Raw genomic sequence first — 57,671 nt, forward strand, 5'->3', positions numbered from 1 at the left:
TCGCTACTTCGGTGCATTGCAGGGGCTGCAGGGCGATGCACTGGAACGTTCGATTAACCAACTAATTGGCTGGCTGGGAATGGAGGCGATAGCGGAGCGCCGGGCAGAAGGTTTTTCTCTGGGGGAACGGATGAAAACTGCATTGGCGCGTGCGATTGTACATCAACCACAGCATATTCTATTGGATGAGCCGACTAATGGTTTGGATGTGATTACCACCCGTGCAGTGCGGCGGTTATTGCACGAATTAAAACAGCAAGGGCGCTGCGTTATTTTCTCCAGTCATTTAATGCATGAGGTCAGCAGTTTGTGCGACCGGATTATTGTTATTTCCCATGGGAAAATTTTGGCTGATGGCAATCTTGAGGCAATTCTGGATGCGGGTAAATCGCATAATCTGGAAGATGCTTTTGTCAATTTAGTCCAACCGCAACAGGAGGTGCAGCATGGATGAGTTGTTCAATAAAATTGCGATAGTGTTTCGCAAAGAGTGGCGTGACTCATTGCGTGATAATAAAAGCCTGCGTATGACACTGTTGATGCCGATTTATTTTGTAGGTGTGTTTGTTGCCTCTTCGTTGTTTGTGATTCATATGAGCAACCAATCGAAAGCGACTAATAACGAGCCGATCAAGCTTGCCGTTGTTGGTGCGGAACAATTGCCACAGTTGCTTGATTGGTTGCAGGAACGTGGCGTGCAGGTGGATGCAGTGGCGGAGGATGCCTACCAGAAAGTCGAGAGGGGTGAATTGGGTTATGCGTTGGTCATTCCCAAAGATGCACGTGAGAAATTTTCCACTGGCCAGCCCATCGAGTTGGCTTTGGTATTTGATGCAACTAATAATAAATTGCAGGGTGCGATACATTTTGTGCGGCAACAGATTTGGAGTTGGAATGCGCGCATGGGCAGCCTGCGGTTATTATCGCGAGGTATTTCGCCCGGTATTGCCAATCCGGTTTACATTCGCGATCTCAATATCGCCAGCGATAAAAAAATGGGTTTTTTTGTGATGGCCAGCTTGCCCATGCTGTTAATCCTCACAGCATTTATGGGTAGTGTCGGCTTTAGTGCGGATATGACCGCAGGAGAACGCGAGCGCCGCTCACTGGAATCCTTATTGATTACACCGGTTCCCTCAACTGCGTTGGTGTTAGGGAAATGGCTGAATAGCCTTGCGCTGACATTAACAATTCTTTCTGTCGAAGTGATTCTATTGGTTGGCGCCTTTGCGTATGTACCTTTTAAAGAACTGGGATTGCGTGTCGATGTTTCTCTTTTGGAGTTGGTTGGTGTGTTTGTTGTTCTTGCATCGCTCTCGTTATTGGCTACCGGGTTACAATTTTTAATTTCATTATTTGCCCGCAGCTTTAAAGATGCACAAACCTATATGGGGCTGATGGTGTTTATTCCGATGGTGCCGCTGTTTTACACTTTGTTTAATCCCAGTGCATACGCTGAATGGTTTCGTTGGGTACCGGTGTTGGGGCATCAGGTATTGATCAAAGATTTATTACTTGGTGGCGATATCACTGTTGGACATTTTTTACAGTTGTGGTTCGTTTCTATCGTGATTACTGCCAGCTTTTTGATTTACACCATCCGGCATTTGCGTAAACCTAAAATTGTGTACGGGATTTAATTTAAATAGCAGGCAACAAAGAAGGCGCAGTTGCGCCTTTTTTGTTGGGTGGAAAATCGTTTAACTTTGCGGCGATTGTGTCACCATAAAATTTCATAACGATTTTCTGAAAGAATTTTTATTGCGCTTGTGGTGGAAATTTAAATGCCTGGCGCGCGAGCAATTTCCACTCGCCCGCTTGTTTTTGCCACACCAGTAGTATGCCCAAATGAATTTTATTGGGTATACCGCCGTCGTTAATGTCGGCATTGAGATTGTGGCGCACCAGCGCAACATCGCCGGAAATAGTAACGGTTTGATCGACCAAGTTGATGGTGACAAAGTCAGATTTGCCGCTGACAATTTTTTCAATAAACGCACTTTGGTCTTCAATGTGGCCGCCCGAGTGGCCGTAGCTTAAGAGCGGTGAGGACAGTTGTTTCAGCACTTTGCCATCGGCATTGATCATGGCTTGGCACAGTTGTTCTACTTTTTTATTGATCATCTGGATATCTGTTTTGTTATCCGCGAATGACAACGGGCTGAGGCACAAACTGGTGACAAGTAAAAACCGGGTGATAAATGGCTTTTTGAAAGAGATGCAATTCATAGGAAAACCCGTAGTGGTATGGATAGGGCGACCGAGTTAGCGTTGCTTATGCCGAATGAAGGTTTTTATATTGGGGGCGATCTTATAGTAGAGCGATTCTAGCGTTTAAGTGACGAAGATACATAGATCAATTATATAAAAGCATACTGACAGCCAATCTTGATATTCCAACACGGTTTTTGACAATAGTGCTAATTCTCACGACACTAATTGTGAAGAGTATCACATGTCGCCATAGTGATAACCTCAGGGTTGGTGAATCGAATCAGGGAGTTGCAGTATGCGGGAACTTAGAACCTCAAAATCGCCCCTTAAATCCAGCCTCGCCGAGCGCTTGCAACATATTGTCGATGACCGTCGCGGTGCGCAAAAAGCGGTGCCCATCGACTTGGGGCGCTACCTCAATGAATCCCAATTGCTCGCTTTGCACAGCCTGGAAAGTTTTGGCTGGCAGTTGTGGTTTGTGCGGCGGCCTTTGTTTATGGAACCGATCGTGATTGTTAGCAATGCGGAATCGACTCAGCATGCACAGTTGGACAGTGATGGTTCAGTAAATTTAAAACCGCCGATTCATTTGCGGCACTAAAAAGTTGTGTTGATGGCTCATTAGCCAAGGCACAAATTATTCAGGCAGGATTCAGTGGTTTGATCCTAGCATGAGCTTCGTATCCTCTACGGAGTTCCGCCATGAGCAAGAATCTGTCCGCTGCGTTGGTATTAATTATCTCTATTTCCTTGTCCGCTTGCGGTGGTGGAGGCGGCGGTACTGTGGTGGCGGAACATCCACACGATAATTTTGTTCCTGAACTGCGCGCCTTTGACATTATTGATAGTTATGATGTCGATACGGCAAACCCCAAGCATCCGCCTTTGGCACTAAGCCCTTATTTATATGACGGGCTTTACGAAATTTTTTGGGATGTAAATAGCCTTGAAGATTATCGGGTTACGCTGCGCATTAATAATCGCACCAACATTGCGGGTAGCTTGCCAATCTATACCCAAACCTGTGGTGCCGGTCGTCAGTGTGATCAATCAGGCGGTTGGGTGTGCGAATATACGAATGATTTTTACATGTCCTGTGAGGGCTCTTCGCGCGAGGTAGACATTTATTCGTTAATTAATAAGGTGCCGCAAAAGGTTTACCTGTTTATTGAGATTTGCGATATCAATTCCAATTACTGTGAGTACGATTATTACCCGGTAACCCTGGAATAAATTTCCCACCTGACACTTCTATAAATTTTTATCCATGCGCAGGGATAGTGCTGGAAAAATTCTTCCGAAGTGATCATGCTGCCATTTTTTCCGTGCAGTATTCTTCATGATTAGTGATCTCTCATTTTATTTTATCGCTATTCCCGTTGTGATTTTAGTCGGCATGTCTAAAGGCGGTTTTGGCGGCGGTTTTGGTACCCTGGCAGTTCCGCTTTTGGCATTGATGATCGATCCGCGCCTTGCTGCTGCAATTCTATTACCCATTCTCTGCAGTATGGATGCGGTGAGTCTGTGGAGTTTTCGCGGCACGTGGGACAAGCTCAATTTAAAAATCCTGCTGCCGGGTGCGTTGCTTGGAACCATCGCCGGCGCACTTACGTTTGAGATGACCAATGCGGATTGGGTACGCCTGATAATTGGTTTATTGTCGATCTATTTTGTTGCCCACTATTTGTGGGGAAAACATTTTTTAGCGCGCATGGAGCAGCGATCGCCCAATAAAATCGCGGGTAGTTTTTGGGGCAGTATTGCAGGTTATGTCAGTTATATCGCCCATGCGGGCGGACCGCCAATCGCGATTTATTTATTGCCGCAACATTTATCAAAATCCGTGTTGACGGGTACAACAATTCTGTTTTTTGCCATTATTAATTTTATTAAGCTAATTCCTTATGTATGGCTTGGACAAATTGGGAGCGGCTCTTTTTATACATCGCTTGCATTGTTGCCATTTGCGCCCTTGGGGGTTTTGCTAGGTGTTTATTTACATCATCGGGTATCGGACAGGGTTTTTTATTGGGTTAGCTACGGATTTTTGTTGTTTGCGGGTATCAAGCTGGTATATGAAGGTGGCACAGGTTTGTTCGGATGAACCAGTTGGCTGGAATTTGCATGCAAATTGGGTATTATGCAGTCGCTAGTTGCGGGGTGATCGTTTTGGGATGTACAGGGGGTCGCCTGAACACAACAATTTATTAAAGGATTCGAAAAAATGAAAAATTGGTTAGCTGCTATTGCGTTAAGTTTACCCATGGTTGCGATTGCTGGTGATAACACGACAGGTGGATTTTATTTGGGTGGCGGCGCAGCGGATGTGAAAATGCGTTTTGACGGAGGTGGCTCCCTTGATTGGACCACCGGTGAACTTATTGGCGGTTACAAACTGAGTCCCTATGTGGGTGGTGAGGCCCGCCTTGGGTACGGCTCTGAAGATGGCCTTGATCTGATTTATAACTCATTGTATTACCGCACCGAAAGCTCAAATGATACAGCTAAAACTTATCTGTTATTGGGTTATACCTTTGGAGTGGTCAAGCTTGATGCTGGTTCGGGCGAAGACGACACTGTTGACTTGAATGGTTTTTCCTATGGCGCCGGTGTGGGTTTCACCATTAATCCCCGTCTGAATTTTAATTTGGAATACCGGATGATTCTTGATGGTGATTCCAAATATGGCGGTGATAAAGAGGGGATTGAGCTAAGTGGTATATCAATCAATGTAGATTATCGTTTCTAATCCTATCTAAACAGAAATAATTGGCCGGGCAATTATTTGTGAGCTTGCCCGGCTCATCACAGAATTCAATTTTTGCTCCATGCTGAGCCAGGCATTATTCCGCTGCACCAATCGAGAGGCTTTCGCTATCTGCGCTGCTGCTACTGGTTGTTTGTATTGTGCAATGCCGGGTGATTTTTTCATCGATTTTCGCAGCGGCACTAGAGGTTTTATTTTGCTGTTTCCAAAATTTGCACTCCAGGCTGCGCTCTTTAATTGCTTTGAGCTTGGCGAGTCTGTCTGCTTCAGCTTTGTCTGCCAATTGCTGCTCACGACGTGCTTCTGCCGCTGCATAAAATGATTCGGTGTCGGCAGCACTGCTGTCGGTTTCTGCTGCGGGCTCCGCGAATGATGCTTCTGTGGATACAGCCGCCGATACTGGCTGAGGCGGCACCGCGTTGGAAGCAGAGCTGGTGAGAAGATAAACTGACAAGCCACCCAGCACAAATAACGCCGCGCCACCGATAACTGCCTTTACTCCTAATTCCATTGGGCTTTCTCCTGTAAGCAATGTTGAATCCTGGGGAGTGGTCGGCGATATTACTGACTTGCGTCACAAAATACAAAAACACATGGCAATTTTTTAGAGTTTAGACAGCTAATTTATTAACGCCCGCTGCGATAGGCTCAAGGTGATGGGAGCATCTGGTTCACGTCAGACAACTCCAACTTCACTATGCGACGGCTGCACATTTCTGCTTCACTGCAATCCAGATTGGAATTGATCAGCACGCGACTGCTATCCAGCTTCAAATGTTGCACGAGGAACTGTTTGGCGTTGAGGCTGCGGGCGGCAGCAAGCTTGACCAAATCGTCTTCGGTTACCTCTATCGTTTGTAGCCAGCGTTCATATTTTTCGTCCGCAGACGCGTTGCGGTTATGCTCAATATCCAGTTTTTTATAATGTTCCTCAATGACATCTTGCCATTGTTCATTCTTGGCTTTTATGTCGGCGTTGCTCAACCCGCTCTCCAGCAGTATTGGTTTGATGTGTTCCACTTGTATGCCGCGGTAATCGGTTTTGTGATCGTAAAAGCCACGCAACTCAATGCGTAATTCCGGCCGCTTGATCATAGCCTCATGTAGTGCATTGAGCTTCCTGGTGGCAGTGGCAAGTAGGCGGGGTGAACCGGAATTGAACGGCATATAGCCCAAGTCTTCTTTACTGCCGACGAGGTTAGCGAGTAGTTTGAATGGGGATTTGATAATTTTATTGAGGGTATTGGTGAAGGCCGCGCGAACAATTTTGCCCATATCAAATGTGGGATCATTGGGATTACCGCTGACATTAATATCGAGTGTTGCCACGCCATTTGCATCCGTAATTAATGCCAGCGCCAGGCGCAAGGGGATATCCATACTGTTAGCATTTTCTACTCGTTCACCCAGTTGCAGTTGATCCATTTCAATATGGTTGTCACCGACAATCAAGCCTTTATTCAAACGGTAGTGCAAATTAGCACTGAGCAGACCACGCTCAATTTTCCATCCGGCATAGTTACTCGAATAACCGCTGAAATTACCCAGATCGATATTTTCAAAATTCAGTTGAGCTTCCAATTGCGGTTGGGCAAGGAATGGTTGGGTTTTTCCTTGCAAACTGACCGGCGCATAACCATCTACATCACCATTAAATTTAAATTGCGCTGGCTTGCTATTGTCGGAGGAGAGTTCAGTCAGGATGCCACCAAAGTTTTGTACGACGGCCACAAAATTGGGCATTAAGGATTCATCGTGAAAGCGGAAAGAGGATTTTTCCAAAAAAAACTTATGCAGGGTAAATGACCAGGGCTTTTCATCGGTAGCCGGCGTAGTTTGCGCTGCATCCGGCGTGGCAACTGTAATCGGGATGAGCGCTTCGAAGTTGGTTTTTCCTTCGCTGGTGATAACAAACCGGCTATCCAGTCCACTAACGTCGAGTAATGGGACATCGATACTGTGTTCGTCCATATTTATCTGGGCATCGCTCCAGGTAAGGCTGTTACCGGTTAATATTTCTTGCGCATCGGCAAGCGGCCCCACCTTAAGATCGGTCACTGTTCCCTGGCTGATAATCTGTATCAATTCAGCATTGCGAATTTGCCATTCGGCATTGGTTGCCAGCTGGCCGGTAAAAATATCGGCCTTCAAATACGGGGTAAGTAACGGCTTTAACGTCTCGATGGGGAATGTTTGCAAGCTTGAAGAAAAATCTCCATCCAGTGACGTCATATTAAAACCGCCATCAACGGAGAGGGTGGCGCCGTCGTCAATGGTTGCTGAGGCTTTCATGCTTGCCGGGGTTGTGCTGCGGCTATCAATTTTATTCACCGCCAGATTTAACTGGCGGACTTTGAACGGGTGATTATTCAACTCGCCCGCTTTCCAATCGACGGCAGCGTTGTTGACCACAAGGGAGTTGATTACAAATCCCCAGGGTGAGCTTGCGTCGTTCGCCGGTGTTGTACTCTTGAGTGCAAATGCGCGCGCGAGGCCGGTATCACCACCCTGGTTCCAGCTTCCCAGTTGTAATCCATCAAGCTGGACATTGGCGATTGCAATTAACTGATTGCGACTGGCTGCAGAAATATTTTTTAGCTGTAGCTTGGCGAGTGACAATTCTGCATTGCGTGCGTCTTTTTTACCGCTGCGCAATTTAGTATTGGCCAACGACAATTCGGTTTGTTTGATCGACCAGTTGAAATTATCTTTCCACTGCAAATCGAATTGGCTTTTTCCATTGAGCTTTGCCGCTTCCAGGGTGAAGTTCAACTCGCTTTTAAAATACTGCCAAATCGGAAGCAAGTTAATATTGGAGAACCGCAGCTCGCCTTGGGTATTGTCAGCATGCAATTGGCCGGTCACGGTAATTTCTCCGGTCTCGGGTTTTCCCGCATGCAAATCGTAGGTCTGGTTTTGAGTATTGGCGGTAGAAAAATTATTGAGCGAGAACCGGATGTTTTCCAGGCGTGTGTGAAACACCGCCGATTGTTGTGCGTGACTAAATTCCAGGATGGCGGAACTGAGTGCAATGGTGTTGATTGCTAGCGCAAGTGGTTTTTCAGCTGGGGCCGGTTGCTTTGTTGCAGTGGGCGTGAGCGATTTCTGGTATTGTAAAATATCCTCAAAATTCCAATTGCCATTTTTCACAATTTGCGGATGCAGATACAAATTATCGATGGAAATGCTATCCAGCGTGTAAGTGAGATGTGCAAGCGATTGTAATAGCGATAGGTTCAGGGTTAAGCGATCAATTGACCAAAACAGGCTGCCATCGGGATTTTTGTCTTGCAGGCCACGCGCTGCAATTGCCAGATTGAAGGGGTTGAGGCTGACCAGCCCATGTTCTAATGTGCGCCCCGTTTGGTGCTGGTAAAGTTTTCCCAGGCCCCACGTGAGCAAAGGGCTGATTACCAGCACACACACCAACAGGTAAGCGAGATAAGTGTAGCCGGCTAAGCGGACGAACCGATGCTGGAAAAGCGGCGCCAGTAGAGTCCTGATGAACGCTTTCATCGTATCTCCTTCATTGCTTGTTCAGTGCTTGATTGCTCCGAGGCCAAGTGAGAAATCCAGCGCACTAAATTTTCTGTTCAGGCTTTTTTCACAAATTCCGACTTCAGCATCATTGCGCCTATGCCGTCTATTTTACAGTCGATATCATGATCACCTTCTACCAGACGGTTAATTTTTACTTTGGTTCCCACTTTCAATACCGATGAAGAACCTTTAATTTTCAGATCTTTTATTAGCGTTACAAAATCTCCGTCAGCTAACAAGTTGCCGTTGGCATCGCGCACGATTAATGCATCGTCGCTCGCCGTTGCAGATGCATTTTTCGACCATTCATATGCGCATTCCGGACAAATAATTAACTCGCCATCTTCGTAGGTATACTCGGATTTACATTTGGGGCAGGCGGGCAGTGTACTCATGGCTGATTTCTCGTTCCCGAATATTGCTTGGGGGTGGATAGGGTAAGTAGTACTGAAAATATAATCAGTAATTTTTTGTGTAACTGGCGATCTGCATTCCCAAACAGCGTTTGGGAATGCAGGGCGGGAATCGACCTATTTCTTTTTCATGGCCTGCTGTAACAGTGCGCCCATGCTGCCCATTGCCGCCGGTGCAGGATTATTTTTCTGCGCCGCACGTTGTTGGTTTTGCGATGGTGCACGAGAACCTTTATTGCCTTCGACTTTCTCGCCGGGCGTATCATCCAAACGCAATGACAGGGCAATACGCTTGCGCGGTACATCCACTTCCATTACTTTGGCTTTGACGATATCACCGGCTTTTACCGCTTCGCGCGGATCTTTAATAAAATTGTGCGAGAGCGCAGAGATATGCACCAAACCATCCTGATGCACACCAATATCCACAAATGCACCGAAGTTGGTAACGTTGGTGACAGTGCCTTCCAGAATCATGCCGGGAACCAGATCGGTAATTTCTTCCACACCTTCCTGGAATTGTGCAGTCTTGAATTCCGGACGTGGATCGCGGCCGGGTTTATCCAATTCTTTAATGATGTCGGTCACCGTAGGTACACCAAATTTTTCATCGGTGTAATCCGCTGCTTTTAATCCGCGCAGGAATGAAGAATCGCCAATCAAACCTTTAATCTCGCGAGTATTTTTCTGTGCGATTTTTTCCACTACAGAATAGGACTCGGGGTGAACAGCAGATGAGTCCAGCGGATTATCGCCACCGGCAACGCGTAAAAAACCAGCTGCTTGTTCAAAGGTTTTTTCGCCGAAGCGCGGTACTTTTTTCAACGCTGCACGCGAATTAAACGCCCCGTTCTGGTTGCGGAACTCAACAATATTATTGGCAAGTGTGGTGTTCAAACCGGATACGCGTGCAAGCAGTGCAGCTGATGCGGTATTCACTTCCACGCCTACTGCGTTCACACAGTCCTCAACAACCGCGTCAAGCGAGCGAGCTAATTGCGATTGGGATACATCGTGTTGGTATTGGCCAACACCAATTGATTTTGGATCGATTTTTACCAGTTCTGCGAGCGGATCTTGCAAGCGGCGAGCAATTGAAATCGCGCCGCGAATGGTTACATCGAGATCTGGAAATTCTTTCGCGGCAAATTCCGATGCAGAGTAAACCGATGCACCGGCTTCGCTGACGATCACGGTGCTGGCTTTAATGTCGCTGTGCTTTTTCAATACATCCTTGGCAAATTTTTCGGTCTCGCGCGATGCTGTGCCGTTACCGATCGCAATCAAACCCACGTTATGTTTGTTGCATAGGTGAACCAGAATTGCTTCGGATTCTGCGATTTTATTTAACGGCGGTGTTGGGTACATCACGCAGTGATCGAGCACTTTACCGGTGGCGTCAACCACGGCGACTTTTACACCGGTGCGCATGCCCGGGTCGAGGCCGATAGTGGCTTTTTGTCCGGCAGGTGCAGCGAGCAACAAATCTTTTAAATTGGATGCGAAAACTTTAATCGCCTCCTCTTCCGCTTTTTCGCGCAGTTCGCCGAGCAAATCCGTTTCCAAATGGGTGAGCAGTTTTACTCGCCAGGTCCAGCGCACCACTTCCGCTAACCAGGCATCGGCTGCGCGGCCTTTGTCTTTCACTTGCCAGTGATCGGCGATCATTGTTTCGCATGGATGACCGATTTTTGTTTCTTCATCGCCCACTTTGACGGTGATGCTCAACACACCTTCATTGCGACCGCGGAACATCGCCAACGCACGATGTGAAGGTACGGATTTGAGTGGTTCATCGTGTTCAAAATAGTCACGGAATTTTTGTACTTCTTGTGATGTGTCGGTGAGTTTTTCCGCCACCGCGCGCGCTGTGAAAGTCGCTTCCTGTTGCAGGAAGTGGCGCAGACGACCAAGCAATTCAGCGTCTTCACTGAATTTTTCCATCAGGATGTACTTGGCACCGTCGAGTGCCGATTTCACATCATTTATGCTGTGCTCGGCGTTGAAGTATTTAGCCGCTTCCACTTCCGGCGCGAGGGTTGGATCGCCCAGCAGCGCTTCGGCTAATGGCTCAAGGCCAGCTTCGCGGGCGATCTGGCCTTTGGTGCGGCGCTTGGGTTTGTAGGGCAAATACAAGTCTTCCAGGCGGTTTTTGGTATCGGCGATCTGGATCTCGCGCTCCAATTCCGGCGTTAACTTGTCCTGCTCAGCGATAGATTTGAGGATCGCAGCACGGCGCTCTTCCAATTCGCGCAAGTAACGCAGGCGCTCTTCCAGGGTACGCATTTGGGTATCGTCCAGTCCGCCAGTCACCTCTTTACGGTAACGGGATATGAAGGGGACGGTTGCGCCTTCATCCAGCAGCCCTACGGCGGCGCTAACTTGTTGTTCCTGAACATTTAATTCGTCGGCAATGCGTTTGGCAATACTGGATAAGCTGGTCATAGAAGAAATGCTCGTGTTGCGGCTTGAGTCGGAAAGGGCACCATTATCCTCAAAATGAGGCCGCCTGCCAGACTTGTTTTTAGGCGGTGTTTATGAGCGGAAAAGAATATTTTGCACCGGATGAATCCGATTCAGCCAAACCTGCGTCTGACTCAATAACTGCGGGGCGAGTCGCCGGCACTAAGCGGATGTTTTTCCACAAAATGCATTTAACTCTGGAAGGGAGCTGGACATGAAATTACTAACAAGCTTGGTTGTATTGTTGATGGCCGGTTCTGCGGCAGCGCACAACTCATGTAATCTTGATTTGAATACCGGTTTGCGTATTACCGACACCAGTATTGAGTTTTTTGAGGGTGAGCAATCGCTTTATAAAATTATCGAAAACCAATATTTGGAAGTTAAAGGGCAAGCGCAAAAGCTCACTCATGCGCAGCAACTATTGGTTGAAAATTATGCGACCCACATCCGCGCAGCAGTTCCCGAAGTGCAGGGTTTGGCTATGGACGGAATTGATCTGGCAATTGAAGGAGTAGTGTTTGTATTTGATGGGTTGCTGGGGGAAAAGAATAAAGTGTCTACGCAATTAACGACTGAGCTGACCAATTTGAAGGGCGATATCAGCCGTCATTTCAGCTCGGGCAAACCGATCAGTTTTAATCGCGGCGATGGCGGTGATACTCCGGATTTTTTAGGTAAACAATTTGAAACCCGCCTTGAGCGCATTGTGGAAACGTCGGTGCAGGATTCTATTGGCGGGTTAATGATGGCGATCGGTAAAGAAATTTTGTTGTCCGGCGGTGATATGGAAGCTTTCGAGCAGCGGATGGATAAATTCGGCGAAGAGTTAGAAGTACAGATGAATGCCCGTGCTGTGCGAATGGACGCGCGTGGTGAAAAGCTTTGTAACGCAATGATTGAAATCGATAGTATTGAAGAGCAATTAAAACGCTCCATCACCGCAATTGCGTCGTTTAATGTTATTCAGGTAAATGAACCGGAAATTCAGATTGCCCGGCAAAAAATTTAATGACTAATCGTTACCTTCATTAGTGCATTTTTATTTAAGTTATTGAGTTGGATTCCAGGAGATTATTATGTTGCGCGCCTTAACGATGATGGCTTTTGTTTCAATGATAGCGCCAGTGGTACTGGCAGAAACCATCGCCAAAACCTATCCGGTAAAAGATTTTACTGAGTTCGTATCGGGTGGAAATACAACGGTAGATATTATCCAGGATGGCAGCGAACATTTGCGTGTTGAAGCGGATGCGGAAGTGATGAAGCGGGTAAAGGTCGATCAAACCGGTAATCGTGTGAGTGTATGGGTTAAGAGCGACGGAAAATTTTTTGGCTGGTTTGGCCAGGGTAATGATCCGGTGCGCGTTATATTGCGGGTAAAACACTTGGACTATCTGGAAATATCCGGTGGCGCGCGCGCGCAAGTAGGTGATCTGCAAGGGGAAAAATTCCAGCTCAATGTTAGCGGGGCAGGTAACGTTGATTTGGCCAGGTTAAATGCAGGTGATTTAAAAGTGGATTTGTCCGGCGCAGCGAATGTGCGCATTGGCAGCGTCAATAGCCAGTCGCAAAATTTCGATTTATCCGGTGCATCCAATACTGACATAAAATCCACCAGCAATAGCCAAAAGCTGCGGGTAAGCGCGAGCGGTGCCAGTAATTTTCGCGGCAAAAAACTCACTGCAAAACACGCTGATCTTGAAGCCAGCGGTGCATCTCACGTTGAGGCAGCGGTGACAGAAATACTTAAGGCCAACGCCAGTGGCGCCTCCAGCGTCGATTATTACGGCAATCCCAAGGCAAAAACTGATGCGAGCGGCGCAAGCCATGTGAATGCACATCCTATCCATTAATTATGTGGAAAATGCATGGTGGAATTTTTGGTGCGCTTATGGGTCTACTACTGACGGATACCTTGAATGGGCAGGGTGTTCAGTAGATCGAGAAGGAGTATTAATAAAGCCGCCATGCTGATAATTAAACAGTTTTCCAGAGGCTATTTTTCGGTTGGGCTGTTGGGATGTTTACTAATTCCCTCCCAATGGGTTCTGGCAGATGGCCAAGCCGATCTGCGCAATGCGTTAAGGCAATTGCAGTCGAAAAATCCGATCGCAGTCAATGCTCAATTCAAATTGGCTGGACGTAGCGGTGATCATGACGATTTAATCGAACGCGAAGGGCTGATTAATCTGCGCATCGAAGATGGTCCTACAGGCCTCCGTGCGATTTATTCTCCAGAGCTTGTGGCGCAATTGCATGCGGAAGAGCTGGCGAAAGTTGAAGATGAAAATGTAAAAAATTCGGCACTCAATGCGGTTGGACAATTTGAATATTGGGAGTGGCGCGAGCTGCTTTACCCTGCTGCGCAATTAGAACTGGCTTTGGCTCGTTCCCGCTTTATTGATGAGAAAGTAGATGAACGAAATGGACAGCAGCTGCGTCGGTTAAAATTCAGTATGCCGCACGATCAGGTCGATAAAAAATATCGCAAGTATATTAAAAAATATAAAAATCATTTATTGATCTGGATTGATGAAAATGGAGTGCCGATTGCAAGTCAGATAACCGAGAAGGGATCAGGTCGGGTTTTTATCGTGATCAGTTTTCAATTTGAAAATGAAAGCTACACCGAATATCGACAGCAGGTTGGTCGCTTGCTTACGGTGAAGCGTGAAGTTAAAGAAGAAACTTCCGGTGCGGCCATGCAGAGCCAGCGTCATTTCATTACTACGGTAACACCAATAGCTTTGGTTCCTGCGACCTCGAACACTGCTAAATAATCAACAGCGGAATCTTCCCTGCTAATTGGGTCATCATCGCCAGATATGGCTTCTCGCTCTAATCCCGCTCATAACATACGGCAGCTTGTGCGGATAGCGCCGAATTCTGCTAGGCTTTGCCCCACATCAGACTAACTCCAACTCTTCAAGGGAACTACGCTATGTTAAAGCGCTACTCGTCCTATGCTTTCAGTTTACTGTTGCTGGGCGGAATCAGTTTGGTGGGCTGCGAGTCCACCACCGGCCCCAAACCAGTGGCACAAAATCCTGAACAAGTAACCATCATCAAAAGCCCGAATGATGATCGCCAATATGCGGCGCTGTTATTACCCAATGGTTTGCAGGTCGTGCTGGTTTCCGATCCGACGTTGGAAAATTCTGCAGCATCAATTGCTGTCGGTGTTGGCAGTGCACACAATCCCAAAGAACAATTGGGTTTGGCGCATTACCTTGAACACATGTTGTTTTTAGGCACCGAAAAATTCCCCGAGCCAGATGGCTTTATGAAATACACCCAGGCCAATGGCGGTATGACCAACGCTTTTACGGCCTACGACAAAACCAATTATCTGTTCCAGATTAACGCTGGAAAATTTGATGAAGCACTGGATCGCTTTAGTGATTATTTTAAAAAACCAACATTCGATCCGCACTTCAGCGATAAAGAACGCAATGCAGTCAATAACGAGTGGTCGCTGCAAAAAGCACAAGACGGTTGGAACTTATATGCGCTGCAAGGTTTCACTGCAAATCCGGAAAGCCCCAGTGCAAAATTTAATATCGGTAATCTGGATACGCTACAGGATAAGCCAGGTTCAGTATTACAGGATGAGTTGAAAACGTTTTATGATCGTTATTATTCAGCCAATATCATGAAGCTGACGCTGGTAGGAAAACAAACCCTGCCGGAATTAAAAGTGCTGGCCGAAAAACACTTTTCTTCTATTCCCAATAAAAATGTCACCTTGCCTGAAGTGACTGTGCCGGGTTTAACCAAAGCCCAAATGGGTAAGAGCATTCACTATAAACCCATTAAAGATTTAAAAATGCTTTATGTGGATTTTCCGGTGAAATCCAATAAGCAGCAATGGCGTTTGAAGCCTAATGAATATGTGCGCAATTTAATTACGTCAGAAGAAAAAGGTACGCTGGGTGAGCAGTTGCGCAGTAAAGGTTTGGTGAAAATGGTCACCGCCTATATTAATGCAGAAGGTTACGGCCCCGATGGTTTCCTGCGCGTACAGGCTGAATTAACCGATGCCGGTTTGAAGCAGCAAGATGAAATCCTGGCGGCTATTTTCTCCTACATTGACCTGATCAAGCGCGATGGCTTGAATCCTAATTATTATCGTGAATTGCAGGCCATGCGTACTAAAGATTTTGCTAACGCATCAAAGGCAGAGCCACTCGATCAGGCAGTAGAACTGACCACATTGCAATTCGATTTGCCGGTAGAAAATTTATTGAATGCTGATTATGTATATGAGCGTTACGATGCGAAAGCGATCAGGGATCTGCTGGCACAGTTGGATGAGCGCAATGCGCGCGTCTGGTATATCAACCCTGGTGAGAAAGCGGAAATTCCGGTGCCGTTCTTTGATGGCAAATATTCTATCCGCGATATTACTGCCGAAGAATTCGCCCGTTGGGATTCGCTGGCAAGCAAGTATCAATTTAATTTGCCCCCATTGAATGATTTATTTACCGACAAACCAGCCCCTATTGTCGACAACCTTTATTTAAAACCGCATCAGGTTGTGAGCCAGCCCGGCGTTGAGGCTTATTTGACGCATCCGGAATTTTATCGTGAAGATAAAGGCCAGCTTGCGGTACAGATCAATGTGGATTTCGCCGAAAAATCGCCTAACGAAATTGTGTTGTCACAATTAGTGAATGACATCTACAACAAGCAGACCATGACGTTATCGGATCGCGCCGGGCGCGCTTCACTGGGTATTTCTGCCACAGTGATGGACACTCATTCCCAAGGGATACTTATTTCCGGTTATACCACCAAACACCCACAGCTGTTGCAAAAAATGTTGGAAGAATTTGTGGCCCTGGATATCAGCGATAAAGCGTTTCATGAGGCGTTGGACAGTTATCAGGAAGCCTTGGCTAACAGCAAGAAGAACCATGTATACCGCCAGTTGTTTGGTCATGCCAAACGGTTGACCGGTAATGTGCAGTGGCTGGAAAAAGACCTGGCGGCGGCGGCACAAAAAATTACCAAAGCCGATGTGGTTGCCTATCATGCAGCGATCAAGCGTGATCCATTGCTGCGTATTTTTGCCGTGGGTAATTACACCGAAGCGCAGGTAAAGGAAATGGCTCTGGCTGCTGCAAAAATATTGCCGGGTACTCGCGCTGCGGACAAACGTAAAGTCAATACCTATGTAACTCCGGCACCGGGTAAAGCAATTAATTTCAGTGATGATGTTGAGTTGGCAGACAGTGCAGTGTTGCAGGCCTGGTTCGGCAGCAAAAAATCGGATGATGAACAAGCGCAGCTCGCTGTGTTAAACGCGCTGTTCGGCAATGCCTTCTTCATGCAATTGCGTACCCATGAGCAATTGGGTTATGTGGTGACCAGTTTTAATTATCCGGTCGATGATATTCCCGGTTTTGTGATGCTGGTACAAAGCTCAAACACCGATTTGCCGGGAGTCAAAACGCGAATGGATAAGTTCCGTCTGGATTATCTCGCTACCTTGAAAGCAACTGATGCGGCAGAAGTTGAACAGGCAAAACAGGCGATGATTGCCAATGTATTGCAAAAGCCAACCGATTTTTATGCGGAGGCAGGTTTGTATACAAACGAATTCTGGAATGCAAAATACCAGTTTGATGCCCGTGACCGCTATTTGGCTGCATTGCAAAAGGTCACTAAAGAAGATCTCATCAAGATCTATCAGCAGTTATTGCTGAATGACAAAACCGGCAAAGCGCTACTGCAATTGCGCGGAACCAATTTTAAAGCCAAGCCGTTTGCACAAGTAAAATAAATCAGTATTGCCTCTGCTGTGTATTTACAGGGGCATACCGGTTTAAAATGTGCACCTTATTTATTTTAGTGAGTGAACCATGAGCGAAAAAAGTGATGATGACCTGTTCTGGGCGTTGGTGGAGAAATTTATCGAGCAAGCCAACGACGCTTGTGAGGATGCTGATCCGGGTATTGTCAGTGCAGCATTAATGAATGCGGCAGCGCGTTTCAATGCTTTTGTGGTTGCCCAAAGCTCGCTCGATAAAAATGAATTTGCGGAGGATGTTGAAGGCACTACCAATTATCTGTCTGGCCGTTATCGCGACTTTCTAAAAGAACACATGGACGATTATCGTGAAAACTATACCACCTTGATTGGTGTACGCGAGTTACCGGAGGAATAGACAATCCACTCACGTCATTCAACTGGATTGGATCAAGTGTTATAAAAAGCAGCTACAGCTGCTTTTTTTATTTATTAAACTCTGTGCCGTTAATAAATAACTGTAAAGCGCATAGGTATTCCTGGGAAATAGGTTTATTTTTTATCTGGTATACAAGTATATTGATGTATTCATATCTCCACAAATAACGATAAAAGCCAATACTTATGAAAAACACCAGACGATTAAATCAACCATTACTGCTGCTCATCTGCCTGCCCTTCATTGCCCTTTCAGCCTTCGCTGATGTGACCTTGCCCCGCCTATTAAGTGACGGCGCAATTTTGCAGCGGGATAAACCCCTGACTATTTGGGGATGGGCGGATAATGGAGAAAAAGTTACGGTCAATTTTGCAGGCAAGGAACAGTCAACTGCTGCGGTTGATGGCAAGTGGAAGGTGACCTTTCCTGCGCAAAAAGCGGGTGGGCCTTACGACTTGAAGGTGAGCGGAAAAAACCAGGTTATCCGCAGTAATATCCTGCTGGGCGATTTATGGATTGCTGCAGGTCAATCCAATATTGAATTGCCAATCAAACGGGTGAAATATCAGTATCCAGGCTTAATCGAATCTACCCAACTGCCGAATATTCGCGAATTTAATGTGCCGGTTGCTTACGCGTTTAAAGGGCCGCTCAGCGATTACACCCAGGGCCAATGGAAAACTGCTACTCAGGACAATATCGAAAATTTTTCTGCAGTAGGTTTTTTCTTCGCACAAAAAATCTATGCGCAAACCAATATACCTGTTGGGCTGGTAACTATTCCTGTGGGTGGCTCACCCATTGAAGCGTGGATGAGTGAAGCTGCGTTGCAAAAGTATCCGCATTATTTGGCGCAACTTAAACCGTTTCAGGATGATGCATATGTGCAGGCAACTATTGCCAAAGATAAAGCGAATAGCGATAAATGGTACGGCGATTTAAATGCAGCAGATGCCGGTATAAAAAATAATTGGTCGCAAGCTGCATTTGATACTACGCAGTGGAAAACGTTGCAGGTTCCGGGTTACCTGAAAGAGCAGGGCAGTGATTTTACTAACGGCGCGGTGTGGGTACGCACAACAATTGAATTGACCCGGGCGCAGGTTGCAAAAAAAGCTGTGTTGTGGCTGGGCGCTATTGTTGATGGCGATCAGGTTTTTGTGAACGGGCAAGCTGTCGGACAAACGGGTTATCAATATCCGCCGCGTATTTATTCTGTACCTGCGGGTGTTTTAAAAGCTGGCAACAACACTATCGCGATTCGTATTACCAGTTATTCCAGTAATGCCGGTTTTGTAAAAGATAAGCGTTACGCGTTGATGTTGGGCGATAGCGCATTTGGTGCAGGTTATTCCGGTGATGAAGAAGTTTCGTTGCGTGGTGAATGGCATTATCAAATCGCTGCGCGTATGGACAATATGCAGCCATCGACAACGTTGCATTACATTCCTGCATCGTTATTTAACGCGAAATTGGCTCCCGCGTTACCGCTACAGGTTAAAGGTGTGTTGTGGTATCAGGGTGAGTCCAATGTGGATCGTGCTGATGCGCAGGGGGTGCATCGCGAATCCGGTGGACAATGTGCAGATGAGACCTGCGCGGCGGTGACATCGGAATATCGTTATCTGTTAGCGGATTTAATCCGCGATTGGCGTGGGCAATTCAGGCAGGCAGATCTTCCGTTCCTCTATGTGCAATTAGCGAATTTTCTACCTGCCAACTCCCAGCCTGTTGAAAGTAAGTGGGCGCAAGTGCGTGAGGCGCAACGTCAAACACTTGCAGTAAAAAATACCGCTATGGCAGTGGCGATTGATGTGGGTGAATGGAATGATATTCATCCACTCAACAAGCAGGCGGTTGGTGAGCGGTTAGCGTTAGGTGCTATGAAAGTGGCCTACGGTAAAAAATCGCTGCTGGCATCGGGACCTTCATTGCAGAAAGTGACGGCCAGAAATGGAGCGTTGGAGTTGGTGTTTACCGATGTAGGCAAAGGGTTGGATGTTCGCGGTGGCGAGCTTAAGCATATGGCGGTTGCGGGCACTGATAAAAAGTTTGTGTGGGCCAAGGCAGAGGTAAAGAAAAACAAGTTGGTGGTGAGGGCTGATTCGGTCGCCAAGCCTAAATGGGTGCGTTATGCATGGGCGGATAACCCTGAGGGGGCAAATCTGTATAATAGCGCCGGTCTGCCTGCATCGCCGTTTGAGGCTAGCGTTAGCGAATGATTCGGTTTACTTTTCCCGCATGATGGGTTCCGCCACTCTCTTTGAGACGCACCGTGAACCTATCCATGGGGGCTCGATGCCTGCATCCCTGCGGGCAACGGTCGCAAAGAGAGTGGCGGAACCCATTATGCTTTCCCTGCGCTAATTTTTTAAAACGCCGATGCAGAATCAATTTCTCAGCGGCGTTTTTATTTTGAAACAATTCGATATTTTTGATACTTCTCCAACAAAAACCGTAGCAATTATCGGCGGCGGTCCCGCGGGTTTAATGGCGGCAGAAATCATCGCTGCTGAAGGGCATACTGTGTCGGTATACGATGCAATGCCATCAGTGGGGCGAAAGTTTCTATTGGCCGGTGTAGGGGGGATGAATATCACTCACGCGGAACCTGCTGAGGATTTTCGCGCGCGCTATTCGGCGAATGCGCAATTCATCAATACACTCAAGCAATTCGATGCAACCGCGCTGCGTAATTGGGTGCACGGTTTAGGCATTGAAACCTTTGTGGGTACCTCCGGGCGTGTATTTCCCAAAGAAATGAAAGCTGCACCGCTGTTGCGGGCCTGGTTGCATCGTTTGCGCGAGTTGGGAGTAAAAGTCTATCCGCGTCATCGCTGGTTGGGCTGGGCCGAAAAATCAAAGATAGATAATGGAAAGGAATTAATTTTTTCTGCCCCGGACAACGAAAGGATAATTACCAAAACTGTTTCTGCTGATGCCGTGCTCCTGGCGTTGGGTGGCGCCAGCTGGCAGCGTTTGGGTTCCGATGGTACCTGGGTACCCTTGTTGCGCGAGCGCAATGTGCAAGTGAATGAGTTGGTACCAAGCAATTGCGGATTCGATGCGGTATGGAGTGAAGTATTGCGCAGTCAGCATGCAGGTGCGCCTTTGCATGGTGTTGGTTTAAGCTGCATTGATGTGCAGGGAATGTCGCGCAGCGTTTTATCTGAAGCCATTATTAGTGATTATGGTATTGAGGGAACGGGCATTTATGCTTTGTCAAAGTATCTGCGTGAAAGTCTGGTGCAAAATGGTTCGGCGCTGCTGAATATTGATCTGTTACCGGATGTGTCCGCAGATAAGATTGTGCAGCGGTTGAATAAACCGCGCGAGAAAAACTCACTTAGTAATTTTCTGCGTAAGCAATTAAATCTGTCCCCTGTCAAGTTGGCCTTGCTGCGTGAACTCACTACTAAAAATACATTTGAAAATCCTGCGCTACTGTCGCTGGCAATTAAAAAACTTTCATTAACGTTGACGGCAGCTCGCCCAATCGACGAAGCGATTAGCAGCGCTGGCGGTGTTGCTAGCAAAGAATTAAATTCAGAATTTATGCTCAAAAAAATCCCCGGTATTTTTTGTGCAGGTGAAATGCTTGATTGGGATGCTCCTACCGGCGGATATCTGTTGACCGGTTGTTTTGCCAGTGGGCGCGCCGCAGGATTCGGTGTTGTGCGCTATTTGCGGGATGTCACCTGATGCATGCGCTGGTAATAGGTTATGTCTGGCCGGAACCGGCATCATCAGCAGCAGGCACACGCATGCTGGAACTGGTGCAGTTGTTGGTACAAATGGATTACCAGGTCACTTTTGCGTCAGCAGCTGCGTTATCAGGGCATCGCTTTGATTTAAATAGTATTGGTGTGGCAGAGAAAACAATTGCACTTAATTGCAGTAGCTTTGATGAGTTTGTGCGTGAGTTACAACCTGCACTGGTGTTGTTTGACCGCTTTTTTACCGAAGAGCAATTTGGCTGGCGTGTCGAACAAGCTTGTCCTGATGCATTGCGAGTTCTCGATACCGAAGATCTGCACAGCCTCCGCTGCGCGCGCCAGCAACTATTAAAATCTGCACAAAAATCGTGTGCGAATGAAAAAGAAAAACAATCCGTTGCTCCTGTTACTGCTGATAGCGACACTCTCTATCAACAGATGTGTACTGGTGATATAGCCGTACGCGAAGTGGCTGCTATTTTTCGCTGTGATCTGTCACTGATGATTTCAGAATTTGAAATGGAATTATTGCAGCGTTATTTTTCTGTCCCTCCGCAATTGCTTTTTTATTGTCCATTTCTTTCACAACCTGCAATTGAATCTGCATCAGCTCACAATTTTTCAGGTCGCCAGCATTTTATTGCGATAGGCAATTTTCGCCATGAACCCAATTGGGATTCAGTGCTTTGGCTTAAGCACCAGCTATGGCCCATGATTCGCGCGCAATTACCCCACGCCGAGTTACATATCTATGGGGCATACCCGCCGCCAAAAGCTGTGCAATTACACAATGCAAAAGAAGGATTTCATATCAAAGGTTGGGCTGCCAATGCGCACGCAGTAATGCAAAACGCAAAAGTCTGCCTTGCCCCTTTGCGCTTTGGTGCAGGAATCAAAGGCAAGCTAATGGATGCCATGCGCTGTGGTACTCCGTCGATCACGACCGGTATTGGTGTTGAATCCATGCGTGGCGGATTGCCTTGGGGCGGTGCCATTGCGGATAGCGCAGAGGAGTTTGTGGCTGAGGCAGTTATGCATTATCAACAAGCGGATATCTGGCAGCAAAAACAACAACACGGCTTCACTATTTTGCGCGATTACTTTTATCGCGAAAATTATAGTCTTACGCTACAACGGCGCTTGGCGGAACTAGTCGACAATATCCAGCGCGAACGCGGTGATAATTTTATCGGACAAATGCTTCGCCACCATCATCATAAAAGTACCCAGTATATGGGGCAGTGGATTGAGGCGAAAAATAAGTAATTCTTTTTTCCTTCCCGGCGAATAAATTCGTACTTTCTCCTCCCACTTTGACGCAATAAAAGTGCTACTCGACAAACAGTGACAATTGTTTGACAACGTTGTCTGATGAGAATAGCCTGCTTTTCGGCACGTGATATCTGCCTGAATTAAGTGAATAACGCTGAGTGTTATCTCGGCCTCTCTATTCACAGCAACAAATACGATAAATGAAAAGCGAATTCAGCAGCATACGTCTTTATAGGCTTTTTGGTTATTGCCTGGCGTATTGATTAGTTAGCCCGCGCTCCTGCGGTATTGTTTATGGCTGTTATTCCCCCGGAATTCTCCGTAGACATCATTCATCGTATCGCTCTACCTGACGCGAATCCTTGTTAATAAATCAACCATTCTCCTTTGGGAAAATAAAAATCGGACAGGTGACTACAAAATGAACCTTAAAAAAATCCTCGGAATTGCTTCCGTACTTCTATTATCGACACAGGCCTACGCCTACAACTGTAACGGTGTAGCCCAATATGTGGATGGCCGCTCCTACAATAACAACGCGATCGTGCAAAACGTGGGCAGTGCCTTTAGTTGTAAAGTGGCTGGCTGGTGTACGATCGGTGGGCCATACGCGCCCGGCACCGGTTGGGCTGCGGGCGATGCCTGGACCAATCTTGGTTCTTGCGGCACTACAACGACTAGCTCAACACCTCGCTCAAGCTCGCCTTCCAATACAGCGTCCAGCACTCCGAGTACCGGCGGTAACTGCCCTAATTGGGCTGCGGGTACTAATTACACTGTCGGTGTTGTAGTGAGATATAACAACGCCTTCTATCGCGCTAAAAACGAGAACCCTGGTTATGATCCGGTAATCAGCACTTGGTTCTGGGAGCCGGTCGCCTCTTGCCCTGGCGGTACCAATACATCGAGCAGCTCAGGTAATAATGGTACTTGTGCTGCATGGGTTGCCGGAAGAATGTATTACGCAGGCAATACCGTTAGTTACAACGGTGGCACCTTCCGCGCCAAATATGACAACCCAGGCTATGATCCGCTGATCAGTACCTGGTTCTGGGAACCAACCAGCGGTTGTAATGGCTCTGGCTCAAGTTCAAGCGTATCGAATCCTGGCACTGGTTTTGGGGCAGTGGTGAGCGAAGCGCAATTTAATCAAATGTTCCCGGGCCGTAATCCTTTCTACACGTATGCTGGTTTAGTGGCTGCAACCCGCACCTACCCAACCTTCGCAGGTACTGGTGATCTCCAACTGAAAAAACGTGAAGCAGCAGCGGCACTTGCCAACTTCTCGCATGAGACTGGCAGTTTTGTGCATGTCACTGAAATTGCGCGCGGTTTGTACTGCAGTGATTGGGGGAATTTGGCAACCTGCCCCTGTGAGCCTGGCAAACAATATTATGGTCGTGGTCCTATCCAATTGAGCCACAATGGTAACTACTGTGCTGCTGGGGCTGCTTTGGGGCTGGATCTGCGTCGCAATCCTGAGATTGTTGAGCAGAACGCGACAGTAGCTTGGCAGACGGCGCTCTGGTTCTGGATGACCCAAAGCGGTTCAGGTTATCGCCCGGCGCACGACAATATTGTTAACAATTATGGCTTCGGTGAAACCATCCGTACTATCAACGGTGCAATCGAGTGTAATGGTGGAAACCCTGCACAAGTGCAAAGTCGTATCAATGAGTTCAACCGTATCCTCCAGATTATTGGTGGAACTGCGGGTAATAACTTGGGTTGTTAACGAACGGTTCTTAAAGGATGTAGATTGTTAATCGTTTGTAGTTTGATAAAAAACACCGCGCTTTTGCGCGGTGTTTTTTTGATACGAATAAAATGTTTCGTCGTGTTAACGACACTGAAGAAAGTTATTCAGCAGCAGCTTCTACGATAGCAATATTGCTAACGTTGTCGCCGGCAAAATAAACGGCAACTTGTTTGCTTGTTGCAGCAGTGTTCACATTAAATGCGGCTGCGATTTCTGCTGCTTGGGCTGCAGTGGCGTTGATAGCGCTGGCGTCGTAAAGCCAAATTTCAGTACCTTTTTCGCCGCTGGTCGCAACTGGAGCGCCCAATTTGGTTTTTACTTGCGCTTGGGTTGCTTGTTTATCGCCCAGCCTGGATTTCACCAGCGCCAATGCAGAATCTTCAGGGGAAAGAGTTACGCTGCTTGCTGCAGCCGTAGTATTTTCAACTTTTGCTTGAGTCTCGGTGACTTTCGCTTGTGCCGCGTCAACACTTTCTGATGCTTTTTTGAGTGAACCGAATAAATCGGCAGCACTGGCATTAAATGCAAATACGCTAACCAAACCCATAACAAATAATGATTTTTTCACGGTAAAACTCCCTACTTTAGCTAATGGTGTGATAACCATTTGTGAAGATTGATTTGCCAAATGGCGGGGCACCCTAAACAAGTTGGGATAGAAGGTCAAATGAAACCTTATTTTCTTGTTGGGGGGATACAAGATAACTTAACGTGAAATGGCGGATCTCCCATAAAAAAAGCGCCTGCAATTGCAGGCGCTTTTTTATCTTACAAGAACTGAAAAAATTAGAATTTGACGCTGTCAGAATCTTCACCGAACCAGCGTTGTTTTTCATCGCCGCGAGCATACTCCACTGTAAAGCCTGAGTTCCCAAAGCCCTGGAAGTAGGAGATGTGTACCTGATGCTCGCCCTCATTTAAAAATATCATACAAGGCTGAACACTGTAGGGGCGATCGCCCAGATGCTCACAAATCATTTTGCCATCAATGCTTAATGAGAAACCATCATCACTACCAACTAAAAAGCGATAATTATCGGATTTTTTGATAGTGATTTTGTGATCCACATCGACAAAAAAATCATCGCTATAAGTCGCAATATTGCCGAGCTTGGGGTGACTGAAACGGCTTTTATCTAACAGATTTAACCGGTCAATCATTACCTCCCGGGTGAATTCGATATCACGCTGCTGATAAATATTGCTAATACTTACACGGTTTTTGCTGATAACCAATTTCACTACCGGGTCGACCGTTACAGGAGTGATGCGCACCAGAATAATGATGACTATCAGTGCAATGAGTGCGGTGAACACACTATTTTTATTGAGAAAGTTCTGAATGTTCATCTTATCTCACCACCTGCAATTTCCAGAAACTGAACCAGTTGCGCAATTCAAATTGGTCTTCGGTCAAACCAAAGCCGTAAGTGAAAGGCGAGAAGAACGCGAACACAGCAATGACTAACAGCGCAAACAAGCTGGCATTGATAATGGTGTGTTTGTTGTTGGCGAGTACTTCGTCGCGATAGATATAGTTAAATACCAGCGCGAGATTAACCGCACCGAACATAAGCGCAATCAAGTAATGATAGAGATACATCACCCGCTCGATTTGCAAGACGGCGATCATATAGCAGACATACAGTCCGGTGAATGCGCAAATCCAATAGAAAAGTCTTTCGTCTTTGATTGGGTTGTTATAAATGAACCGTCCGATGATTAACCCCGACGACAAAACAATCCCTGCGATAACCGAGAACCATACAATCGGGTTGCCGATCAGGTATTTATATTGGGTGACGGTTTTGCCATCGACGGTATTTTTATCCCAGCGATAGCTGATTGTTTTGCTACTGAGCGGCCAGTTCATAACATAGCTGCCGTTCTCATCAGGTTTGCATTCATCCAGACGCGGTACTCCGTCGGCATATTCAGACATGAATTTCCAGTTGTCGCGCATCCCCACGGAAAACGTTTTGAATGACCAGGTTTCGCCCATCCGGATTTGGTTGAGATATTCCGGTGACGCTTTGTAAGTGCGGTCCTGATGCACATGGCTGCCCAAACCTATGTGGATATAAAACACGCCGAAAAATGCGATGGCAACGGGAATGACACCTGAAGGTACTGTGGTTGCGAGGCGTTTCAGCAATGCATTCCAATTCCAGGTTTTGATGTTGTGCCATTGATCTACCAGATACAGCATTGCAAGTAGCAATACCAGAATGGCTGCAGTGACTTTTACGGTAATGCCCAGTCCAACTATTAACCCGATGATGGCGTAGTCTTTCAGTTGGATTGGTTTTTTCTGATGAATAAATGCGGTGACCGTGCGGGCAAAATAATAAAGCGCGCCCAGAATAAAAAAGAGTTGTATGCCGTCGAGGTGCGCTGCACGGGAATGGATTACCAGGGCGTTGTCGAAAATCACCAGGCTGGTGAATGTTGCGGCGAGCCAGGCCCTCTGGGTAATGCAATTAATAATGCCGTAAAAAAACAAAACCGATAGTGCCATCATTACTGTTGATGGCCAACGAAAACCTTTGTAGGTCATTTCAGGCGGTGCGTTGTCACCCGTCAGATAATCGGTTTCGAGCAATTTGGTTTTGTTTACATTTTCATTGCCGCCAAACAACACTTCACCCACTGCCATAAGCAATTTGCCCAACGGTGGATGAGGTTCCATGTACATCACGCCATCAATATATTTTTGCGCATTGGGAACGTGATAGTTTTCATCCCAGAACATCGCTTGCGGTGTGCCGTAATACGGAAAATAAATGCTGAGCGATATTGCCAAAATAACGGCGGGATAAATAAATCGTGCATAGGTCTTAAAGAAATTTTTCATGATGTCTTTTGTTATGTATAGGATGAAAGTCAGGAATTATTTTTTGCGCAAACCCTTGCCGGTTGCGGCCCAATAAAGTCCACCATAAATATGTTCAAGAAAAAGTTTGTCACTATAGGTGGCGGGCATATGGCCCAGCGCAGTGTAAAACGCGCGGCCGCCATCGTAATCGTGGTACCAGGCAATGGGGTGGAATTTACCCATGCCAACACCTTTTTTAGTGCCCCAGTCAGTTACCGGATTAAACGTCTCCTCATCAACCGCCAAAATATAATTCAGGCCTTTAGTGCGCTCTGCACCAAATTCATACCACTCATCGGTCCACAAAAAACGATCCGGCATGCGCTCAATACCGGGAAATTTGCGATTGGTAACAGTCAGCTCGGCAGTCTGGATGTCGGGATGGATATGGAAGGTGCGGCCAACCATTTTGGTGTACCAATCCCAGTCATATTCAGTATCGGATGCGCTGTGGATGCCAATATAACCTTTGCCAGAGCGGATAAAGCGCTCCATTGCCGCTTGCTGCTCATCATCAAGAATATCGCCGGTGGTCAGCAGGAAAACAACGACCTGATATTTTTTCAGCTTTTCATCATTGAAAATGCTCGCGTCTTCATGCCAGTCAACGCTGAAATGATGGCGTACTGCCAATTCGCGCATGGCAGTAACACCTTCGTTGACTGATTCGTGATGCCAGCCATTGGTTTTGGTGAAGAGCAATACATTGAATTGTTGTGCTTGCGCGCTAAGGGCTGTACAGAAAAATGCGCAGGTCAGTACAAGGGCTAAAGCGATTCGTTTCGACATACATTTACCTCGCTGATGGATTGTTATTGTTGTCCCTGTTTTGTTCTTATCTGTTTAAAACCGGCGTCATCATAAGCGATACAAATTTATAGGCAATAAAAAAGGGCGCTGAATGCGCCCTTTTTACCGTGTGGTGCTCGTGTTGCGAACCAGACTGCAGGCCGGCGGAAGGTACCAATCCCCAATGGACCAAGCGCAAGCAACGACAGCGAACCAGGTTCAGGCACTTTTACTGGCGGAGTTGTTGATGCCTGAGATTCGATTTGATCGACATTAAAAAAGCCCGAGCAGGCTCGGGCTAAAGGGCTTTCTATAAAGGAGGCGGTCTATGAATAATTAGGGCAAGCCTTAAACGATTTGAGGTTTTGGTTCGACTACTTGTGGTTTTGGTTCGGCTTGTTGGGGCTCATGCTCTTCGGCGCCCACAGCAGCGAGTTCACCCGTTTTGCGTGCATGTCGTCCGTACACAAGCTCGAACAGTGGTGAGGCCATCAAGGTTGTCACAATTGCCATCAATACCATTATGGAGAATAGGGCTGGGCCAATAACGCCGGCTTGTAAGCCAATGTTGATGATGATCAACTCCATCAATCCACGCGCATTCATCAACGCACCAATGCCCATGGCAGTACGGTTATCGGCGCCGCACAAACGGGCCGCGCCCCAGCAGGCAACACCTTTGGCGACGATAGATCCAATCAGGATTACCGCCGCAATTGCCAGCAGTTCAACGTTATTAACCATAGTCAGTTGAGTGTTGAGGCCTGAGTAGGTGAAGAAGATTGGAATCAGTACGATCACCACAAATGGTTCCAATTGACGTTTGATTTCCTGGGTCAGTTTACCGCGCGGCATGATGGCGCCCAACAGGAAACCACCGAATACTGCGTGCAGGCCAATCGCGTCGGCGGTAAATGCAGACAGCATGAATGCCATCAATACCAGTGCAAAGATGGTTGGGTTAAGGGTTTCTTGCTTTTCCGCAGCGCGAGCGAGCGGGGCAAGGATCTTGGGTGCTACCAGAATCATAAAGGTGGCGAAGATAATGCCGCCGACAATAGTCTTCACTGCCAATTCGGCACCGGCACCAAAGCTGGCGAGCACAATTGCCAACACACACCATGCGCCAGCGTCATCAATTGCACCGGCAGATAGTGAGAGGGTGCCCAACTTGGTTTGGCTCAGGCCGCGCTCGTGGATGATGCGTGCGAGCATCGGAAATGCGGTGATTGCAATACAGGCGCCCATAAACAGGGTCGCGTTAAACGCGGTGGCTTTTTCAGAGAACAGGCCGGGCACGGTAAGTAACCAGGGGGTGATCGCGATGGCGACAAGGAAAGGTGCAACCATGCCGGATATTGAAACCGCAGCGGCACTTTTAAAGTTGGATTTAAAATGATCGCCCCGGAAGCCCAAGCCTACCAGGAACATATACATGCCGACGCCTAATTGCGCACCGACATAAAGCACGCCTTTCATCTCTGTCGGGAATACAGTCTTCTGTAATTCCGGCAGCAAAAGGCCGAACAGTGATGGCCCGAGAATTACGCCGGCGATCATCTCACCGACAACCTGGGGTTGATGCAGATATTTTTTTCCGATCCAGCCAACCAGGCGGCAGGCGGCGAGAATGATGAACATTTGCAGGAAAAATACTATTGATAATTGAGCAATTGGCATAAGCGTACCTACCGATAATTTTTATAATGTTTTATTAGAGAAATAATGCCCGTGAAATGACGGGAAGCCCGGCAGACGTTGTACTTTAGGGGGGCTAGACAGGACAATTCTGGTGCCATAGATTTTGTCTATAGCCTTTTAGGGCGGGCGCTTTACCTGAGGTGGTGCAAAAGGGCACACTGGCGCCATTGCCTGAATGTCGAGATTTCCATGACCCTGACCGAGCTGCGTTACATTGTCATCCTTGCGGAAGAGCATCACTTCGGGCGTACCGCCGAGCGCTGCCATGTCAGCCAGCCAACACTCAGTATTGCGGTCAGGAAGCTGGAGGAGGAGTTGGGTATCGAATTATTCGAGCGCACCAAAACCAAGGTGCAGCCAACCCTGCTGGGTGAAAAAATCGTTGCTCAGGCAAAGCTGCTTCTGGCAAATACGGCGGCGATAAAATCCCTCGCCGAGGCTGGCAAAGACCAGCTGAACAGCCCCATCGCACTGGGGGCGATATTTACTATGGGGCCTTATCTTTTGCCCCAGTTGATTCCGCACCTGAAAAAGCAAGCGCCCAATATGCATCTCTATGCGCAAGAAGATTACACCGAGGGCTTGCGCAAAAAGCTGCGCGACGGCGCGTTGGATGTGATTTTGGTATCCCTGCCATTCAGTGAATCCGATGTTGTCACCCAGGAATTGTTTAGCGAGCCACTGGTGGTTGTGATGCCCCAGTCGCATCCGCTTGCGCGTAAAAGTGAGGTGGAGGTTACCGACATTGCCCGCGATGATTTATTGCTGATGGGTGAGGGACATTGCCTGCGCGAGCAAGTGTTGGCGCTGCACCCTGAATGGCATGAGTCGGTTGGTGATGGTCAAGTCGTACGGAAGTTCACCGAAGGCAACAGCCTTGAAACACTGCGTTACATGGTGGCGGCGGGCTTGGGGGTGAGTATTTTGCCGCGCTCTGCCGCCGAGAATAGTGCGTGTGCAACACTCCGGTTGGTAGCGCGGCCGCTCGTAGGAGCGAATCGCAAATTGGCGCTGGCCTGGCGGGCGAGTTTCCCCCGCCACAAAGCTATTGATGTGCTGCGTAAATCCATCCAGGTCTGCAGCGGCGCCTATTGGAATTTCACCACTGAGCCGGATACGGTTGAGCAGACTATGCTTCCGATACAGCGCTGGTAAATGTTGGGAAAGATGTCGTTATGAATGCAAGTATGAATCCGCTAAAAAAAATCGTCATTTTAGGTGGCGGTACCTCGGGGTGGATCGCCGCCTCGATGCTGGCTGCGCATCTCAAGCGGGAGCTGTGTGAAATCGAACTGGTAGAGTCGGAAGAGATTTCGTCCATCGGTGTCGGCGAGTCCACTATCCCGCCGGTGGTGCGTTTGATTACCAGTTTGGGAATTGATGAAGAAGAATTTATCCGCGAAACCCAGGCCTGCTACAAGTTGGGGATTAAGTTTGTCGATTGGCGGACGAAAAACCAATCTTACTTCCATCCCTATGGCGCTCTCGGCAAACGTATTGGTTCGCAGGATTTTTACCAATGCTGGCTCAAGGCGACCATGGAGGGTGAGCAATATAATTTGCAGGATTTTTCCCCCTGTGCGGTGATGGCGGCGCAGGAGCGTTTTTTCCCGCCGTCGCAGGCGATAAACACACCTATCGGCGGCGCCGGCTATGCGGTACATCTGGATGCAAAATTAGTCGCGGCCTATTTGCGCCGCTACGCGGAAGCGCGCGGCGTGGTACGCAGCGAAGGTAATTGTGTCGATGTGCTGCGCAAGGAAAACGGTTTTATCGATGCGCTGGTGTTGGCGGGCGGACGCAAAATCCACGGCGATTTTTTTATTGATTGCTCCGGTTTTAAAGCGCTGTTGATTGAACAATCAATGGGGGTCGAATTTGATGATTGGGCAAGATATTTACCTTGTGATCGCGCCATCGTAGTGAAAACCCGGGTCGCAGGTTCGCGCATGCCCTACACCACGGCAACGGCGCGCAAGGCGGGTTGGGCGTGGCGGATTCCGCTGCGCAACGGCACCGGCCACGGTTATGTGTACTCCAGCAAATTTTGCAGCGATGCCGAAGCCAAAACCACCTTGCTAAAAAATCTCGATGCGCCGCGCATTAATGATCCGCGTGTAATTCATTTTAATACCGGGCGGCGCAAAGAATTTTGGAAGGATAATTGTCTCGCGATAGGTTTGTCGGGCGGATTTATCGAGCCATTGGAGTCGACCGCCATTCATTTGATCGCGCGCGGTATGGATTTCTTTTTACGCTTTTTCCCCGATGCGGATTGCGAGCCGAGTCTGCAGCGTGAATACAATCGTCGTATGGGTAGCGATTACGAAGAGGTGCGCGATTTTATTGTGTTGCATTACTGCGCAACCGAGCGCGACGACAGTGATTTCTGGCGCTGGTGTAAAACAATGGAATTACCTGAATCGCTGCGCGAGCGTATAGAGCTGTTTAAAGGCCATGGTATTTTGCGCGAGGATAATGATGAATTATTCCGCAGCACCAGTTGGCAATCGGTATTTGAAGGGATGGGAATTCGCCCGCAAAAATACAGCCCGCGTGTCGACAATCTCGATTTTAGCCAAATCAATGAAACATTAAAGCTGGCGCGTTCGGCTATTCTCAATATGGTGAAAAGTTTGCCCACGCACGATGCGTATCTGGCGGAGCACTACGGCTCCGAAATGCCCGAGAAATAATTTATTCGCTCACCGCTAAATAGCTGCCGTTGAGGTAGCTACCTCCTTCAACCACCGCGATGCTGTGCGAGGGATAGACCTCGCTCAAATGCAGGCGCGTATCGCGCTTGACCAGTCGCGTATCAGCGACTTGGTAGTCGGTGTTTGAGCCGACCACAATCACCTGGTACAAATACAAATTATCGCCCGCATGCAAACCGTTATTGGCGCCGCCATGCAATAAAATCTGCGTCTGGCCCGGGCTGCTATCAATCGTTGCCATAAACGGCTGGCAGTGAATAACCTGCGCTAATTCAGCGCTGATTTTATCGGTCAGTAATACGACTTGTTTGCCATAAGGGGTTTTGAAAAACGCGGCCGAATCAAAACCGACAGGCTTGTGTTGGTTCCAGATGCCACTGGTCGTGTAACTTTTATTAAATAATAAATCGCCGGTAAAACCATCGCGCAATTGCACATCCATGCTTAAGGTGCGTGTGCGCTTATCAAACTTTTCGACCCCGGAGATATCGTGAAACGCATTGGCGGTTCGACGGTAGAGATTGGGCGCATAAGTGGTTTCCGGTGTGTCCATTGCCATGTCGTAAATCGTCCCGCTCAGGACAAATTGTGTGCGCGCCTGCCGGGCAATTTTTTGCGCTTGTTGTTTACGTTGCGCTTCATTGAGGTTGGTTGATGCAAATCCTTGTGGCAGCACGGACGGTCCAATCGATTGGTATCGCTCGCTGAGTTGCGCGCGGATTAATTCCGGTACGCCGGATTCGGCCGCATATAAATTGCCTGCATTTGCGGTCTGGGGTGATTGGCGTACAAAGCGGGTAATCACCAGGGATTTTTGCAGGTTGTCGTGACTGCGCCCCTGATCTGGGCATTGGCCTTTGCCGAGGTAGCTTGTCGCGGGCGATATAGAAATATCGGCAGCGATATTCGGGGCAGTATTCGAGGTGAAGGTTCCTGCTGATCCAGTCGGCAGTTCTGCCGTACCCACAATCACATCCGGATTGCTAGTATTGCTTGCGACAGGCTTGGGTTTATAGGCGATATCGTCGGGCACTATCGAGTTGGCGCCGAAAGCTGAACTCGCGCCAAAAATGCAGGTCAACAGCAGTCCGTAACCTAAGTTGGTAGGAAGGTAGGATGAACCCATGGTAGGCTCCGGCGTTAAACGCGTGTAGTGTATGCAGAAAGATAAATAGCTATGGCTAGTTTGTCGGCTGTCGGCATGGATTCTTTAACCAGAAGCTTATTGCGCCAGCCCTTATCGGCAGCGCCACAAAATTGATCAATAATGAAAAACCGGATGTGGGATTTGTGCATGAACAAACTGCTGATTCTGGTGTTGCTTGGCACGGGCCTGCTGAGCCTGAACGGTTGCGGAACTGCGGGGCGCAGTTATGTTGATACCGCGATGGCCGAGACCCTGGAGGTGGAGATCCTGCCCAATACCAGCAAGATGTTTACCTATCGCTTGCGCTGGCCTGAAGAACATATTCCCAACCATATCCAGGTGGCCCGCGGTGGTGGAAGTCCTGGACGGGAATTTGCTCGCGGCGGAGTTGATGTAGGGCGCGGTACTTACGACCGGCTGCTGGAAAATACCGCCTATGTGGTTGAACGCGCAGGATATTGTCGAGAGGGTTTTTTTGAATTGGATCGCAGCATCTCCCGCTACCATTTGTGGGTGCGCGGCGAGTGCAAAGACAGTGCAAGCGACGCTGACCAACAGGCCTTCGGCGCCAAGCAAACCTTGACGCGCGAGCGCTGGGGTAAATCGTCCTGATCGCCGGTGTGCCATCGGATATCGGATGGCACCATAAATTCAATAATCTCAACTGTTTTTTTGCATCTGTCTGGCTCATAATTCCACCTCTGTAACCCCCTTGCTTGTCTTGCTAATACCCCTTTAAGCGGGTAATATCCTGCGCCCATTTGCCCAGCCCCTACACCCCAGGGGCTTTTTTGTCCGGGATGTGATTTGGCGCGGCTTTCGCATGAGCCTTGCCTCTACTTGCAGCATATCCCGTGATAGTGATTTTTGTTGAGAATCAGCCTATGACCACTGGCCTCTACCAGATAGACGAGTTTAAAGATAACTGCGGTTTTGGTTTGATTGCCCATTTAAAGGGCAAGACCAGCCATCGTCTGCTTACTACGGCGATCGAAGCCCTGACCTGCATGACCCACCGTGGGGGCATCAATGCAGACGGAAAAACCGGTGACGGTTGTGGCTTATTGATTCAAAAGCCGGATAGCTTTTTGCGTGCTGTTGCGAAAGAAGCCTGTGGTGTTGAACTGACCTCTATTTACGGTGTGGGCGCGATTATGCTCAGCCGCGAGCCTGCTATTGCTGATAAAGCGCGCGCTATTGTGGCGGAAGAACTGACTGCCCAAGGCCTGATTGTGGCTGGCTGGCGTGACGTGCCGGTTGATCCGACATGCCTCGGTCCAATCGCGATGCGCTCGCTGCCTGCGTTTAACCATTTATTTGTAAACAACCCTGACCTCACTATTGAGGAAGTTAACTCCAGGTTGTTTATGGCGCGTCGTAAGGCTGAAATCCGCCTGCAAGACGACAAGACTTTCTACGTGTGCAGCCTGAGTACCGGGATCCTCTCCTATAAAGGATTGATGATGCCGGTCGACCTGCCGCGTTTCTTTTCTGATTTGGCTGACGAGCGTCTGGAAACCGCGATCTGCGTATTCCACCAGCGTTTCTCCACCAATACCTCGCCGCGCTGGCCATTAGCCCAGCCGTTCCGCATGCTCGCACACAACGGCGAGATCAACACCATTGTGGGCAACCGCAACTGGGCAGTGGCGCGTACGCCCAAGTTCGTGACGCCATTATTGCCGGATTTGCACAGTGTGACTCCGCTGGTTAACCGCACCGGTTCCGACTCATCAAGCCTGGATAACATGCTTGAAGTACTGGTATTGGGCGGTATGGAATTGCACCGCGCTATCCGTATGCTGGTGCCGCCGGCATGGCAGAACGTAGAGAACATGGATCCGGACCTGCGTGCGTTCTACGAATACAACTCCATGCATATCGAGCCCTGGGATGGTCCTGCCGGCTTGGTAATTACCGATGGTCGCTATGCAGTATGTACCCTCGACCGCAACGGCCTGCGTCCGTCGCGTTGGGTTATCACCAAGGACGATATGATCACTGTGGCCTCGGAAGTGGGTGTGTACGCCTATGATCCTGCCGACGTAGTGGCGAAAGGGCGCCTTGGCCCGGGCCAGATCATGTCGATTGATACCCTGACCGGCACCTTGCACAGGACCCGGGATATCGACAATCAGTTGAAATCCACCCAGCCCTATAAAAAGTGGCTGAAAGAGCGTGCGCTGCGGATCGAATCCACACTCAACACCGATGCCAAAGAAAACGGTATTGACGGTATCGCCCTCAAAGCCAACATGAAAATGTTCCAGGTGAGCTTTGAAGAACGCGATCAACTTTTAAGACCGCTCGCTGAAGGCGGGCAGGAAGCGGTAGGCTCCATGGGTGACGATACCCCGATGGCAGTGCTGTCGCGCCAGCAGCGTTCGCTGTATGACTATTTCCGCCAGCAGTTTGCGCAGGTTACCAACCCGCCCATCGACCCGCTGCGCGAAGCGATTGTGATGTCGCTGGAGACTTGCCTTGGGCGCGAGTTGCCGGTGTATGACGAATTGCCGGAGCATGCAGATCGCGTGATCCTCAGCTCGCCGATCCTGTCGCCCGAGAAATTCCGTGGTTTGATGAAGTTGAATCGCCCCGGCTATGAGGTGGCGAAGTTCTCTCTCTACTACGATGCCGGGCAAACCAATCTGAAGTCTGCACTGGTTAAATTGTGCGATGACGTCGCTGCTGCCGTTAAGTCCGGCAAAGTACTGATGGTGTTGAGCGATTATGGCTTTGAAAAAGGGTTGTTGCCGATCCCTGCGCTCCTTGCCGTCGGTGCGGTCAACCAGCATTTGACCAATGTCGGCTTGCGTTGCGATGCCAACCTGATTGTTGAAACCGGCAGCGCGCGTGATCCACACCAGATCGCTGCCTTAATCGCCTATGGCGCTACGGCTGTGTACCCATTCCTGAGTTACTACGTACTCAACGATTTGATCGAAACCGGCGAATTGCTGAGCGATGTCGATACCGCGTACAAAAACTACCGTAAGGGTATCGACAAAGGTCTGTTGAAAATCCTCTCCAAAATGGGGATTTCCACTATTACCTCTTATCGCAGTGCCCAATTGTTTGAAGCCATTGGTCTGTCGGAAGAAGTGGTTAATATGTGTTTCGAGAGCACTCCATCCCGTGTGGCCGGTGCGCGTTTTGAAGATTTGGAAGCCGACCAAAAAATCCTCGCACAAACTGCCTGGCTGGATCGCAAGCCAATTGTGCAGGGCGGATTGCTCAAGTATGTACACGGTTCTGAATACCATGCCTACAACCCGGATGTAGTGCAAACCTTGCAGAAAGCAGTGCAAAGCGGAAACTACGCTTTGTGGCGCAACTATGCAGACATAGTGAACAAGCGTCCGGTGGCAATGCTGCGCGATTTGCTTGCTATCCGCGATGATGCATGCACGCCCGTGCCCTTGTCGGAAGTTGAGCCTATCGAAAGCGTGATCAAGCGCTTTGATTCGGCCGGTATGTCGCTCGGCGCGCTGTCGCCTGAAGCGCACGAGGCCTTGGCTGAAGCGATGAACCGTTTGGGCGGTCGCTCCAACTCCGGTGAAGGCGGCGAAGATCCGGCGCGTTACGGCACTATCAAGACCTCCAAAATCAAGCAAGTTGCCTCTGGCCGCTTTGGTGTAACACCGGCTTATCTGGTGAACGCTGAAGTGCTGCAAATTAAGGTCGCCCAAGGGGCAAAACCCGGTGAGGGCGGTCAGCTGCCCGGCGGTAAAGTGAATGCGTTGATCGCGCGGCTGCGTCACTCGGTTCCTGGTGTGACCCTGATTTCGCCACCACCGCACCACGACATTTATTCAATCGAAGACCTGGCGCAGTTGATTTATGACTTGAAGCAAGTCAACCCGGATGCACTGGTATCGGTGAAGCTGGTATCGCGTCCGGGCGTGGGAACTATCGCTGCCGGGGTAGCGAAAGCCTATGCCGATTTGATTACCATTTCCGGTTACGATGGCGGTACGGCGGCGAGTCCGTTGACCTCGATTAAATACGCCGGTTCGCCGTGGGAGCTGGGTCTGTCCGAGACACACCAAACCCTGCGTGCAAACGACCTGCGCGATAAAGTCCGCGTACAAACTGACGGCGGTTTGAAAACCGGTCTCGACGTTGTCAAAGCGGCGATGCTCGGTGCGGAAAGCTTCGGCTTCGGCACCGGTCCGATGGTGGCGCTCGGCTGTAAATACCTGCGTATTTGCCATTTGAATAACTGCGCAACCGGTGTCGCTACCCAGCAGGACAAATTGCGTAAAGACCATTACATCGGCACCGTTGAAATGGCGATGAACTTCTTCAAGTTCGTGGCTGAAGAGACCCGTGAGTGGATGGCGCGCCTGGGCGTTCGCACTTTGGGTGAACTGGTTGGTCGCGTTGATCTGTTGAAGATCCTCGAAGGTGAAACCACCAAGCAACAACAACTGGATTTAAGCCCGATCATCTATACCGATGATTACCTGGCCACCAAACCGCAATTGTGTGCTGTCGCCAGGAATGAACCGTTCGATAAAGGTGAAACTGCCGAAGCAATGGTTAACGTATTGCTGCCTACCATCGAAGCCAAAACCGGCGGTGAGTTTGAGTTCCAGATCACCAACTGCGACCGATCGATTGGGGCGCGCATCAGTGGTGAAATCGCCAAACGCTACGGCAATCACGGCATGGCTGACAAGCCACTGAAATTGAAACTCACCGGTATTGCCGGCCAAAGCTTTGGCGTGTGGAATGCGGGTGGTCTGGATATGTATCTTGAAGGCGATGCCAACGACTATGTCGGTAAAGGCATGGCCGGCGGTAAGTTGGTGATTCGTCCACCGCGTACTTCGACTTTCAAGTCGAACAAAACCAGCATTATGGGCAATACCTGCCTGTACGGCGCGACTGGCGGTAAGCTGTTTGCAGCCGGTACCGCGGGTGAGCGTTGTGGCGTGCGTAACTCCGGTGCCCATGTAGTCGTGGAAGGTGCGGGCGATCACTGCTGTGAGTACATGACTGGCGGTGTAGTGACGGTATTGGGTCAAACCGGTGTTAACTTCGGTGCGGGTATGACCGGCGGTTTTGCCTACGTACTCGACGAAGCCAATGATTTTGTGGATCGTTATAACCATGAATTGGTGGATATCCACCGCATAAATACCGAGACATTGGAAGCGCACCGCCATAATTTGCGCATAGTGATCGAAGAATTTGTGCAAGAGACTGAAAGTGCATGGGGCCAACACCTGCTCGACAACTTCGATGACTACATCGGCAAGTTCTGGCTGGTAAAACCTAAAGCAGCGTCTTTGGGCAGTTTGTTGGTTAGTTTCCGCAAGCGCGGCGAATAAGGCCTGGTGAGGAGAGATCTATGTCAGCACGTTTAAACAATGACTTTCAGTTTCTCGATGTGGGCCGTCAAGACCCCGCCAAGAAAGATATTGACACCCGCAGACACAAGTTTGTGGAGATTTACCAGCCTTTTGCCAAAGAAGAAGTGGAGGGCCAGTCGCACCGTTGCCTTGAATGCGGCAATCCCTATTGCGAATGGAAGTGCCCGGTGCACAACTTCATCCCCAACTGGCTGAAGTTGATTTCTGAAGGCAATATTTTTGAAGCGGCGGAGTTGAGCCATCAAACCAACTCCCTGCCGGAAGTCTGTGGCCGCGTATGTCCGCAGGACCGTCTGTGTGAAGGCGCTTGTACACTGAATGACGGTTTTGGTGCAGTGACTATCGGCAACGCCGAGAAGTACATCACCGATACCGCTTTCGCCATGGGCTGGAAGCCGGATATGTCCAAAGTCGTTTGGACTGACAAAAAAGTTGCCATTATCGGTGCTGGCCCAGCGGGTATTGGTTGTGCCGATGTATTGGTACGCAACGGCGTTAAGCCGGTGGTGTTCGACAAGTATCCGGAAATTGGCGGTCTGCTGACCTTTGGTATCCCGGAATTCAAACTCGAAAAGAGTGTGATGAGCCGTCGCCGCGAAATCTTTACTGAAATGGGTATCGAATTCCGCCTGAACACCGAAGTGGGCAAAGACATCACCATGGAAGAATTGCTGCGCGATTACGATGCAGTGTTCATGGGAATGGGCACCTACAACTATATGAAAGGCGGCTTCCCCGGCGAAGATTTACCTGGCGTTTACGATGCGCTGCCGTTCCTGATTTCCAATGTGAACCGCAACCTCGGCTTTGAAAAAGACCCTGCGGATTTTATCAGCGTGAAAGGCAAGAAGGTGGTTGTCCTCGGCGGCGGTGATACGGCGATGGACTGTAACCGTACTTCAATCCGCCAGGGCGCCAGCAGCGTGAGCTGTGCTTATCGCCGCGACGAAGAAAATATGCCTGGTTCCAAGCGCGAAGTCGCTAATGCGAAAGAAGAAGGTGTGCAATTTCTCTACAATCGCCAGCCGGTAGAAGTGGTCGGTAACGGCAAAGTCGAAGGCGTTAAAGTAGTAACTACCCAATTGGGCGAGCCGGATGCAAAGGGCCGTCGCAGCCCGGTAGTTATTCCCGGTTCAGAAGAGATCCTGCCTGCCGATGTAGTCTTGATCGCCTTCGGTTTCCGTCCAAGCCCGCAGCCATGGTTTGAAACCAACGGCGTTAAAACCAACGACTGGGGTGGTGTAGTTGCACCTGAGCATCAACAATTCAAGTTCCAGACCAGCAACCCGAAAGTGTTTGCCGGTGGCGATATGGTGCGCGGTTCTGATTTGGTAGTAACCGCTATCTGGGAAGGTCGCGAAGCGGCGGATGGTATTCTGGATTATTTGCAGGTTTAATCCCGTGGTGGGCGCTGCTTGCTGCGCCCTGATCTTTTGGTGATATTGGGCGCAGCAAACAGTGCTCCTGCATCTCATCCATCGGGCGCAGCAAGCAGCGCCCCTACAACCCCGCCTTTGCGGGGTTTGTTTTATCCAACACCAGCAAGGCATTGAGCCTGAGGATAAGAGAATGACAGAACTCAAAAACGACCGTTTTCTGCGCGCATTACTCAAGCAGCCAGTTGATGTGACGCCGGTATGGATGATGCGCCAGGCTGGCCGCTATTTGCCTGAATACCGTGCGAGCCGCGAAAAAGCGGGCGACTTCATGGGTTTGTGTACCAATCCCGAGGCGGCATGTGAGGTGACTTTGCAACCGCTGGATCGCTATCCGGGTCTTGATGCCGCAATTCTCTTTTCCGATATCCTCACTATTCCTGATGCTATGGGCTTAGGCCTCTACTTTGAAACCGGCGAAGGCCCCAAATTCAAAAAAGCCGTGCGTACCGAAGCGGATGTCAATGCGCTCACCGTGATTAATCCCGGGCAGGATTTACCTTACGTCGTTAATGCAGTGAAGACTATTCGCCGCGAATTGAATGGCCGCGTTCCGTTGATTGGCTTTTCCGGCAGTCCCTGGACCTTGGCGACTTATATGATTGAGGGCGGCTCCAGCCGCGATTTCCGTCGCGCCAAAGAAATGCTCTACAACCAGCCGCAAGTCATGCATCGTTTACTGGATGTATTGGCGGACTCGGTTACCGTTTATCTCAACGCGCAAATTACTGCCGGTGCGCAAGCGGTGCAGATTTTTGATACCTGGGGCGGCGCGCTTTCCCATGCGGCTTATCAGGAGTTCTCACTCAAATACATGCAGAAAATTGTGAGCGGGTTGATCCGCGAACATGAAGGCCGTGAGGTTCCGGTAATCCTGTTTACCAAAGGTGGCGGGCAATGGCTGGAGGCGATAGCGGCAACCGGCACTACCGCGTTGGGATTGGATTGGACTACCGATATCGCGGCAGCCCGTGCACGGGTCGGCAATAAAGTGGCCTTGCAGGGCAATATGGACCCGACTATTTTGTATGCATCGCCTGAGCGCATCCGCACTGAAGTGGGCAGTATTCTCGCCGCTTATGGCACAGGTTCCGGGCATGTTTTCAATCTGGGGCACGGTATTACCCCGGAAGTTGATCCAGCCCATGCCGGAGCATTTATCGACGCGGTGCATGAGCTGTCGGGGCAGTATCACCCGTAAGCGCGCTCCTTACAGGTTTATTATTGAGCCTTTAATCTGCCAGCGCTGGCATGGCGCATGTTTCTTGATTACACTCGACGCACTATTAAGATTTTTTAGGAAGATTTAAAAACCTGGGTCAGGTGGCACGCGGAATTTGCAGGTTCTCGTGCATATCGGTCAAGCGCCGGTAGATTCAATGACAAGGCAGATAACAAACACCTGCGGGTGATATGGGGAAGAAGCGTGGGAATCAAGCAGGTTAAAGTTGACGTCAACGAGTTAACCATTGGCATGTATGTGTCGGGGCTGGATCGCCCTTGGTCGCAAACCCCTTTTCCTCTGCAAGGGTTTTACCTGCGCGACTTGGGTGAAATCAACCAGCTCAAAGCCCTGTGTAATTATGTTTTTATCGATGTCGAAAAAGGCCGTGGCCCCATTGCCGCCAACCTGAAAACCGTCGCTCCCTCCGCAAAAAAACCAACTACCCGCGAGCGGGTCAGTTCCTATACCGAGTCCGTTGCACCGTTAAAAATCCAGCGTGGTTTATACCGTCAGGTGGAGCCGCTGCAACGCGAAGTTAAAAAGGCGCGCCAGCTTCATCAAAAGGTTTACGGTGCAGTAGTTGAGGTGATGGATCAGCTCGAAAAGAATCAGCTTGATACCATGTCCCTCGGCGAAACCAAGCGTGTTGCCAGCGAAATGGTGGATAGCGTGCTGCGTAATCCCGATGCCTTTACCTGGTTGTCTCGCGTACAAGAAAAAGATGAATACACCTATAGCCACGCCGTGCGTTCATCCGTATGGGCGATTTTATTTGGTCGCCATATCGGCCTGCCCAAGCGCGATCTTGATGTGCTTGCTATGGGCGTGCTGTTAAAAGATGTCGGTAAGGTCATGCTGGATTTGGTGCTGCTTTCCAAAGCAGAGCGCAGTGCAGAAGAAGAGCGTCTCTACGAAACGTTTGTGGAGTTGGGCTGCGAGATTTTGCGTAAAACTCCCGGTGTCGAGCCGCGTGTCATCAGTGTAGTAAAAACCCATTGCGAGCGCCTCAACGGCAGCGGTTTTCCCCAAGGGTTATCGGGCGACAAAATCCCGCTGTTGGGTAAGATCGCCGGTATCGTGACCTTCTATGATTATGTCACTAACCCGCGCGGTTCCCGCCATCCGATTGCCCCCTCCAAAGCTGTCGCCAAGCTCTATGAGCTGCGCAATATCCAGTTCCAGGAAGAGTTGGTGGTGGAATTTATCCGCGCCATAGGTTTATATCCTACCGGCACATTGGTGGAGTTGAGTACCGGCGAAGTCGCTGTAGTAGTTGAGCAGAATTTTGAGCGCCGCTTGAAGCCGCGCGTCATCGTTGTGTTGGATGCATACAAACAACCGTTGGATGAATATCTGCTGCTTGATTTATCGGAAGACGATAAACGCAAGCAGGAGTTGCTCGACTCGGGTAAAAAAACCCGTTATGAAATCGAGAAAATTGAAATTGCCCGCGACCTTGAGCCAGGCAGTTACGATGTGGATATCGCTGGCATCCGCGATCATTATTTAATGAAGAACGAAAAAAAAGGGCTAATGGCGCTTTTGAGTCGCTTGACTACACGGGGTTGACGTCACCATTCAATAATCAGGTTGGCTCTGAAAACCGCATGTGCATTGTACATGCGGTTTTTTTATGGCGGCCGGGCTTGGAAATGCGCTGACCTGCCCCCAAGGTTCCGCCAGATATCTTGTTTTCCAGCGTATCGGTAACACTCCAAAGTTGTTGCCTATCGTCATAGCGGACAAGGTACAATCGCCATCCCTTTCTGATCAGCTTGCGGTATAGGAGCAATATCCATGTGCCTGAAACCATGGGCGATGGGATTGCGTGTTATTAATCAATGAGATTTGAATGATGTTTGAATGGTTATCAAGCCCGGAAGCCTGGGTGGCGCTGGCAACGCTGACGGCGTTGGAAATTGTATTAGGGATCGACAATATTATTTTTATATCGATCCTCGTGGGCCGCTTGCCGGCGCATCAACGCAAATTTGCCCGCAATGTCGGCTTGGGTTTGGCAATGATTACCCGTCTTGCACTGCTCTTTTCGTTGGCGTGGATCATGGGTCTGGTTGAGCCATTCTTTACGGTATTCGGCGAAGAAATTTCTGGGCGTGACATCATTTTAATCGGCGGTGGTTTGTTCCTGCTCGCCAAGGCGACGCATGAAATTCACGGCAGCCTTGAAGGCGCTGTCGAGACAGAGCGTAAGGTAGCAACTCATGGGTTGATGATTGTGTTGGTGCAAATTGCGGTTTTGGATATCGTCTTCTCGCTCGACTCGGTAATCACAGCGGTAGGTTTGGTTAGCCAGGTGCCAATCATGGCGTTGGCAATTATTATCGCGGTCGGCGTGATGTTGTTTGCGGCTAAACCGATTGGCGATTTTGTTGATTCGCATCCGACTATCAAAATTCTTGCTCTATCATTTTTGGTGATCGTCGGCTTTACCCTGTTAGTTGAAGGCTTCGATGTCCATGTACCGAAAGGCTACATCTATTTTGCTATGGCCTTCTCTCTCGGTGTGGAGATGATCAATATCAAGCTGCGTAAAAATATAGATAAACCGGTGGAGCTGCGCAAGGATTATCCGGACGATAACAATCATCAGTGAACAATCAGACAGAAACAAAAAAGGTCAATCCTATGATTGGCCTTTTTTGTTTCTGTGGTTATTCGCTGGTGAAATTTTATTGCGGCGCTAGGCGCTAGATTTTCCTGCCCATCAGCTCGCCCATTTTGGTCGGTGTTCCAGCAGTATAATTCGCATCCCATTGCATTTTATTGTGGGCAAATAAAATGACTGCTGTTGAGCCCAATTTAAAGCGGCCCATTTCATCACCTTTATTCAGTGTGATGTTTTGATAAGGGTAGAGCGAGGTTGCGATATCGCGGCTGGCAAAAGGTGCTATCTGACCATCCCATACAGTTTGGATTCCCGCCACGATCATGGCGCCAACTAATACCACTGCCATAGGGCCTATATCGGTATCAAAAATCGCTACTGCGCGTTCATTGCGCGCGAACAGGCGCGGCACGTTTTCGGCGGTGACAGCGTTGACCGAAAATAATTCGCCGGGAACGCTTACCATGGCGCGCAGCTTTCCGCCGTAAGGCATATGGACGCGATGATAATCCCGCGGCGACAAATACACCGTAGCGAAAGCACCATCGGCAAATTCTGCAGCGAGGGCTTCATCGCCGCCAAGTAATTCCAGCGTAGTGTAATCTTGTCCTTTGGCTTGGAAAATCCGGCCATCTTTGATTGGACCCAATTGGCTTATGGCACCATCAGCGGGACAGACAATAGAATCGGCTTCGCTGTTGATCGGGCGCGCATCGGGTTTCAATGCGCGGGTAAAAAAATCATTAAAACAGGCGTAGGCGAGCGGATTTTCTTCCTGTGCAAGACTCATATCGACGTTGTAACGTTTTACAAACCAACTGATAAATGTATTTTTCAGGAAAGAATTTTCGGTGCTCGCTAACCAGCCTGCGGCGCGTGACAGGCCATGTTGCGGAACCAGGTGTTGCAAGCGGATAAAGAGTTTGTCATTCATGTATTGTTATTGATCCCTGCATTGGCAGAGTACTGCCTGGAAATATGGAGGGGCAGTTTAACAAACTCCCCGCGCTTGGGGGGAATCATCATTAATCGCGGTATTCTGCCAACTTGATCGTACAATTCTCTGCTGAACTTTGCTCGAATAGCCGGGCGAATAATCAACAACGACAGGAGATAAAAATGAAAGGCCTCGCTCAGCTTATCCATGCGTCATTCTTTTTATTGGCAACGCCGATTTTATTAGCACATGAAGGCCATGAGCACGCAACGGTCAGCATGAAAAAAGCAGTGGAAATAGCACTCGCCACAACACACGACTACACCCTCAAGCCGCCGCCATTTGGTCTGCAAACGCTGGATAAAAGCTGGCGTAACCTGCCGCAAACTGCAGCGCATATTCATAAAAATGGGCAGGGTTATTATGTGGTCGGCATTACCAATCCGCAGCAGGGTAAAACCTTGTTTGTACGGATCTTATTGGACGCCTCTGTGACGGGCGCCAATTACTCCGGTAATTTCGATGATGCTTCAAGAAGCTCTTTCGCAACCAGTTCGATAAACGCACATTAACATTTGGTTTGTTTGTCATCTCAATATGCAGCTTATGGGTGATCATCACAGTTTTTATTTTTAAATGGCGTCATTTTTCGCTATTGATTTGACAGCGCTGTCGCTTGGGCGGAACATCTCCCATTCGGTTGTCCACTTGTCTACTACTGAAGTGATTCAGCGCTGGTAGCTGACAAAACAATAATAAGATTTCTTGTGCTCTCTCCTATGATTTTGCGGTTCATAAGCACTCGCTGGACTTCTGATTGTGCATCGCCCCCCGGGATGCCCGAGGCAATGATTACTTTTTATTCTGCCGGGTAATCGCGCTTCAATAAGGGTATGCCTGATGGTGACGGTGATTCCCGAATCCGGGAATCGTCTTTAAATCCGGTTAAGTGAGGACATCATAATGAATAAGATTTTTATCAAAAATAGCGGGCTGGGCGCAGTATTATTGGCCTTTTCTGCACTGAGTTTCGGTCACGGTTTTGTTGATAGCCCCGGCGCGCGCAATTATTTTTGCGGCAAGGTGACCAAGCCTGATGAAGTACTCAACGGTACGGCTACTTATCCTGTTTGTGGCGATGCCTTTGCGAGTGATTTCAATGGTGGTTATTCCTACATGAGTGTGTTGAACCACCATCAGGGCCGCAAAGTGCTTGGCCCCGTTTCCAAAAATGTCTGCGGCTTTGACAGTGAAACCTGGCAAGGTGGAAAAACCCCTTGGGACAATTCTATTAATTGGCCGGTCAATAATATTAATTCAGGCACCCAGGTATTTTCTTGGGATATCAGCAATGGTCCTCACTTTGATGACACTTCGGACTTCCGCTACTGGATTACCAAGCCCGGGTTTGTCTATCAAGTTGGCCGCGAGTTGACTTGGGCCGATTTTGAGGATCAACCGTTCTGTGATTTGCCTTATAACGATGACAACCCTGGTGCCTATCCGAATGTGCGTGCCGAAAAAGCCAATGCGCATATCCACACGACTTGTACGGTGCCAGCGCGTAGTGGTCGCCATGTGATTTATGCCGAATGGGGGCGTGAACCGCCAACCTATGAGCGCTTCCACGGTTGTATTGATGTGCAAATTGGCGGTGGCGGAAATAGCTCGGTAGCGACAAGCTCCAGTCGTTCAAGTGTTGCCCCGGTCTCATCCAGCCGTGCAAGTGTAGCGCCCGGCTCGTCGAGTCGTTCCAGTGTGGTTCCCGGTTCGTCCAGCCGTTCAAGCGTTGCTCCCAGTTCGATTCCGGCGTCGTCCATACCGGCTTCCAGTCGAGCATCCAGTAGCGTCGCCAATAACGCAGGGCTGAGCTGTACTTACGTTGTCAGCAACTCCTGGGGTACGGGATTTACGGGTGTCATTCGCGTAACCAACACGGGCACCAGTGCTATATCCGGTTGGACGGCGACTTGGCAATATGCGGGCAGCAATCGCATTACCAGTTCATGGAATGCCAATCTGACCGGCAGCAATCCATACACTGCCACTAACGTCGGTTGGAATGGCAGCTTGGGGGCAGGACAAGTCGCTGAATTCGGCTTCCAGGGTAATACTAATGGCGGCAGCACAGAGACTCCAGCGGTCACTTGCCGTTAATCACTGCGATTTTTTCTGTTTAACAGTGATTGAATGTATCAACAGGAATCGCGAGATTCCTGTTGATTATTCTGATTAGCGTTTGAGGTGTTTTGTGAATCGACAACATTCCAATCGTCCTTTGCCTTTATGGTCAGCTTTAGTTGTATTGCCGATACTGATGTTCGCGGCTTATCTGCAATTTAATAAACCCTCGCACGATATTTCAGGCGTTATGCCTGAAAATCCAGCCGTAACCATTGTTCATCCAAAAGCTGTTGTGTCGGAAAATACCAAGCATCACGTTGTTCATAACGTATCCGAATCCCCTTCCTTAATACCCGCCGAGCCAGTTGGATTGGACCCGGAATCGGCGCGCGCTGCCGTGCACAAAGTAGAAAATGGCGTTTATGAGCGAGCCACTGCAATGTTTGAGCGGGAGCCGGTTGATGTGGCCTGGGCTGGTGTACACGAGCAGGCACTGCGCGACATGTTCTCGCAGCATCAAGGATTGCAACGGGTTAGCGTGAATAGCATCAGTTGCCATACCAGTATGTGCAGGATTGAAGTGTTCACTTCGCGCGATGCTGATGCCGATTTTTTTACCGCGATGTTTTACGATGGTCTCGCCAACTTCCGCGATGGCACCTTGAAAGCCGACGCGGCGATTGCCCGGCGCATGGAGCTGGGTATAACGTCTGTCTATGTCGCGCGCAAGGATCACACGCTCGGCTTCTACTAGCCGATCATGCCGATAAAATCTTCTGCGCATAAAACCGCATCATTCAACCTGTGTTATCTTTGTCTCCCCGGATGATGCAGCACTTGCTGCGCTATTTTCTGTTTATCCCCCATATTTTCCGGTCGATATTCGTCGATATTCATAGTGCAGTGAAAAGCAGGTTCAAGCATGGCCGAGTGGTTCGGTTTGAAAAAAGATACGCCAAAACCTGATTTAGGTTTTGAATTCAGTGTTGCCCGTTCGGCGCGGCGGCGCAGTATCAGTATCGAAATCCGGCAGGCGCAAGTGGTTATTCGAGCGCCTATCGGTGTCGCACAGTCAGTATTGATGGGATTCTTGCAGCAAAAAGCCGCTTGGGTCAGGGAAAAAATTAGCGAGCAACAACAAACGCTGGCGACCCGGCCTGAGCCGCGCAACTATACGCAGGGCAGCGAGATCCCTTTTATGGATGAGGCCCTGACATTAGTGCTCGGGCGCGGTCCGCGTGCGGCGATTGCACGTATCGACCAGCAATTACATGTCATTCTTTCGACTCGCGCGCGCATGAGCGATGAAGCGCAAATTCGCCAGTTGCTCAGTCGCTGGTATCAACAGCAGGCACTCAACATCCTCACCCGTAAAACAGCTGAGCTAACTCAAGCGATGGGATTGGTTTGCTCGCAGGTCAGCATTAAGGCCACCCGTTCAAAGTGGGGGCATTGCACCAACCGCGGTGCGATCCAATACAACTGGCAGATACTGCTAGCCCCGGAAGCCATAGTCGATTATCTTGTCGCCCACGAAGTCAGTCACCTGCGCCACCAAAATCACAGTGTCGATTTTTGGTCGCTGGTTGCCAGTATCTGTCCAACCTTCAAGGCAGATCGTGCCTGGCTCAAGTCTGAAGGCGCACACCTCTGTTTATAAACACCAAAGGCTTTTAGCATGAATGACATTATCGCTATCGATCCGCTCAGTGACGACCCTGCCGAAAATCTCGACCGTTTTATTGTGGAGGCCATGGAGTTGGGTTGTGTGTGGGGGCTTGAAGGGCCGGATGGTTGGGCGCTGAGTGCGTCTGAATCCCATGATGATGTCGATGTTATGCCTTTCTGGTCGCAGGAAAGTTTTGCGCAAGCGCATTGCCAGGACGACTGGAAAAGCTATAAAGCGGTGGCGGTTGACCTGCTTGAATTCCTTGAAGAGTGGCTGCCGGGTATGCATGAAGATGTATTGCTGGTCGGTGTTAACTGGAATGCCGAGCTGGAAGGTGAGGAGTTGGAGCCGCTGGATTTGCTGGAAGAATTTGAACTGGAAATGGGCGAGTAAGGTCTATCAATAAAAGCCGCTCTCTTTAAATTGGTTGTAGTCTTCGTCCTCATCGCCAAATAAATGCATATGCAAGATGTCGATTTCATGGTGCTTGGTGTATTCGTCGAGCATTTTTAAGCTGGCAAAACCCGGTGTCACGCTGTACCAGTATTGGGTGCTCTCATCATGGATCGCCAGCACAAATTCAAGCGGGCTGGGCACCATTTTTCGGGTGATATGACTGAAGATTTTGCGCTGTAGCTGCAACACTGAAAAATTAAAATCGGCGCACAGGCGCAGCAATTGCGGATACCGGGAGTCGCGCCGATCTTGAAAGCGAATATCCCGGCAGCCAAATAACTCGTCCGGATCGATTAGTGTTTTACTGGGCGGATTAAGCATAAAATAGAGTCAGATAAACATTTATAAAACTTGTAAGCTGACCATCAATGGTCGGGTAATGCCGGAAATTAAAAACACTATTTGAATTCCAGCAAGCCATACTCCCAATGAGATTTAAATAAAATACAGCCAGATTTTTGCAGATTCAATTATTCAGTCTATTTGTTTTACCGGGTTACTTATTTATCGAAATACTTATTGTACCCAAGGCATGTGCATATTGTAGCGAACTGGCTGTCCAAGGTTAAAGACAAATAGTCAGTAAAAAGAGCGCGGATTAGACCACATAGCAGTTAATGTGCAAGTGCTGTTATTCACATTTTTGTTTTTAAGGGAGATTACAATGGATATTATTTTTTGTGCACGGGAAATTTTGCATCGAATGTTAACAATACATTCTGCAATAAATATTAATCGGTTGGTTGTAAGTTTTTTTATAACCATATGTTTGGTTTTGTCCGGTTGTTCCAGTTTCCAACCAAAATTGGAACAGCCCAGGGTAAAAGTAGCCGGCTTACAATTGTTACCTGCACAAGGCCTAACCCAGCCGATAGAAGTTAATTTATTGATAGCCAATCCCAATGATCGCGATTTAACACTGCGCGGAATTTCCTACACTGTCGGTATCGAAAACTTTGATGTGCTAAGTGGCGTGAGCAATCAGTTGCCAACGCTCGCTGCTTATCAAGAGACGCCAGTAAAAGTGGTAGTCACGGCCAATGTGTTACAACTGGTGCGGTTGATTGAGCATTTCAGTCGTAATGGTGTGAAAGAAACGGTAAATTATAATTTTTCAGCCAAGCTGGATTTTAGCGCTTGGTTACCAACTTTACGTGTTAATGAAAAAGGTTCGATTCCATTGGCTGCTACAAAACGCTAATAATTAATCAGGGCTAAAAAACACGCGGTATTATTTTTGCTAATACTGCTGCTCTATGGTGACCTTTTTAGCGATTTATACCGACAAAAGTTAATCTGAATTTTGTATTTTCAGGATATTCAATGAGTGATGAAATAACCCTGCCCGAGGCCGATGAGCGTATAGCGCTCAAAGATTACACCGAGAAAGCCTATCTCGATTATTCCATGTATGTCATTCTCGATCGCGCACTGCCGCATATTGGTGATGGTCTCAAGCCAGTGCAGCGCCGCATTGTCTATGCGATGAGTGAATTGGGCTTAAAGGCCAGCGCGAAATATAAAAAATCTGCCCGTACTGTGGGTGATGTGATTGGTAAATTCCACCCGCACGGCGACTCGGCTTCCTACGAAGCCATGGTGCTAATGGCACAACCATTTTCCTATCGTTATACCCTGGTCGATGGTCAGGGAAACTGGGGTTCGCCTGACGATCCCAAATCTTTTGCCGCGATGCGTTACACCGAATCGCGCCTCACTAAATACAGCGAGGTTCTGCTGGAGGAATTGGGGCAGGGCACTGTCGACTGGCAGCCTAACTTCGATGGCACGCTTGAAGAACCGATAGTATTGCCTGCGCGCGTCCCCAACGTTTTATTAAACGGCACCACCGGTATTGCTGTGGGTATGGCGACCGATATTCCGCCGCATAACCTGCGTGAAGTGGTGAATGCTTGTGTGCATATGCTCGATAATCCGCAAGCTGGCGTGCAGGATTTATGTCAGTTTATTCAAGGACCGGATATGCCCACCGAGGCGGAAATTATTTCGCCGCGCGAAGATCTGATTAAAATGTACGAAACCGGGCGCGGCAGTGTGCGCATGCGCGCGGTCTGGCAAAAAGATGAAGACTCGGGTGATATCATTATTACCGCATTGCCGCATCAGGTCAGCGGTGCAAAAATCCTGGAGCAAATTGCCGCGCAAATGCAGGCAAAAAAATTGCCGATGGTTGCCGACCTGCGCGACGAATCCGATCACGAAAATCCTACACGTTTAGTTATCATTCCCCGCTCCAATCGTGTCGATATTGAACAGGTAATGCAGCATTTATTTGCCACTACCGAGTTGGAGCGTACCTATCGTGTCAACATGAACATGATCGGCATCGATGGTCGCCCGGCAGTGAAATCGCTCACCAAAATTTTGAGCGAATGGTTGAGCTTTAGAACGGTCACTACCCGTCGTCGTCTGCAATATCGATTGGAAAAAGTGGAGGAGCGGCTGCTGCGTTTGGCTGCATTGATGATTGTATTCCTCAATGTTGATGAAGTGATTCGCATTATTCGCGAAGAAGATAATCCCAAACCTGTCTTGATGAAGCGTTTCAATCTGGTTGAGATGCAAGCTGAATATATTCTTGAAACCAAATTGCGCCAATTGGCGCGCTTGGAAGAGATGAAAATTCTTGAAGAGAAAGCAGCGTTGGAAAAAGAGCGCGATGGCTTGCAAAAAATCCTTGATTCAGCAGTGAAATTAAAAAATCTGGTGCGCAAAGAGTTGATCCAAATTGCCGAAGCCTTTGGTGATGATCGACGCTCACCGATTGTTGCGCGTGCTGAGGCGCAAGCCTTGACTGAAACCGAGTTGTTAAGTGTTGATCCGATTACCGTGGTGATTTCCGACAAAGGCTGGATCCGCGCTGCCAAAGGTCACGATATAGATCCGGAAGGACTGAGTTACAAAGCGGGCGACAGTTTTAAATATGCATTGCGCGGCAAGAGCAATCAGCAGGTGATCCTGATCGACTCTACCGGGCGTAGCTACTCCTTGCCTGCGCATAATTTGCCGTCGGCGCGTGGCCAGGGCGAACCATTGAGCGGCCGTATCAGTCCACCCAACGGTGCAACCTTTGACGGTGCTTTGATGGGTACTGATCAGCAGCGCGTGCTGCTTGCCTCGGATGCAGGTTACGGTTTTATTGCCAAACTTGAGGATCTCACCAGTAAAAATAAAGCCGGTAAAGCGCTGTTAACTTTACCTGAAGGAGCGCTGGTTTTGCCGCCACAATTGCTTGATAATCCTGAGCAAGCGTTGCTCGCTGCAGTCAGTAACGATGGCCGCCTGTTGGTCTTCCCGGTTACCGAGTTACCGGAATTGGCAAGGGGCAAGGGTAACAAGATTATGAACATTCCATCTGCACTCGCAGCAGCACGTGAAGAGTTCGTGGTGTCGGTGAGTGTCATCAGCCCGGGACAATACTTAACACTTCACTCTGGCAAGCGCCACATCACGTTGAAGACCTCCGATCTGGAGCATTACAAAGGTGAGCGCGGTCGCCGTGGTAATAAACTGCCTCGCGGTTTCCAGAAGGTGGATAAAGCCGAAGTGACTGATAAGTAGCGCAATTAAGGGCGGGTGTCTGCCCCTGATTTTCGACCGGATTTGTACCCGATAAAACGCACAAGAATGCAACAACAATAACGCAGGAGTTTGCATGAGCTCAAAAGACAAGCGTCGCCATGTGCGCACTGCTTTTGCTTGCCGAATTAAAATCACTCACGATTCTGTTGGTGAGCTGCTGGTAAAAACTCGCGATATTTCTGACGGCGGTGTATTTGTGGTGTTAGAGCCCGAGCATATTCCTCCAATCGGAACAATGCTTAGGGGGCAGGTACAAGGTTTGATGGATGATGCCCCCGTGTTGCAAATGGAAGTTGTGCGCGTAGAGCCTGCGGGGGTCGGTTTGCGTTTTGTGCAAGATGAATGAGTTTGTCGCTTGCATTCTTTAGTGCGGTAATGTTTTATTTTTTCATTTGTTAAATAACATCGCTGCAAAGCGCTTCTTTTTTGGTGCTTTCAGAGTCTGCTGTTTCCGTAAAATACAAATAAGATTCACAGCATAGCTTTGAAAACTGAAGGGGTTTTTGTGTACAAGCTTATCTATAAAAGCCAATTTGTTGCGGGGTTTGATGAAGATCAGATCCTGGGTAACTTGGCGCAATTGCTCCAGTTAAAACCGAAAACTATCCGTTTGGTGTTTTTATCCGGACGCACCAGTGTTATCAAAATCCTTGAAACTGATACCGAAGCGGAGCAATGGTGTGCAGCGTTTTTGGACGCGGGCGTCTATCTGGATGTGGTCAATATTACTGCTCCCGACGTTGATAATATTGCGGACCAAATTGAATTGGAGTTGGAGCTGCACAGTCTGGAAGACGAATTGGATGAAGAGGAACCAGCGCGTCAGTTTTTGGTTAAAAAGGTAATTGTCAGTGAAGAAGCGACTGATATCGGTCCTTCCGCTGTAATATTACCTGTGCTTGAAAATGTTATCGTCAAACCAATAGCTGATCCTGAGATTAAATCACCTGAGCAAGAATTGCTTTCCAATAAAGCGCCAGTTGTACAAAAGCCGGCTGAGTCAGCGGTAAAGGATAAAAAAGAAACTGCATTAAAAGAGCAGGCAAAAGAAGAAAAAATAACAGAAAAATTGTCAAATAAAGCAGAAGCTCCGGTTGTTGCCGAGGTTTCTGTTGGGCAACCTATACTTTCAAATGATGATGGGGAAATTAATTCCGAAGTCGACATCAAAGTCGATTCTGTTGTTCAACCTGATGACGCTGATTCACCTGAACTGCAAACAGAGCCAAATGTTAAACCGGAGCCTGAGAGCGAATCAGTAGAAAGTAATAATGCCTCGTTAGAGCTGACAGAAAAAAATGACGAAAATGACATTCCGCCAGATGAAGAACATGTCGATGTTAATTGGCATAAGTCAACATTTTTATGGGGTATGTTGGTCATCGTTTTAGCGATAGCGCTTACTGCTTCTACTATTCTTTGGCTTAAACGTCCGTTGTGGACGGCGGCGAGTCTGCCACCTCACGCTGATAGGGTCGTTGCTGCGCTGGCTACTGAATCGCTATTTGCATTGGCATATGTTGATGTACTGCGCCTGCAACAATTGCCGGATGTATTGCAAAAAGACACTGGCCTGAAAAACCTGCCTGCACCCGATACGAATTTTTGGCGCAGTCTGGAACAATCCGGTGTCGATATTTCACAGCAATTAAAACAGGTCTGGATTGCGGGCTATCGCGCTAATGATCAAACCCGGTCGCTTTGGGTATTAAGTGGTAAATTTGATGCTGAACAAGTGCGCGCCTGGCTAAAAAAAAGTTATTCGATTGATGAAGATACGCCACAGCACATTGTATTTTCTGCAATAGATAAAAATACTTGCGAAAAACAATCGCCCATGATGGCTGTAGTTGAATCCGACCGGATTCTGGTCGGCCCGCCTGAACACGTTGCTGCATTTCGCGGGCGTATGGATGCTGCTGCTTCAGCGGGAATGGATTTGTCGGATTGGCAGCGCATCAGTGCTGGACAAATGCTCACATTGGCACTATTCAATCCTTCGCAATTTAATGAGTCCTCAGTTGCTACCGCATTTAATAAACTTGCAATAGATGCTGGTCCGGTAAAAGGTATTTATATCGGTCTGGCGCCACGGTTATTGCCTCCTGCATTAGAATTTTCCGCTGTGCTCGTCGGCGCTGAATCGCAATTTATTAATGCGATCAACAATACTATTTCACAAATGGTAACCAACGCAAAAACTACGATTGTAAAAGATTGGCCGGAAACATTACCGCTTTATGAGCGAATGAAATTAAACCAAACAGACCAACAATTGCGTGCAGCTGTTTTATTTGATGAGCAGGTGCAAAAACAGTTGCATATATGGGGGCAATCGCTATTTGCCCAAACATTTCCTATCAATACCAGTGCGCCTGCTGCTACGCAGGAGCGGGAGCGCATCGACGAAAAGCCACGCGCTTTTAATGATTTGGCATCAACCCAAATCCCGGAGTTCGCACAAAACAAACATTTAAATAATTCCTTTACCGCGCAAGCGGCAACTGGCCCGTTTGGGGTGGGAATTAGTAGCATCGAGGCAACGGTGCAGGGCATTGCTATCAACCTTGATGTAAACGCATTTAACTTGCCTAATCTCGGTAGGGAGGCCAATGCCATTCAATTGCGAATTACCGATATTGTTGATCATCAGGATCAATCGCTGATCGGCAATACTCCATGTGCTTCAAATGGCATACGTGAGGCTACCAATGTAAATGTTATTTATGAAGGTTCTTTTTTTGATCAGGGGCAAGCCCAAAGCTATCTCGGAATTCAGGGGACCAAAAAAATCCTGCTTCCGGAAAATATAAATCTTTCCAATGTGGGCGCAATTAAAGGTGAGATTGAATATCGCCTGCCAACAAACGTTGAGCGTTTGATAGTAAATGCGCCGCTGGCGGGGAAATTAATTAACAGTAATGGATTGCAACTGCGCTTTTTTTCTGCGGGAGCTAGCAGCCTGTATTTACAACAAGAAGGCAATGTTGATGCGCTGGTACAAGTAAATGCGCTTAATGCCGATTCTAAAGTCCTTGCCACAATTAATACCCAGCGCGGGGAGAATTTTTTAAGCTCGGGATCGACCAGCAAGATTGATGTGCAGGGCAATGTGGCTGCCGCAGAAATAATTGTTGCCAGTAAATTGGAAAAACACATTTATGCATTTAGTTTTGGCAGAATCCAGCCGCCGGAAAAAATATTTGCACTGGAAAAGCCCGTGCCTGAATTGCTAAGTGCTGAAAAATTAAAGCTTTTGAAGCAGGACCCGCCTCCATCGGATGTAAAATATCCCTACCAAACACCACAGCAAACCACAGTGGCAGGGCCTGCATTGATTGCCGTAAACCAACTGAATATCTTTGAGCAAAAGTTGCTGCTGGTTGCAGACATATATTTACGCAACCAGCATCCGTTGACCCGTCAGCTGAGTGCGGTGCGCTTGGTTATTACTGAAGTGGAAGATGCTGCGGGTAATCTGCATCCGGTTAATATTCAGGTACCAGTATCCCTTGAGCACCAAGGTGGCTCATGGGGCGAAGACGGGTATCGCCCTGATCCTGCCCAGCCCTGGTTGCGTGGGCAATTGGAGCTGCGCGAGCAAGACTTAGGCGTGAGCGATACGGTAGCTCTCTGGGGGAGATTGGTATTTTTAGCACCGGGCGAACCCATTGCTATTCCAATACCTTTCCAATTCGGAATGGAGTGGAACGGTTCCGGATCATCATTAAAATTGGCGCGTTGGGAAGCCGGCCGCTTGCTATTTGATATTCACGGCAGCTTTTCTGAATTAATGGCGATTACTGCATTGGATGATAATGGTGCGGTGATAAGCCAGGCGGCCGAATTACGCAGTAATCATGGCGTTAGCCAGGTTGAGTTACCAGTGAAACAACGCCCCGCATCGATTGAGTTCAGTATTGCGCGTGACCAGCAGACTGCGGAGTTTCCTTTTGAGATCCGCGCAGTGCAGTAAGTGTGTTGCACCTTTAATTCGCTAGCAGGAATGTGTAAAAAACAGCGGCAATAGCCGCTGTTTTTTTATCGATAGCTTGTGTTGATATCATTATCGATTGATGGTGATGCTGATTGTGTCTCTAAGTTCTGTTCCGTCGCTGCCAGTGGCAGTACCACCGCTGGATGTTTTGATGCGAGCGCTGATGGTGAGCGTTAAACTCTGCACAAGGCTAAGGTTTTCACCAACTGTTAATTTACCGGTAGCGGTATCGATGCTGATGTTGCTGGTGTCGTATTCTGATGAAGGATTATCAATCGCCCATGCAACATCGTTGGAGGTATAAATTTCAGAACCCACCGTTGAATCGGCATAGGTGACTTTAATGCGCGGTGTGATCGAATTGCCAATGGAAACCGACAAGCTCTCTGTCGCTGTTTCGGAGTTCGCACTCACGATCTCAATGGTTTTTATTTCCGGTTTCAGGATTTTTACAGTGAGTGTCTGGACTGTATCATCACAAGTTGCCGTCAAGGTCACATCGGTACCACTTTGACTACCGCTTACAGCAGTAATTAATCCGCTAGCGGCGTTGACGGTGAGTGCGCTGGCGTTGCTGCTGACCAGCGAAGCGTTCGGCGTAATAGCTGCAGTGGTGCCATCTTGGTATTCAGCAGTAACAGCAACTGTTGCGG

The 57,671-nt window shown here is 48.6% G+C and carries 47 protein-coding genes (2 of these 47 only partly in view); 32 read left to right on the plus strand and 15 right to left on the minus strand.

The features are described from left to right. Positions 1–454 carry the 3' portion of an ABC transporter ATP-binding protein gene (locus AC1RJL_RS12605; protein ID WP_492914486.1) on the plus strand. The gene continues 341 nt to the left of window position 1, outside the view, so the window shows 454 of its 795 coding nt (coding positions 342–795); its start codon lies off the left edge, out of view; it ends in the stop codon at positions 452–454. Beyond that, positions 447–1,640, plus strand: coding sequence for an ABC transporter permease (locus tag AC1RJL_RS12610; RefSeq protein ID WP_492914488.1), 1,194 nt, complete (start codon positions 447–449; stop codon positions 1,638–1,640). Before AC1RJL_RS12605 ends, AC1RJL_RS12610 begins: the two co-directional genes overlap by 8 nt. Before the next feature lie 118 nt (positions 1,641–1,758). Here the strand turns inward: AC1RJL_RS12610 and AC1RJL_RS12615 are convergent, their stop codons facing one another. Further along, positions 1,759–2,229 (minus strand): nuclear transport factor 2 family protein, encoded by a 471-nt coding sequence (locus AC1RJL_RS12615; RefSeq protein WP_492914490.1) that lies wholly within the window; start codon positions 2,227–2,229, stop codon positions 1,759–1,761. 280 nt (positions 2,230–2,509) lie between these two features. On the opposite strand from AC1RJL_RS12615, the gene AC1RJL_RS12620 reads away from it, so the two are divergent. The 4 genes from AC1RJL_RS12620 to AC1RJL_RS12635 all read left to right on the plus strand — a co-directional run bounded on the left by AC1RJL_RS12620 (position 2,510) and on the right by AC1RJL_RS12635 (position 4,963). After that, the gene (locus AC1RJL_RS12620) at positions 2,510–2,815 is read left to right on the plus strand and encodes a hypothetical protein (RefSeq protein WP_492914492.1); all 306 of its coding nucleotides are present in this window, start codon (positions 2,510–2,512) and stop codon (positions 2,813–2,815) included. Positions 2,816–2,916: 101 nt separating this feature from the next. Continuing rightward, the gene (locus AC1RJL_RS12625; RefSeq protein ID WP_492914494.1) at positions 2,917–3,447 is read left to right on the plus strand and encodes a hypothetical protein; all 531 of its coding nucleotides are present in this window, start codon (positions 2,917–2,919) and stop codon (positions 3,445–3,447) included. Between the two features lie 106 nt (positions 3,448–3,553). Further along, a complete protein-coding gene (locus AC1RJL_RS12630) occupies positions 3,554–4,318 on the plus strand; it encodes a sulfite exporter TauE/SafE family protein (protein ID WP_492914496.1) in 765 nt (254 codons plus the stop codon). Between the two features lie 120 nt (positions 4,319–4,438). Then, positions 4,439–4,963 carry a porin family protein gene (locus tag AC1RJL_RS12635; RefSeq protein ID WP_492914499.1) on the plus strand — a complete coding sequence of 175 codons (525 nt, stop codon included), beginning with the start codon at positions 4,439–4,441 and terminating at the stop codon, positions 4,961–4,963. A 94-nt stretch (positions 4,964–5,057) separates the two neighbouring features. Here the strand turns inward: AC1RJL_RS12635 and AC1RJL_RS12640 are convergent, their stop codons facing one another. The 4 genes from AC1RJL_RS12640 to AC1RJL_RS12655 form a co-directional block, all read right to left on the minus strand. Next, on the minus strand, positions 5,058–5,492 hold the full coding sequence (locus tag AC1RJL_RS12640) for a hypothetical protein (protein ID WP_492914501.1): 435 nt from the start codon (positions 5,490–5,492) through the stop codon (positions 5,058–5,060). Positions 5,493–5,629: 137 nt separating this feature from the next. Then, positions 5,630–8,497 carry a DUF748 domain-containing protein gene (locus AC1RJL_RS12645; RefSeq protein ID WP_492914503.1) on the minus strand — a complete coding sequence of 956 codons (2,868 nt, stop codon included), beginning with the start codon at positions 8,495–8,497 and terminating at the stop codon, positions 5,630–5,632. Between the two features lie 77 nt (positions 8,498–8,574). Then, complete coding sequence (locus tag AC1RJL_RS12650) at positions 8,575–8,916, minus strand: zinc ribbon domain-containing protein YjdM (protein WP_492914506.1); 342 nt, start codon at positions 8,914–8,916, stop codon at positions 8,575–8,577. A gap of 135 nt (positions 8,917–9,051) precedes the next feature. Beyond that, complete coding sequence (locus tag AC1RJL_RS12655) at positions 9,052–11,379, minus strand: Tex family protein (RefSeq protein ID WP_492914508.1); 2,328 nt, start codon at positions 11,377–11,379, stop codon at positions 9,052–9,054. A gap of 232 nt (positions 11,380–11,611) precedes the next feature. On the opposite strand from AC1RJL_RS12655, the gene AC1RJL_RS12660 reads away from it, so the two are divergent. The 9 genes from AC1RJL_RS12660 (at position 11,612) to AC1RJL_RS12700 (ending at position 24,314) form a co-directional block, all read left to right on the plus strand. Beyond that, positions 11,612–12,409: a DUF2884 family protein gene (locus AC1RJL_RS12660; RefSeq protein WP_492914509.1), complete on the plus strand. Its 798-nt coding sequence runs from the start codon at positions 11,612–11,614 to the stop codon at positions 12,407–12,409. A 67-nt stretch (positions 12,410–12,476) separates the two neighbouring features. Continuing rightward, positions 12,477–13,253 (plus strand): head GIN domain-containing protein, encoded by a 777-nt coding sequence (locus tag AC1RJL_RS12665; protein WP_492914511.1) that lies wholly within the window; start codon positions 12,477–12,479, stop codon positions 13,251–13,253. A 66-nt stretch (positions 13,254–13,319) separates the two neighbouring features. After that, complete coding sequence (locus AC1RJL_RS12670; protein ID WP_492914512.1) at positions 13,320–14,180, plus strand: hypothetical protein; 861 nt, start codon at positions 13,320–13,322, stop codon at positions 14,178–14,180. Positions 14,181–14,341: 161 nt separating this feature from the next. Further along, positions 14,342–17,185 carry an insulinase family protein gene (locus AC1RJL_RS12675; protein ID WP_492914514.1) on the plus strand — a complete coding sequence of 948 codons (2,844 nt, stop codon included), beginning with the start codon at positions 14,342–14,344 and terminating at the stop codon, positions 17,183–17,185. Between the two features lie 79 nt (positions 17,186–17,264). Next, positions 17,265–17,570: a DUF3144 domain-containing protein gene (locus AC1RJL_RS12680; protein WP_492914517.1), complete on the plus strand. Its 306-nt coding sequence runs from the start codon at positions 17,265–17,267 to the stop codon at positions 17,568–17,570. Between the two features lie 206 nt (positions 17,571–17,776). Beyond that, positions 17,777–19,813, plus strand: coding sequence for a sialate O-acetylesterase (locus AC1RJL_RS12685; RefSeq protein WP_492914519.1), 2,037 nt, complete (start codon positions 17,777–17,779; stop codon positions 19,811–19,813). 193 nt (positions 19,814–20,006) lie between these two features. Beyond that, positions 20,007–21,293, plus strand: a complete 1,287-nt coding sequence (locus AC1RJL_RS12690) for a TIGR03862 family flavoprotein (RefSeq protein WP_492914521.1) — start codon at positions 20,007–20,009, stop codon at positions 21,291–21,293. Then, positions 21,293–22,573, plus strand: a complete 1,281-nt coding sequence (locus tag AC1RJL_RS12695) for a glycosyltransferase (RefSeq protein ID WP_492914524.1) — start codon at positions 21,293–21,295, stop codon at positions 22,571–22,573. The genes AC1RJL_RS12690 and AC1RJL_RS12695 overlap by 1 nt, the downstream gene beginning before the upstream one ends. A gap of 427 nt (positions 22,574–23,000) precedes the next feature. Further along, positions 23,001–24,314, plus strand: a complete 1,314-nt coding sequence (locus AC1RJL_RS12700; RefSeq protein WP_492914525.1) for a glycoside hydrolase family 19 protein — start codon at positions 23,001–23,003, stop codon at positions 24,312–24,314. A gap of 124 nt (positions 24,315–24,438) precedes the next feature. Here AC1RJL_RS12700 and AC1RJL_RS12705 read toward each other — a convergent pair whose 3' ends face one another. The 6 genes from AC1RJL_RS12705 to AC1RJL_RS12730 all read right to left on the minus strand — a co-directional run bounded on the left by AC1RJL_RS12705 (position 24,439) and on the right by AC1RJL_RS12730 (position 29,682). Next, positions 24,439–24,906: a hypothetical protein gene (locus tag AC1RJL_RS12705; protein ID WP_492914527.1), complete on the minus strand. Its 468-nt coding sequence runs from the start codon at positions 24,904–24,906 to the stop codon at positions 24,439–24,441. A gap of 218 nt (positions 24,907–25,124) precedes the next feature. Continuing rightward, entirely contained in the window at positions 25,125–25,688 is a 564-nt protein-coding gene (locus tag AC1RJL_RS12710; RefSeq protein WP_492914529.1) for a PA14 domain-containing protein, read from the minus strand. Between the two features lies 1 nt (position 25,689). After that, complete coding sequence (locus AC1RJL_RS12715) at positions 25,690–27,192, minus strand: phospholipid carrier-dependent glycosyltransferase (protein ID WP_492914531.1); 1,503 nt, start codon at positions 27,190–27,192, stop codon at positions 25,690–25,692. Between the two features lie 36 nt (positions 27,193–27,228). Next, a complete protein-coding gene (locus AC1RJL_RS12720; protein ID WP_492914533.1) occupies positions 27,229–28,002 on the minus strand; it encodes a ThuA domain-containing protein in 774 nt (257 codons plus the stop codon). Positions 28,003–28,088: 86 nt separating this feature from the next. Then, entirely contained in the window at positions 28,089–28,229 is a 141-nt protein-coding gene (locus tag AC1RJL_RS12725) for a hypothetical protein (RefSeq protein ID WP_492914535.1), read from the minus strand. A 121-nt stretch (positions 28,230–28,350) separates the two neighbouring features. Continuing rightward, complete coding sequence (locus AC1RJL_RS12730; RefSeq protein ID WP_492914537.1) at positions 28,351–29,682, minus strand: cation:proton antiporter; 1,332 nt, start codon at positions 29,680–29,682, stop codon at positions 28,351–28,353. A gap of 210 nt (positions 29,683–29,892) precedes the next feature. On the opposite strand from AC1RJL_RS12730, the gene AC1RJL_RS12735 reads away from it, so the two are divergent. Then, on the plus strand, positions 29,893–30,858 hold the full coding sequence (locus AC1RJL_RS12735) for a hydrogen peroxide-inducible genes activator (protein ID WP_492914539.1): 966 nt from the start codon (positions 29,893–29,895) through the stop codon (positions 30,856–30,858). Positions 30,859–30,878: 20 nt separating this feature from the next. Further along, positions 30,879–32,399 carry a tryptophan halogenase family protein gene (locus AC1RJL_RS12740; protein ID WP_492914541.1) on the plus strand — a complete coding sequence of 507 codons (1,521 nt, stop codon included), beginning with the start codon at positions 30,879–30,881 and terminating at the stop codon, positions 32,397–32,399. A 1-nt stretch (position 32,400) separates the two neighbouring features. Here AC1RJL_RS12740 and AC1RJL_RS12745 read toward each other — a convergent pair whose 3' ends face one another. Beyond that, positions 32,401–33,546 carry a flagella assembly protein FlgT middle domain-containing protein gene (locus AC1RJL_RS12745; protein WP_492914543.1) on the minus strand — a complete coding sequence of 382 codons (1,146 nt, stop codon included), beginning with the start codon at positions 33,544–33,546 and terminating at the stop codon, positions 32,401–32,403. Between the two features lie 168 nt (positions 33,547–33,714). Between AC1RJL_RS12745 and AC1RJL_RS12750 the strand changes: the two genes are divergently transcribed. The 6 genes from AC1RJL_RS12750 to AC1RJL_RS12775 all read left to right on the plus strand — a co-directional run bounded on the left by AC1RJL_RS12750 (position 33,715) and on the right by AC1RJL_RS12775 (position 44,220). After that, positions 33,715–34,179: a hypothetical protein gene (locus AC1RJL_RS12750; protein WP_492914545.1), complete on the plus strand. Its 465-nt coding sequence runs from the start codon at positions 33,715–33,717 to the stop codon at positions 34,177–34,179. A gap of 272 nt (positions 34,180–34,451) precedes the next feature. Then, positions 34,452–38,903 carry a glutamate synthase large subunit gene (gltB, locus tag AC1RJL_RS12755; RefSeq protein WP_492914547.1) on the plus strand — a complete coding sequence of 1,484 codons (4,452 nt, stop codon included), beginning with the start codon at positions 34,452–34,454 and terminating at the stop codon, positions 38,901–38,903. Positions 38,904–38,923: 20 nt separating this feature from the next. Further along, on the plus strand, positions 38,924–40,342 hold the full coding sequence (locus AC1RJL_RS12760) for an FAD-dependent oxidoreductase (RefSeq protein ID WP_492914549.1): 1,419 nt from the start codon (positions 38,924–38,926) through the stop codon (positions 40,340–40,342). A 172-nt stretch (positions 40,343–40,514) separates the two neighbouring features. Then, on the plus strand, positions 40,515–41,582 hold the full coding sequence (hemE, locus tag AC1RJL_RS12765) for a uroporphyrinogen decarboxylase (protein WP_492914552.1): 1,068 nt from the start codon (positions 40,515–40,517) through the stop codon (positions 41,580–41,582). 225 nt (positions 41,583–41,807) lie between these two features. After that, a complete protein-coding gene (locus AC1RJL_RS12770; protein ID WP_492914554.1) occupies positions 41,808–43,175 on the plus strand; it encodes a cyclic di-GMP phosphodiesterase in 1,368 nt (455 codons plus the stop codon). Between the two features lie 283 nt (positions 43,176–43,458). Then, positions 43,459–44,220 carry a TerC family protein gene (locus AC1RJL_RS12775; protein ID WP_492914556.1) on the plus strand — a complete coding sequence of 254 codons (762 nt, stop codon included), beginning with the start codon at positions 43,459–43,461 and terminating at the stop codon, positions 44,218–44,220. 94 nt (positions 44,221–44,314) lie between these two features. Here the strand turns inward: AC1RJL_RS12775 and asd are convergent, their stop codons facing one another. Beyond that, positions 44,315–45,166, minus strand: a complete 852-nt coding sequence (asd, locus tag AC1RJL_RS12780) for an archaetidylserine decarboxylase (RefSeq protein ID WP_492914558.1) — start codon at positions 45,164–45,166, stop codon at positions 44,315–44,317. A gap of 185 nt (positions 45,167–45,351) precedes the next feature. On the opposite strand from asd, the gene AC1RJL_RS12785 reads away from it, so the two are divergent. From AC1RJL_RS12785 to AC1RJL_RS12805, 5 genes are all read left to right on the plus strand, one after another. Next, entirely contained in the window at positions 45,352–45,741 is a 390-nt protein-coding gene (locus AC1RJL_RS12785) for a DUF6488 family protein (RefSeq protein WP_492914560.1), read from the plus strand. Between the two features lie 391 nt (positions 45,742–46,132). Further along, positions 46,133–47,326 (plus strand): lytic polysaccharide monooxygenase, encoded by a 1,194-nt coding sequence (locus AC1RJL_RS12790; RefSeq protein ID WP_492914563.1) that lies wholly within the window; start codon positions 46,133–46,135, stop codon positions 47,324–47,326. A gap of 94 nt (positions 47,327–47,420) precedes the next feature. Beyond that, a complete protein-coding gene (locus AC1RJL_RS12795; protein ID WP_492914565.1) occupies positions 47,421–48,047 on the plus strand; it encodes a hypothetical protein in 627 nt (208 codons plus the stop codon). A gap of 168 nt (positions 48,048–48,215) precedes the next feature. Continuing rightward, positions 48,216–48,953: a M48 family metallopeptidase gene (locus AC1RJL_RS12800; protein WP_492914567.1), complete on the plus strand. Its 738-nt coding sequence runs from the start codon at positions 48,216–48,218 to the stop codon at positions 48,951–48,953. Positions 48,954–48,971: 18 nt separating this feature from the next. Beyond that, a complete protein-coding gene (locus AC1RJL_RS12805; RefSeq protein ID WP_492914569.1) occupies positions 48,972–49,355 on the plus strand; it encodes a DUF2750 domain-containing protein in 384 nt (127 codons plus the stop codon). 6 nt (positions 49,356–49,361) lie between these two features. Here the strand turns inward: AC1RJL_RS12805 and AC1RJL_RS12810 are convergent, their stop codons facing one another. Next, complete coding sequence (locus AC1RJL_RS12810; protein WP_492914570.1) at positions 49,362–49,739, minus strand: hypothetical protein; 378 nt, start codon at positions 49,737–49,739, stop codon at positions 49,362–49,364. 343 nt (positions 49,740–50,082) lie between these two features. Here AC1RJL_RS12810 and AC1RJL_RS12815 point away from each other — a divergent pair, with 343 nt between their 5' ends. From AC1RJL_RS12815 to AC1RJL_RS12830, 4 genes are all read left to right on the plus strand, one after another. Next, positions 50,083–50,619 (plus strand): LEA/WHy family protein, encoded by a 537-nt coding sequence (locus tag AC1RJL_RS12815; RefSeq protein ID WP_492914572.1) that lies wholly within the window; start codon positions 50,083–50,085, stop codon positions 50,617–50,619. Positions 50,620–50,741: 122 nt separating this feature from the next. After that, positions 50,742–53,000, plus strand: a complete 2,259-nt coding sequence (parC, locus tag AC1RJL_RS12820) for a DNA topoisomerase IV subunit A (RefSeq protein WP_492914575.1) — start codon at positions 50,742–50,744, stop codon at positions 52,998–53,000. 94 nt (positions 53,001–53,094) lie between these two features. After that, complete coding sequence (locus tag AC1RJL_RS12825) at positions 53,095–53,367, plus strand: PilZ domain-containing protein (RefSeq protein WP_492914576.1); 273 nt, start codon at positions 53,095–53,097, stop codon at positions 53,365–53,367. Between the two features lie 159 nt (positions 53,368–53,526). Further along, positions 53,527–56,997 (plus strand): hypothetical protein, encoded by a 3,471-nt coding sequence (locus AC1RJL_RS12830; protein WP_492914579.1) that lies wholly within the window; start codon positions 53,527–53,529, stop codon positions 56,995–56,997. A gap of 90 nt (positions 56,998–57,087) precedes the next feature. On the opposite strand, the gene AC1RJL_RS12835 is transcribed toward AC1RJL_RS12830, so the two are convergent. Then, on the minus strand, positions 57,088–57,671 hold the end of the coding sequence (locus tag AC1RJL_RS12835) for a hypothetical protein (RefSeq protein WP_492914580.1). 727 nt of this gene lie beyond the right edge of the window; only the last 584 of its 1,311 coding nucleotides appear in the window; its start codon lies beyond the right edge, outside the window; it ends in the stop codon at positions 57,088–57,090.

The organism is Cellvibrio sp. GW822-FHT04B05 (assembly GCF_058800985.1).

What these genes read in the sequence shown, in the direction of transcription:
- AC1RJL_RS12785 (WP_492914560.1), top strand. Translation starts at nt 45,352, where the DNA reads ATGAAAGGCCTCGCTCAGCTTATCCATGCGTCATTCTTTTTATTGGCA.
- asd (WP_492914558.1), bottom strand. Translation starts at nt 45,166, where the DNA reads ATGAATGACAAACTCTTTATCCGCTTGCAACACCTGGTTCCGCAACAT.
- AC1RJL_RS12630 (WP_492914496.1), top strand. Translation starts at nt 3,554, where the DNA reads ATGATTAGTGATCTCTCATTTTATTTTATCGCTATTCCCGTTGTGATT.
- AC1RJL_RS12685 (WP_492914519.1), top strand. Translation starts at nt 17,777, where the DNA reads ATGAAAAACACCAGACGATTAAATCAACCATTACTGCTGCTCATCTGC.
- AC1RJL_RS12660 (WP_492914509.1), top strand. Translation starts at nt 11,612, where the DNA reads ATGAAATTACTAACAAGCTTGGTTGTATTGTTGATGGCCGGTTCTGCG.
- AC1RJL_RS12735 (WP_492914539.1), top strand. Translation starts at nt 29,893, where the DNA reads ATGACCCTGACCGAGCTGCGTTACATTGTCATCCTTGCGGAAGAGCAT.
- AC1RJL_RS12680 (WP_492914517.1), top strand. Translation starts at nt 17,265, where the DNA reads ATGAGCGAAAAAAGTGATGATGACCTGTTCTGGGCGTTGGTGGAGAAA.
- AC1RJL_RS12745 (WP_492914543.1), bottom strand. Translation starts at nt 33,546, where the DNA reads ATGGGTTCATCCTACCTTCCTACCAACTTAGGTTACGGACTGCTGTTG.
- AC1RJL_RS12645 (WP_492914503.1), bottom strand. Translation starts at nt 8,497, where the DNA reads ATGAAAGCGTTCATCAGGACTCTACTGGCGCCGCTTTTCCAGCATCGG.
- AC1RJL_RS12710 (WP_492914529.1), bottom strand. Translation starts at nt 25,688, where the DNA reads ATGAACATTCAGAACTTTCTCAATAAAAATAGTGTGTTCACCGCACTC.
- AC1RJL_RS12800 (WP_492914567.1), top strand. Translation starts at nt 48,216, where the DNA reads ATGGCCGAGTGGTTCGGTTTGAAAAAAGATACGCCAAAACCTGATTTA.
- AC1RJL_RS12675 (WP_492914514.1), top strand. Translation starts at nt 14,342, where the DNA reads ATGTTAAAGCGCTACTCGTCCTATGCTTTCAGTTTACTGTTGCTGGGC.
- AC1RJL_RS12750 (WP_492914545.1), top strand. Translation starts at nt 33,715, where the DNA reads ATGAACAAACTGCTGATTCTGGTGTTGCTTGGCACGGGCCTGCTGAGC.
- hemE (WP_492914552.1), top strand. Translation starts at nt 40,515, where the DNA reads ATGACAGAACTCAAAAACGACCGTTTTCTGCGCGCATTACTCAAGCAG.
- AC1RJL_RS12640 (WP_492914501.1), bottom strand. Translation starts at nt 5,492, where the DNA reads ATGGAATTAGGAGTAAAGGCAGTTATCGGTGGCGCGGCGTTATTTGTG.
- AC1RJL_RS12610 (WP_492914488.1), top strand. Translation starts at nt 447, where the DNA reads ATGGATGAGTTGTTCAATAAAATTGCGATAGTGTTTCGCAAAGAGTGG.
- AC1RJL_RS12625 (WP_492914494.1), top strand. Translation starts at nt 2,917, where the DNA reads ATGAGCAAGAATCTGTCCGCTGCGTTGGTATTAATTATCTCTATTTCC.
- AC1RJL_RS12720 (WP_492914533.1), bottom strand. Translation starts at nt 28,002, where the DNA reads ATGTCGAAACGAATCGCTTTAGCCCTTGTACTGACCTGCGCATTTTTC.
- AC1RJL_RS12670 (WP_492914512.1), top strand. Translation starts at nt 13,320, where the DNA reads ATGGGCAGGGTGTTCAGTAGATCGAGAAGGAGTATTAATAAAGCCGCC.
- AC1RJL_RS12695 (WP_492914524.1), top strand. Translation starts at nt 21,293, where the DNA reads ATGCATGCGCTGGTAATAGGTTATGTCTGGCCGGAACCGGCATCATCA.
- parC (WP_492914575.1), top strand. Translation starts at nt 50,742, where the DNA reads ATGAGTGATGAAATAACCCTGCCCGAGGCCGATGAGCGTATAGCGCTC.
- AC1RJL_RS12620 (WP_492914492.1), top strand. Translation starts at nt 2,510, where the DNA reads ATGCGGGAACTTAGAACCTCAAAATCGCCCCTTAAATCCAGCCTCGCC.
- AC1RJL_RS12730 (WP_492914537.1), bottom strand. Translation starts at nt 29,682, where the DNA reads ATGCCAATTGCTCAATTATCAATAGTATTTTTCCTGCAAATGTTCATC.
- AC1RJL_RS12715 (WP_492914531.1), bottom strand. Translation starts at nt 27,192, where the DNA reads ATGAAAAATTTCTTTAAGACCTATGCACGATTTATTTATCCCGCCGTT.
- AC1RJL_RS12635 (WP_492914499.1), top strand. Translation starts at nt 4,439, where the DNA reads ATGAAAAATTGGTTAGCTGCTATTGCGTTAAGTTTACCCATGGTTGCG.
- AC1RJL_RS12700 (WP_492914525.1), top strand. Translation starts at nt 23,001, where the DNA reads ATGAACCTTAAAAAAATCCTCGGAATTGCTTCCGTACTTCTATTATCG.
- AC1RJL_RS12650 (WP_492914506.1), bottom strand. Translation starts at nt 8,916, where the DNA reads ATGAGTACACTGCCCGCCTGCCCCAAATGTAAATCCGAGTATACCTAC.
- AC1RJL_RS12665 (WP_492914511.1), top strand. Translation starts at nt 12,477, where the DNA reads ATGTTGCGCGCCTTAACGATGATGGCTTTTGTTTCAATGATAGCGCCA.
- AC1RJL_RS12740 (WP_492914541.1), top strand. Translation starts at nt 30,879, where the DNA reads ATGAATGCAAGTATGAATCCGCTAAAAAAAATCGTCATTTTAGGTGGC.
- AC1RJL_RS12825 (WP_492914576.1), top strand. Translation starts at nt 53,095, where the DNA reads ATGAGCTCAAAAGACAAGCGTCGCCATGTGCGCACTGCTTTTGCTTGC.
- AC1RJL_RS12810 (WP_492914570.1), bottom strand. Translation starts at nt 49,739, where the DNA reads ATGCTTAATCCGCCCAGTAAAACACTAATCGATCCGGACGAGTTATTT.
- AC1RJL_RS12775 (WP_492914556.1), top strand. Translation starts at nt 43,459, where the DNA reads ATGATGTTTGAATGGTTATCAAGCCCGGAAGCCTGGGTGGCGCTGGCA.
- gltB (WP_492914547.1), top strand. Translation starts at nt 34,452, where the DNA reads ATGACCACTGGCCTCTACCAGATAGACGAGTTTAAAGATAACTGCGGT.
- AC1RJL_RS12615 (WP_492914490.1), bottom strand. Translation starts at nt 2,229, where the DNA reads ATGAATTGCATCTCTTTCAAAAAGCCATTTATCACCCGGTTTTTACTT.
- AC1RJL_RS12805 (WP_492914569.1), top strand. Translation starts at nt 48,972, where the DNA reads ATGAATGACATTATCGCTATCGATCCGCTCAGTGACGACCCTGCCGAA.
- AC1RJL_RS12815 (WP_492914572.1), top strand. Translation starts at nt 50,083, where the DNA reads ATGGATATTATTTTTTGTGCACGGGAAATTTTGCATCGAATGTTAACA.
- AC1RJL_RS12655 (WP_492914508.1), bottom strand. Translation starts at nt 11,379, where the DNA reads ATGACCAGCTTATCCAGTATTGCCAAACGCATTGCCGACGAATTAAAT.
- AC1RJL_RS12760 (WP_492914549.1), top strand. Translation starts at nt 38,924, where the DNA reads ATGTCAGCACGTTTAAACAATGACTTTCAGTTTCTCGATGTGGGCCGT.
- AC1RJL_RS12790 (WP_492914563.1), top strand. Translation starts at nt 46,133, where the DNA reads ATGAATAAGATTTTTATCAAAAATAGCGGGCTGGGCGCAGTATTATTG.